This window comes from Brevibacterium picturae (assembly GCF_900105045.1).
In the GTDB taxonomy this organism is placed as follows: Bacteria; Actinomycetota; Actinomycetes; order Actinomycetales; family Brevibacteriaceae; genus Brevibacterium; species Brevibacterium picturae.
Window position 1 is genome coordinate 971,449 of the sequence record NZ_LT629739.1, and the last position, 57,671, is coordinate 1,029,119.

General features: G+C 60.3%; 54 protein-coding genes and 2 pseudogenes (2 of these 56 only partly in view). 24 read left to right on the forward strand and 32 right to left on the reverse strand.

Annotation, left to right across the window (positions count from 1 at the left end):
- The 5 genes from BLT92_RS04575 to BLT92_RS04595 form a co-directional block, all read right to left on the reverse strand.
- On the reverse strand, positions 1 to 964 hold the 5' portion of the coding sequence (locus tag BLT92_RS04575) for a hypothetical protein (protein ID WP_157691318.1). Its footprint begins 20 nt before the window's first position; 964 of the gene's 984 nt are visible here — the first part of the coding sequence; its start codon is at positions 962 to 964; the stop codon falls past the left edge of the window.
- A gap of 104 nt (positions 965 to 1,068) precedes the next feature.
- On the reverse strand, positions 1,069 to 1,632 hold the full coding sequence (locus BLT92_RS04580; RefSeq protein WP_092103570.1) for a hypothetical protein: 564 nt from the start codon (positions 1,630 to 1,632) through the stop codon (positions 1,069 to 1,071).
- A 62-nt stretch (positions 1,633 to 1,694) separates the two neighbouring features.
- Positions 1,695 to 3,383, reverse strand: coding sequence for an HNH endonuclease (locus tag BLT92_RS04585; RefSeq protein ID WP_092103572.1), 1,689 nt, complete (start codon positions 3,381 to 3,383; stop codon positions 1,695 to 1,697).
- A gap of 89 nt (positions 3,384 to 3,472) precedes the next feature.
- A complete protein-coding gene (udk, locus tag BLT92_RS04590; RefSeq protein ID WP_231939019.1) occupies positions 3,473 to 4,084 on the reverse strand; it encodes a uridine kinase in 612 nt (203 codons plus the stop codon).
- 113 nt (positions 4,085 to 4,197) lie between these two features.
- Positions 4,198 to 5,763: a transposase gene (locus BLT92_RS04595; protein WP_092103577.1), complete on the reverse strand. Its 1,566-nt coding sequence runs from the start codon at positions 5,761 to 5,763 to the stop codon at positions 4,198 to 4,200.
- Positions 5,764 to 5,948: 185 nt separating this feature from the next.
- Between BLT92_RS04595 and BLT92_RS04600 the strand changes: the two genes are divergently transcribed.
- Positions 5,949 to 9,383, forward strand: coding sequence for a bifunctional proline dehydrogenase/L-glutamate gamma-semialdehyde dehydrogenase (locus tag BLT92_RS04600; RefSeq protein ID WP_197679662.1), 3,435 nt, complete (start codon positions 5,949 to 5,951; stop codon positions 9,381 to 9,383).
- A gap of 59 nt (positions 9,384 to 9,442) precedes the next feature.
- Here the strand turns inward: BLT92_RS04600 and BLT92_RS04605 are convergent, their stop codons facing one another.
- A complete protein-coding gene (locus tag BLT92_RS04605; protein WP_092103579.1) occupies positions 9,443 to 10,624 on the reverse strand; it encodes an FAD-binding domain in 1,182 nt (393 codons plus the stop codon).
- Positions 10,625 to 10,867: 243 nt separating this feature from the next.
- Between BLT92_RS04605 and BLT92_RS04610 the strand changes: the two genes are divergently transcribed.
- A complete protein-coding gene (locus tag BLT92_RS04610; RefSeq protein WP_092103581.1) occupies positions 10,868 to 13,678 on the forward strand; it encodes an ExeM/NucH family extracellular endonuclease in 2,811 nt (936 codons plus the stop codon).
- A gap of 25 nt (positions 13,679 to 13,703) precedes the next feature.
- Here BLT92_RS04610 and BLT92_RS04615 read toward each other — a convergent pair whose 3' ends face one another.
- The 3 genes from BLT92_RS04615 to BLT92_RS04625 are packed head-to-tail and all read right to left on the reverse strand — an operon-like array spanning position 13,704 to position 17,665.
- Complete coding sequence (locus BLT92_RS04615) at positions 13,704 to 14,870, reverse strand: PrpF domain-containing protein (RefSeq protein ID WP_092103583.1); 1,167 nt, start codon at positions 14,868 to 14,870, stop codon at positions 13,704 to 13,706.
- A complete protein-coding gene (locus BLT92_RS04620) occupies positions 14,867 to 16,141 on the reverse strand; it encodes an MFS transporter (protein ID WP_092103585.1) in 1,275 nt (424 codons plus the stop codon). The genes BLT92_RS04615 and BLT92_RS04620 overlap by 4 nt, the downstream gene beginning before the upstream one ends.
- A gap of 60 nt (positions 16,142 to 16,201) precedes the next feature.
- The gene (locus tag BLT92_RS04625) at positions 16,202 to 17,665 is read right to left on the reverse strand and encodes a benzaldehyde dehydrogenase (protein ID WP_092103588.1); all 1,464 of its coding nucleotides are present in this window, start codon (positions 17,663 to 17,665) and stop codon (positions 16,202 to 16,204) included.
- Between the two features lie 194 nt (positions 17,666 to 17,859).
- On the opposite strand from BLT92_RS04625, the gene BLT92_RS04630 reads away from it, so the two are divergent.
- Positions 17,860 to 18,633: an IclR family transcriptional regulator gene (locus BLT92_RS04630; RefSeq protein ID WP_092103590.1), complete on the forward strand. Its 774-nt coding sequence runs from the start codon at positions 17,860 to 17,862 to the stop codon at positions 18,631 to 18,633.
- A gap of 24 nt (positions 18,634 to 18,657) precedes the next feature.
- Here BLT92_RS04630 and BLT92_RS04635 read toward each other — a convergent pair whose 3' ends face one another.
- Positions 18,658 to 18,921 carry a DUF2277 domain-containing protein gene (locus BLT92_RS04635; protein WP_092103595.1) on the reverse strand — a complete coding sequence of 88 codons (264 nt, stop codon included), beginning with the start codon at positions 18,919 to 18,921 and terminating at the stop codon, positions 18,658 to 18,660.
- Positions 18,922 to 19,063: 142 nt separating this feature from the next.
- On the opposite strand from BLT92_RS04635, the gene BLT92_RS04640 reads away from it, so the two are divergent.
- Positions 19,064 to 19,276 (forward strand): hypothetical protein, encoded by a 213-nt coding sequence (locus tag BLT92_RS04640; RefSeq protein WP_092103597.1) that lies wholly within the window; start codon positions 19,064 to 19,066, stop codon positions 19,274 to 19,276.
- Positions 19,277 to 19,361: 85 nt separating this feature from the next.
- On the opposite strand, the pseudogene BLT92_RS04645 reads toward BLT92_RS04640, so the two are convergent.
- A pseudogene (locus tag BLT92_RS04645) lies at positions 19,362 to 20,168 on the reverse strand (SulP family inorganic anion transporter); the annotation flags it as partial.
- Between the two features lie 241 nt (positions 20,169 to 20,409).
- Here BLT92_RS04645 and BLT92_RS04650 point away from each other — a divergent pair.
- The 4 genes and pseudogenes from BLT92_RS04650 to pstB all read left to right on the forward strand — a co-directional run.
- Positions 20,410 to 21,357 (forward strand): PstS family phosphate ABC transporter substrate-binding protein, encoded by a 948-nt coding sequence (locus BLT92_RS04650; protein WP_092103599.1) that lies wholly within the window; start codon positions 20,410 to 20,412, stop codon positions 21,355 to 21,357.
- Positions 21,358 to 21,377: 20 nt separating this feature from the next.
- The gene (gene pstC / locus BLT92_RS04655) at positions 21,378 to 22,334 is read left to right on the forward strand and encodes a phosphate ABC transporter permease subunit PstC (RefSeq protein WP_092103601.1); all 957 of its coding nucleotides are present in this window, start codon (positions 21,378 to 21,380) and stop codon (positions 22,332 to 22,334) included.
- Complete coding sequence (pstA, locus tag BLT92_RS04660) at positions 22,334 to 23,239, forward strand: phosphate ABC transporter permease PstA (protein WP_092103603.1); 906 nt, start codon at positions 22,334 to 22,336, stop codon at positions 23,237 to 23,239. The genes pstC and pstA overlap by 1 nt, the downstream gene beginning before the upstream one ends.
- A 113-nt stretch (positions 23,240 to 23,352) precedes the next feature.
- Positions 23,353 to 24,111: pseudogene (gene pstB, locus BLT92_RS04665) on the forward strand (phosphate ABC transporter ATP-binding protein PstB); the annotation flags it as partial.
- Positions 24,112 to 24,805: 694 nt separating this feature from the next.
- Here the strand turns inward: pstB and BLT92_RS04675 are convergent.
- The 4 genes from BLT92_RS04675 to BLT92_RS04690 all read right to left on the reverse strand — a co-directional run bounded on the left by BLT92_RS04675 (position 24,806) and on the right by BLT92_RS04690 (position 27,911).
- Positions 24,806 to 25,573, reverse strand: coding sequence for an arsenate reductase ArsC (locus BLT92_RS04675; RefSeq protein WP_231939021.1), 768 nt, complete (start codon positions 25,571 to 25,573; stop codon positions 24,806 to 24,808).
- A gap of 161 nt (positions 25,574 to 25,734) precedes the next feature.
- On the reverse strand, positions 25,735 to 26,475 hold the full coding sequence (locus tag BLT92_RS21190) for an ArsR/SmtB family transcription factor (RefSeq protein WP_092103609.1): 741 nt from the start codon (positions 26,473 to 26,475) through the stop codon (positions 25,735 to 25,737).
- Positions 26,476 to 26,481: 6 nt separating this feature from the next.
- Positions 26,482 to 27,555, reverse strand: a complete 1,074-nt coding sequence (locus BLT92_RS04685; RefSeq protein ID WP_231939022.1) for an ArsO family NAD(P)H-dependent flavin-containing monooxygenase — start codon at positions 27,553 to 27,555, stop codon at positions 26,482 to 26,484.
- Positions 27,555 to 27,911, reverse strand: coding sequence for an ArsR/SmtB family transcription factor (locus BLT92_RS04690; protein WP_231939023.1), 357 nt, complete (start codon positions 27,909 to 27,911; stop codon positions 27,555 to 27,557). The genes BLT92_RS04685 and BLT92_RS04690 overlap by 1 nt, the downstream gene beginning before the upstream one ends.
- Before the next feature lie 79 nt (positions 27,912 to 27,990).
- Between BLT92_RS04690 and arsB the strand changes: the two genes are divergently transcribed.
- The 6 genes from arsB (at position 27,991) to BLT92_RS04720 (ending at position 33,321) form a co-directional block, all read left to right on the forward strand.
- The gene (gene arsB, locus BLT92_RS04695; protein ID WP_092103613.1) at positions 27,991 to 29,097 is read left to right on the forward strand and encodes an ACR3 family arsenite efflux transporter; all 1,107 of its coding nucleotides are present in this window, start codon (positions 27,991 to 27,993) and stop codon (positions 29,095 to 29,097) included.
- Entirely contained in the window at positions 29,094 to 29,531 is a 438-nt protein-coding gene (locus tag BLT92_RS04700; RefSeq protein ID WP_092103615.1) for an arsenate-mycothiol transferase ArsC, read from the forward strand. The genes arsB and BLT92_RS04700 overlap by 4 nt, the downstream gene beginning before the upstream one ends.
- 12 nt (positions 29,532 to 29,543) lie before the next feature.
- Positions 29,544 to 29,966 (forward strand): arsenate reductase ArsC, encoded by a 423-nt coding sequence (locus BLT92_RS04705; protein ID WP_092108793.1) that lies wholly within the window; start codon positions 29,544 to 29,546, stop codon positions 29,964 to 29,966.
- Positions 29,967 to 29,976: 10 nt separating this feature from the next.
- A complete protein-coding gene (trxB, locus tag BLT92_RS04710) occupies positions 29,977 to 30,969 on the forward strand; it encodes a thioredoxin-disulfide reductase (RefSeq protein WP_092103617.1) in 993 nt (330 codons plus the stop codon).
- Positions 30,962 to 32,299, forward strand: coding sequence for an NAD(P)-binding domain-containing protein (locus BLT92_RS04715; RefSeq protein WP_092103619.1), 1,338 nt, complete (start codon positions 30,962 to 30,964; stop codon positions 32,297 to 32,299). The genes trxB and BLT92_RS04715 overlap by 8 nt, the downstream gene beginning before the upstream one ends.
- A 392-nt stretch (positions 32,300 to 32,691) precedes the next feature.
- Positions 32,692 to 33,321: an arsenate reductase ArsC gene (locus tag BLT92_RS04720; protein WP_092103621.1), complete on the forward strand. Its 630-nt coding sequence runs from the start codon at positions 32,692 to 32,694 to the stop codon at positions 33,319 to 33,321.
- Between the two features lie 198 nt (positions 33,322 to 33,519).
- Here the strand turns inward: BLT92_RS04720 and BLT92_RS04725 are convergent, their stop codons facing one another.
- Positions 33,520 to 34,131: a recombinase family protein gene (locus BLT92_RS04725; protein WP_092103623.1), complete on the reverse strand. Its 612-nt coding sequence runs from the start codon at positions 34,129 to 34,131 to the stop codon at positions 33,520 to 33,522.
- Between the two features lie 186 nt (positions 34,132 to 34,317).
- Here BLT92_RS04725 and BLT92_RS04730 point away from each other — a divergent pair, with 186 nt between their 5' ends.
- From BLT92_RS04730 to BLT92_RS04740, 3 genes are all read left to right on the forward strand, one after another.
- A complete protein-coding gene (locus BLT92_RS04730; protein ID WP_092103625.1) occupies positions 34,318 to 35,994 on the forward strand; it encodes a Mu transposase C-terminal domain-containing protein in 1,677 nt (558 codons plus the stop codon).
- Between the two features lie 65 nt (positions 35,995 to 36,059).
- The gene (locus BLT92_RS04735) at positions 36,060 to 36,905 is read left to right on the forward strand and encodes a TniB family NTP-binding protein (protein WP_456236398.1); all 846 of its coding nucleotides are present in this window, start codon (positions 36,060 to 36,062) and stop codon (positions 36,903 to 36,905) included.
- A complete protein-coding gene (locus BLT92_RS04740) occupies positions 36,902 to 38,059 on the forward strand; it encodes a TniQ family protein (RefSeq protein WP_092103629.1) in 1,158 nt (385 codons plus the stop codon). The genes BLT92_RS04735 and BLT92_RS04740 overlap by 4 nt, the downstream gene beginning before the upstream one ends.
- A 97-nt stretch (positions 38,060 to 38,156) precedes the next feature.
- Here BLT92_RS04740 and BLT92_RS04745 read toward each other — a convergent pair whose 3' ends face one another.
- The 4 genes from BLT92_RS04745 to BLT92_RS20575 form a co-directional block, all read right to left on the reverse strand.
- Positions 38,157 to 39,137, reverse strand: coding sequence for an ATP-binding protein (locus BLT92_RS04745; protein ID WP_331712229.1), 981 nt, complete (start codon positions 39,135 to 39,137; stop codon positions 38,157 to 38,159).
- The gene (locus tag BLT92_RS04750) at positions 39,049 to 40,491 is read right to left on the reverse strand and encodes a Mu transposase C-terminal domain-containing protein (RefSeq protein WP_231939024.1); all 1,443 of its coding nucleotides are present in this window, start codon (positions 40,489 to 40,491) and stop codon (positions 39,049 to 39,051) included. Before BLT92_RS04750 ends, BLT92_RS04745 begins: the two co-directional genes overlap by 89 nt.
- Positions 40,492 to 40,510: 19 nt before the next feature.
- On the reverse strand, positions 40,511 to 40,930 hold the full coding sequence (locus tag BLT92_RS04755; RefSeq protein ID WP_231939025.1) for a helix-turn-helix domain-containing protein: 420 nt from the start codon (positions 40,928 to 40,930) through the stop codon (positions 40,511 to 40,513).
- A 77-nt stretch (positions 40,931 to 41,007) separates the two neighbouring features.
- Positions 41,008 to 41,559 carry a VOC family protein gene (locus BLT92_RS20575; RefSeq protein WP_331712230.1) on the reverse strand — a complete coding sequence of 184 codons (552 nt, stop codon included), beginning with the start codon at positions 41,557 to 41,559 and terminating at the stop codon, positions 41,008 to 41,010.
- Between the two features lie 83 nt (positions 41,560 to 41,642).
- On the opposite strand from BLT92_RS20575, the gene BLT92_RS04765 reads away from it, so the two are divergent.
- Positions 41,643 to 42,212 carry a phosphotransferase family protein gene (locus tag BLT92_RS04765; protein WP_331712231.1) on the forward strand — a complete coding sequence of 190 codons (570 nt, stop codon included), beginning with the start codon at positions 41,643 to 41,645 and terminating at the stop codon, positions 42,210 to 42,212.
- A gap of 19 nt (positions 42,213 to 42,231) precedes the next feature.
- Here the strand turns inward: BLT92_RS04765 and BLT92_RS04770 are convergent, their stop codons facing one another.
- The 5 genes from BLT92_RS04770 to BLT92_RS04790 form a co-directional block, all read right to left on the reverse strand.
- Positions 42,232 to 42,648, reverse strand: coding sequence for a GNAT family N-acetyltransferase (locus BLT92_RS04770; protein ID WP_092103639.1), 417 nt, complete (start codon positions 42,646 to 42,648; stop codon positions 42,232 to 42,234).
- A 1-nt stretch (position 42,649) separates the two neighbouring features.
- A complete protein-coding gene (locus tag BLT92_RS04775) occupies positions 42,650 to 43,243 on the reverse strand; it encodes a recombinase family protein (protein ID WP_092103641.1) in 594 nt (197 codons plus the stop codon).
- Between the two features lie 364 nt (positions 43,244 to 43,607).
- Positions 43,608 to 43,775: an NUDIX domain-containing protein gene (locus BLT92_RS21195; RefSeq protein WP_092103643.1), complete on the reverse strand. Its 168-nt coding sequence runs from the start codon at positions 43,773 to 43,775 to the stop codon at positions 43,608 to 43,610.
- 126 nt (positions 43,776 to 43,901) lie between these two features.
- Positions 43,902 to 45,122, reverse strand: coding sequence for a JmjC domain-containing protein (locus tag BLT92_RS04785; protein ID WP_092103644.1), 1,221 nt, complete (start codon positions 45,120 to 45,122; stop codon positions 43,902 to 43,904).
- A gap of 6 nt (positions 45,123 to 45,128) precedes the next feature.
- Positions 45,129 to 45,302, reverse strand: coding sequence for a hypothetical protein (locus BLT92_RS04790; protein WP_157691321.1), 174 nt, complete (start codon positions 45,300 to 45,302; stop codon positions 45,129 to 45,131).
- 104 nt (positions 45,303 to 45,406) lie between these two features.
- On the opposite strand from BLT92_RS04790, the gene BLT92_RS04795 reads away from it, so the two are divergent.
- Positions 45,407 to 46,195, forward strand: coding sequence for a phytanoyl-CoA dioxygenase family protein (locus BLT92_RS04795; protein ID WP_092103648.1), 789 nt, complete (start codon positions 45,407 to 45,409; stop codon positions 46,193 to 46,195).
- Here the strand turns inward: BLT92_RS04795 and BLT92_RS21200 are convergent.
- From BLT92_RS21200 to BLT92_RS04825, 6 genes are all read right to left on the reverse strand, one after another.
- The gene (locus BLT92_RS21200; protein WP_092103650.1) at positions 46,179 to 46,865 is read right to left on the reverse strand and encodes an aldo/keto reductase family protein; all 687 of its coding nucleotides are present in this window, start codon (positions 46,863 to 46,865) and stop codon (positions 46,179 to 46,181) included. The genes BLT92_RS04795 and BLT92_RS21200 overlap by 17 nt on opposite strands.
- The gene (locus BLT92_RS04805) at positions 46,862 to 48,175 is read right to left on the reverse strand and encodes an MFS transporter (protein WP_157691322.1); all 1,314 of its coding nucleotides are present in this window, start codon (positions 48,173 to 48,175) and stop codon (positions 46,862 to 46,864) included. The genes BLT92_RS21200 and BLT92_RS04805 overlap by 4 nt, the downstream gene beginning before the upstream one ends.
- The gene (locus BLT92_RS04810) at positions 48,172 to 48,780 is read right to left on the reverse strand and encodes a JmjC domain-containing protein (RefSeq protein WP_157691323.1); all 609 of its coding nucleotides are present in this window, start codon (positions 48,778 to 48,780) and stop codon (positions 48,172 to 48,174) included. The genes BLT92_RS04805 and BLT92_RS04810 overlap by 4 nt, the downstream gene beginning before the upstream one ends.
- Positions 48,781 to 48,919: 139 nt before the next feature.
- Positions 48,920 to 50,545, reverse strand: coding sequence for a radical SAM protein (locus BLT92_RS04815; RefSeq protein WP_092103656.1), 1,626 nt, complete (start codon positions 50,543 to 50,545; stop codon positions 48,920 to 48,922).
- Between the two features lie 16 nt (positions 50,546 to 50,561).
- Entirely contained in the window at positions 50,562 to 51,524 is a 963-nt protein-coding gene (locus BLT92_RS04820; protein ID WP_092103658.1) for an arginase family protein, read from the reverse strand.
- Positions 51,525 to 51,532: 8 nt separating this feature from the next.
- Positions 51,533 to 52,066, reverse strand: coding sequence for a GNAT family N-acetyltransferase (locus BLT92_RS04825; RefSeq protein WP_157691325.1), 534 nt, complete (start codon positions 52,064 to 52,066; stop codon positions 51,533 to 51,535).
- An 865-nt stretch (positions 52,067 to 52,931) separates the two neighbouring features.
- Here BLT92_RS04825 and cmtR point away from each other — a divergent pair.
- The 5 genes from cmtR to BLT92_RS04850 all read left to right on the forward strand — a co-directional run bounded on the left by cmtR (position 52,932) and on the right by BLT92_RS04850 (position 56,780).
- A complete protein-coding gene (gene cmtR / locus BLT92_RS04830) occupies positions 52,932 to 53,291 on the forward strand; it encodes a Cd(II)/Pb(II)-sensing metalloregulatory transcriptional regulator CmtR (protein WP_062862470.1) in 360 nt (119 codons plus the stop codon).
- The gene (locus tag BLT92_RS04835) at positions 53,288 to 53,881 is read left to right on the forward strand and encodes a cadmium resistance transporter (RefSeq protein ID WP_092103662.1); all 594 of its coding nucleotides are present in this window, start codon (positions 53,288 to 53,290) and stop codon (positions 53,879 to 53,881) included. Before cmtR ends, BLT92_RS04835 begins: the two co-directional genes overlap by 4 nt.
- 217 nt (positions 53,882 to 54,098) lie before the next feature.
- Positions 54,099 to 54,701 carry a recombinase family protein gene (locus BLT92_RS04840; RefSeq protein ID WP_092103664.1) on the forward strand — a complete coding sequence of 201 codons (603 nt, stop codon included), beginning with the start codon at positions 54,099 to 54,101 and terminating at the stop codon, positions 54,699 to 54,701.
- Positions 54,702 to 55,017: 316 nt separating this feature from the next.
- The gene (locus BLT92_RS04845) at positions 55,018 to 56,091 is read left to right on the forward strand and encodes a Mu transposase C-terminal domain-containing protein (RefSeq protein ID WP_231939026.1); all 1,074 of its coding nucleotides are present in this window, start codon (positions 55,018 to 55,020) and stop codon (positions 56,089 to 56,091) included.
- A complete protein-coding gene (locus BLT92_RS04850; protein WP_231939027.1) occupies positions 56,091 to 56,780 on the forward strand; it encodes an AAA family ATPase in 690 nt (229 codons plus the stop codon). Before BLT92_RS04845 ends, BLT92_RS04850 begins: the two co-directional genes overlap by 1 nt.
- Before the next feature lie 3 nt (positions 56,781 to 56,783).
- Here BLT92_RS04850 and BLT92_RS04855 read toward each other — a convergent pair whose 3' ends face one another.
- Positions 56,784 to 57,671 carry the 3' portion of an IS3 family transposase gene (locus tag BLT92_RS04855; RefSeq protein ID WP_231939028.1) on the reverse strand. The gene runs 177 nt beyond the window's last position, so the window shows 888 of its 1,065 coding nt (coding positions 178-1,065); its start codon lies beyond the right edge, outside the window; the stop codon is at positions 56,784 to 56,786.

The following is a 57,671-nucleotide window of genomic DNA, read 5'->3' on the forward strand; positions in this document are numbered from 1 at the left end:
GTTGTCGTTGGGCGATGAGTCCGCTGATGCCAGCGGCAATCAGCGTGATGCTCCCCAACGCCCAGAAGTTCACTCCCGCCGCTGGAAAGCCGACGATGTTGGCGCTGATCGATTCTCCGGACGATGTTTCGCCTCTCCACCGGACGGTCGGCGGGTGCGCCAGAATCTTCTCTAGCATGAGGTACAGGCCGACGCTGAAGGCCACGACGACCGCAGACCACCATGCCGGTGGTTCCATGGTCAGACCGACTGCCGAGCTGAGGATGACGGCAGTCCACGCAAACAGAATGCCGGGGCTCATATCGACGAGTTCGGTTGTGTTGAAACCCAGGGATGTAAGCGTGACACCCTCTTCGTCCGTCGCCTGGTTGTCCATGATGGGCACCCAGATCATGACGATCCAGGAGACCAAACTCATCAGCGGCAGCAGACGTGCAGCGTTTTCAGCCGGAGTTCGTTGCTGGCGGACGATGAACCGGCTGTGCGTGTCTTGGCGGAAACGCTCAGGCGATCGCTGACGTTCAGGCGACCGCTGCCGTTCCCCTATGAAACCGCAGATCCCCGCGGCGATCAGAGCAATGCCCCCGACTGCCCACAATGCGGCTCCCCAGGCAGGAGAAGCGACTTCCATCCCGCCGACCCACCGTCCGCTGCTGTCCTGGCTATCCCACATCAACGTCGGAGGGTTGGCCACCATGTTGATCAGTGTGGCCAGGATTGCGATACCGAGACAGACCGTGGGCCACGCCCAGATCCGCAGACGGTCGACGAGCCAGGCCGAGATCACGCAGGCGAGCAGGCAACTCCAGATAACGACGAATTTGGGATCGAGGTCGCTGAGTTCGCTGGAAACATCACCCAACGAGGTGACGACGATCCTCATGGACTCTTCGGTGTGCAGACTGTTGAGCGAGCTGTCAAGGACCGGGACCCAGAGGGTCACCGCCCATACAGCCCAAGTCACGACCGGCAGTACTCTGGCAAACAGCCGCAATCGAGCATGTCTCGGTCCCCCGGTGCTGCGGGTGACGAGGTTCGAGCGCTCAGCTCTCGGCCTCTTCGGCATGTCTAGGCTCCGCTCTTGCGTCGCTGCGCGCCGATCCACCCGCAGAAGCCGGCGGCACCGAGCGCCTGACTGCCGATAAGGGAGATCGCGAATCCGAAGTCCGGAAGAGCCACCTCCATCCCACCTGTCGGCAATCCGTCATCGGTCTGCCCATCCCATAACAACGATGGCGGATTGATGACGGCTGCGGCGAGGACGAGCAGAAGCAGAGCACCCAGCACGATGGCACTTCCCGACCACCATTGCTCGACACCGAACAGCCAAGGAAGTATCGCGAAACCGACGATCAGGAGCCAAATGGCAATGAAGCCGGGAGAAAGGTATTCGGGGTCGAGCGGGGTCTCGCCCACAGACGTGATCCTGATTCTCGGCCCGTCATCGTTGCCGCTGTCGAGGATGGGAACGAAGATCGTGATGATCCACGCAGCAACCGTCACGAGGGGAAGGAACCGCGCGGCCCGAAGCAGGTCCAGGCCCGGTCGCAGTCCTCGTCGTTGCTCTGGACCGTCGCTATTGTGGCCGCCGTAGCCACGATTATCGCCGCCGTCGTTGTCATGAGTATCCATACTCACGATCTTGCTGCCCGGCGCGGTGAGAGCCGTGTCGGGGTTGTTGCAGTTTCATCACGTCACCCGGTGTCGAGCAACCCCTGGCGAAGACATCCCTCGGCATAACTTCCTTTGGAACTGTCGGCACAGCTGGCTACGGGCCTGTCTCCAGAGCCGTTGAGCCTCCGGGCCCGGCGAGGACGCCGGCGACGATACCGAGAGCGAAGTGTCGTGGGCAGAGCACAGGGTTGGACAACCTCGACAATCTCGTACGCAGGAGGTTCGCCGCGAGCTGGTTCAGGAGGTTCGCCGCGAGCAGATTCAACCTGCTGTTGTTCCTCGAACTTCTTCGCTTCTGACGCCGTGATCGGAAAGAACGGAATGTCGACTTCGCGGCATTCGGAGTCGGATTCGGAGTCGGGTGGCGATCCTGATCGCTGCGGTTCCAACAGTCCAGACAACGCCAAGCGCCAATCGCCATCACCCGGAGCAGCTCGTGGATATTTCATCCGGCGCACCAATGGAGACGTCGGCACCACATACTCGCGACCGGTGGGAGTTGTAACCGTCAGCCTCTCTGCCGTCGCCTTGTGCTTCCACCCAGGATGTTCCTTCGCGTAATTGCATGCGGCGCACAGTCCCGAACCGTTCTCCCACGAAGTCTCGCCGCCGGAGGCGTGTCCGTCAGCATGATCGGCATGCCTGATCCGCGCATCGCACCAGGGCGTCCGGCACACGTCATCGCGAAAGACGACCATCTGCCGCAGCTGCCCGGTGAACGTGCGACCGCGAGATTCCATTCCCACCAGCTGGCCATCGGTGGCACGAGTGAACATGCGGCGGATGAAGACCTCGGCTTCGTTGGCGGCGATGAAGTTGCGTGCTGTTCGTGCCGGAAGGGGGCCGAAGCCCGGCAGCCAGGCGGGGACCAAGCCGTCGGAGAGCAACGACTCCGCTTCGACGACGAGGTGCACCTCTGCGGGAACAGCTTCCGCGCTCGACTGTCCCGTCAGCCGCTCGACAAAGGTATCGGCCAGCAGCTGGTTGTTCCTGCGCCCCTTGGCACCGCCGGCTGCTGACGCTGATTCGGCGGCATTCTTCAACCCCTCATAGACGGCAACGGCCTGCTGGATCGGAATGATCGCGGACACGCGTCCCATCCCGTCATCGAGCGCGGTCATGGTCACGCGGCGGTTCGCCGTTGCTTTCTTCGCCCGTTCGGCCGCAGCCTCGGCGTTCATCTCCTCTGCCAAGGCGCGCGCTTCCGTGCGCAGGCTCCGCAGCCCTGCCGGCCCCATGCTCGTCTTCATTCGAGTGTCGACCTTGCCTCGGTCGGCGCTGGGCAGCGTTGCAGTTTCGTCGGCCATGACACGGGCTTTGTCCTCGGAGATCTCCCCGGCGGCAAGCGCTTTGAATGTATTCGGCATCTCGCCCACGATTGCCCGCGAGGTGGAAAGAAACTTTCGGCCGGATCCGGGTGAGACCCTCTTCGCCAAGGCGATCTCCTCAGCCGAGCGGATTCCGCAGTCACGCGCGGGAACCTGGTTGAGCGCATCCCGCCGTTGGCGCAGGGCCTCAAAGGCCACAGCCTCGGCGGACTGCGCGGCCACGATGGTCGCCTTCAGTCTTTCGAATGCTGTGATCCGCGCCAGTGTCTCGGCTTCGGTGACAGCGGGCTTCTCGCCACGCACCATGGAAGCGAAGCGGTCGATCTCTGCAATGAGATCATGATCCGCCGAAAATGCCTCCGGAACGGTCTCCGTGTCCATGCAAACACACTACAAGTCGGCCCTGACACGAGATTTTCCGAGGGTCAGACACGCGACTCCAGCGAAACGAGATTCGACCTCACGAGGCCCTAGCCGACGTCCCTCTGGATCCGGTTGAGGACCATGTCCATGGCCACGATATTGTGCCCGCCATCAGGGATGATGATGTCCGCGTTGCGTTTCGAGGGCTCCACGTACAGCTCGTGCATCGGCTTCACAGTTCCCAGGTACTGGTCCTCGACCGACTGCAGGGTGCGCCCTCGTTCGACGACGTCGCGCTTGATCCGTCGCAGCAGTCGGACATCGGCGTCTGTATCGACGAAGAGCTTGATATCGAGCAGTTCGCAGATCCGCGGTTCGGCGAAGATGAGGATCCCCTCGACGATGATCACCGGCGAGGGTTCGACGAGCGTCGTGCGATCGCTGCGATTGTGGATCGAGAAGTCGTAGACGGGGCTCTCGACCGGTCTAGAGGAGCGCAGGGCGCGCAGGTGCTCGACGAACAGGTCGTTGTCGAAGGCGTCGAGGTCGTCATAGTTGACCTTCTCCCGCTCCTCGTAGGTCAGCTCATCCCGCCGCCGATAGTAGTTGTCGTGGAACAACACCGAAGGCGGACCGGCGCACTTGTCCAACAGCTCCTGGGTCAGCGTCGTCTTTCCGCTGCCGGTCCCGCCTGCCACGCCTACAATCAAGGTCTCCACGGTTCAACTATCCCTTTCGGCTCTGCGAAATCAAGCACTGACTTTCCCCAAATTTATACCAGGCACCCTCGCCGAGGTTGTCCGGCGGCTGACGCTGTCCACCGCGGGCCCGTTCATCCCCGTCGGGTCAGCTGCGCCCAGAGATCCTGGTCGAACCGACGGCGGGCGAAGAGTCCGGCCATGTGTCTGACCGCGTTGTCGACCTTCCCCCGCCACGCGTCCACGGCACGCTCTGCATCCCCGACGGACAGTGCTCTGAAGATGGCGCGGTCATCGATGAGGATGCGATCGCTGGCCGGTGAGTAGTCGAGCTGCAGGACCGAGATGAACAGCCGCAGCCGCAGGGTCAGGGCTTCAAAGGCTCGAGCGCTCTGCCTCAGCCCCGAGGCCCGGGCCAGTTCCTGCTGGAAGTGGAGGTCCGCATCCTCGACATCGATGCCGCTCTTGGTCGCCGCCGATGCTTCCACCTGGCGAAGGGCCAGCTGCACAGGCACGAAGTAGCGCTTCTGCCGCAGCGCCAGAGACCGCAGAAGAACCTCCCCCACGGCCATGCGCCCGGCATAGAGGTCGAGGACGTCGAGGGTCGTGATGAGCGGGATTCTCGTTCCGCCTCGGGAGCCGTCGAGCAGCTTGTCGTCGACCATGCGCCGCAGTGCGGCATCGACCGAAGAGCGCGGCACCTGCATCCTGCGTGACAGCAGACGCGGATTGATCCGATCACCGGGCTGATACCCGGAATCGATGATCTCCTCACGCAGGGCGATCGCCAGATGTTCGGTGATGGATCGTGTCCCCTTCGGCAACCATGACGAGATCTCCATTGAGTCAGAAGAAATGGAACTTCTCCGGGCTTCGGTTTGACTCGCCCGACGCCACATGACGCCCTCGAAACCGTGGCGCACGCGGTCGGCGAGGGTGTCGAGCAGTGATCCGGGAATGTCGCGGCAGCAGGCGAGAGCGGATGTGGATGCGTCGAGGAACTCCGCGAACTCGCGGTGGACGGCGATGGCCGCGCCCCCGCCCAGATCGCTGTCTGCCAGAGCTCCGGACTCAGCGAACGGACCGCTCGTCTCGCCGAAGGGATCGAAGACGACGAAGCGATCGCGATCCCCGCCGGCCCGAAGCAGCTCGAGCGTCGCCGAGGCATCGGTCTGGCGATGCTCGCTGTCGAAGCGCTGCGGCCAGTGCTGAACCCCGGCCGAGCGCAGCGCTGCCACGATGCCGGCGATGCGACGCTGCACCCGTCTCGCTGAGACCCCACCCCCACTTCCACCTGCGTTGCGAGCGTCTGCAGCGCGAATGCCGATGACGATCAGCGGGAATCCGCCCGCGACGACGGTGACCTCATCACTGCCGAGCAACCGATCCGTCGGCACCGTCATCCCTCGCATTGCGCGGGAGACGATGCTCTGGCTCAGTCCCGTCGCCTCGGCCAGCGCCCGGGTCGAATAGTCCTTCCCCGAGATCCTCGCCCCTGCGGTGCTCACCAGAGCCTCGACGACCTGATCGGCCGTGCTCTGGATCTGCGGGCGGCCGCTGCGCGGCCGATCCTCGAGGTCAGAACGCGACTTCCACCGACGCAGACTCGACGGTGAGATGTCCAGCTGCGCGGCCACCTCGGCGATGGAGGACGACGCCGTCATGGCAACAGCACCACGACGCATTTCTGAGGAATACATCACGCCATTCTAATACTTCTGACTCAACTATGCCTGCGATTGTGCACGAGCTCTTCACCCCGCATTTCGTCCGGAGCATACTGGACTCAACGATCCCGCCAACGGTCAATGGCGACGCGGGAGCGCCGCACCCAGAGTCCACCCAGACTCATCCAGAGTTCGTCCAACAGAAAAGGAACGAGCAGTTGTTGCACACAGACTCCGATCTTGATCAGCTCACCAGTCGCTCCATCGACACAGTCCGCAGATGGCTGCGCGTGGCGACGAGCAAGACCACGGCGAAGAATCCCGCAGCCGAGCGCCTCTCCGCAGTTCTCTCCGACCCCAATGGGCTCGATTTCACCGTCGGGTTCGTCGATCGGGTCGTGCGCACCGATGACGTGCACGCCGCCGCCGATGCGCTGACCGAGGTCGGCAAGCTCGCTCCCGAGACGATGTCGTTCCTCGACCGCGCGCAGATCAAGGCCGGTGCTGCGCTGGCCAAGGTGGCCCCGCAGGTCGTCGTGCCCGCTGCCCGCACCCGCCTGCGCCAGATGGTCGGCCACATGGTCGTCGACGCCCGCGATAAGCAGTTCGGCAAGGCCGTGGCCGCACTCACCGCCGACGGGCACCGACTCAACATCAACCTCCTCGGCGAGGCCGTCCTCGGGGACTCGGAAGCCGACCATCATCTCGAAGAGACCCACCGGCTGCTGGCCCGCGAGGATGTCGACTACGTCTCCGTCAAGGTCTCCTCGGTCGCCTCCCAGATCTCGATGTGGGCCTTCGACGAGACCGTCGACTACGTCGTCGAACGACTGCGCCCGCTCTACCAGCAGGCCGCGAAGGCACCGACCGGATCCAAGTTCGTCAACCTCGACATGGAGGAGTACCAGGATCTCGAGCTCACGATCGCGGTCTTCACCCGCCTGCTCGCCGAACCGGAATTCAAGGACCTCGAGGCCGGAATCGTCATCCAGGGCTACCAGCCCGACGCACTGGGCGCTGTCCAGCGCCTGAGCGAGTTCGCCAATGAGCGCGTCGCCAATGGAGGCGTCGGAGTCAAGGTTCGTCTGGTCAAGGGCGCGAACCTCGCTTTGGAGACCGTCCACGCGGAGATCGCCGGCTGGCCCGCAACGGTCTGCGACTCGAAGCAGTCCACCGATGCGAACTACAAGCGCGTCCTGCACTGGCTCTTCACCCCGGAACGGATGAAGGGACTGCGCATCGGCGTGGCCGGTCACAACCTCTTCGACATCGCCTTCGCCCACCACCTGTCGCTCGACCGGGAGGTCACCGACCGCGTGGAGTTCGAGATGCTGCAGGGCATGGCCTCCGAACAGGCCGCTGCAGTGACCGAGGACGTCGGTGACCTCCTCCTCTACGTTCCGGCCGTGCATCCGAAGGAGTTCGACGTTGCGATCTCCTACCTCGTGCGCAGGCTCGAGGAGAACTCTTCTCACGAGAACTTCATGTCAGGCATCTTCGACCTGGCCAACGGCAACGAGGTCTTCGTGCGGGAGGCGGAGCGCTTCCAAGCCGCCGTCAAACAGCTCGAGGACATCCTCGCGGAAGATGGGGAGAGGGCGCCAGCGCCGAACCGGTCCCAGGACCGTTCAGCCGAGCGCGACGTGCCCGCCCCCGTCCCGTCCGAGTTCTTCAACGAGCCCGACACTGATCCCTCGCTGCCGGCGAACCAGGCATGGGCCAGGCAGATCATCGCCGAGGCGACCGCTCCCGGTTACCTCGACGATCGGCCCAAGACGCCGAAGGTCGAATCGGCTGCGAAGCTCGATGAGATGATCTCCGGCGGTCGCAAGGCGGCAGAAGCCTGGCGCGCGCTCGGTGCCACCGGGCGCGGAGAGATCCTCCATCGCGCGGCGGAGGTCTTCGCCGCCCGTCGCGGTGAGTTCATCGCCGTCGCGGCCGCCGAGGTGGGCAAGATGCCGTCTCAGTCCGATCCCGAGATCTCTGAGGCCATCGACTTCATCCGCTACTACGCGCTGGGTGCTGCCGAGCTGGAGAACCTCGAGGGCGCGAACTTCGTCCCCGATGAGATGGTCGTCGTCACCCCGCCGTGGAACTTCCCCATCGCCATTCCCACCGGTGGCACCGTGGCGGCACTGGCCGCTGGTTCGGCCGTCATCCATAAGCCGTCGAAGCCCGCACCGCACTGCTCGGCGCTCATCGTCGACTGCCTGTGGGAGGCTGGCGTTCCCACGGACGTGCTGCAGCTGTGCACTCCGGCCGACAGGGACCTCAGCCGCCACCTCGTCGCCCACCCTGACGTCGATCGCGTCATCCTCACGGGTGCCTCGGAGACGGCCGCGCTGTTCAAGTCCTTCCGCCCCGACCTGCATGTCAACGCGGAGACCTCCGGCAAGAACGCCCTGGTCATCACGCCTGCGGCCGATCGCGATCTGGCTGTGGCCGATCTCGTGCACTCGGCCTTCGGCCACGCCGGACAGAAGTGCTCGGCCGCTTCCCTGGGCATCTTGGTCGGGTCGACCCACGACTCCGAACGCTATCGTCGCCAACTCGTCGATGCCGCCTCGTCGATGGTCGTCGACTGGCCGGCGAATCTGTCCGCCACGATGGGGCCGCTGACCGAGGATCCCTCCGACAAGCTCGAGCGGGCGCTGACCTCGCTGGAGCCGGGCGAGTCCTGGCTGCTCGAGCCTAAGCAGCTCGATGACACGGGCCGCCTGTGGAGTCCGGGAATCAAGGAGGGCGTCAAGCCGGGATCGTTCTTCCACCTCACCGAGGTGTTCGGCCCGGTGCTCGGCCTCATGCACGCCCGTGACCTCGACGAGGCGATCGAGTTCCAGAATGCCGTGGACTTCGGCCTCACCGGCGGCATCCACTCCCTCGACCCGGAGGAGGTGCGCACCTGGCTCGACCGTGTCCAGGTCGGCAATGCCTACGTCAACCGCGGCATCACCGGCGCGATCGTGCGGCGTCAGTCCTTCGGCGGCTGGAAGCAGTCCTCCGTGGGGCTCGGTTCGAAGGCCGGTGGCCCGAACTACCTCATGCTCTTCGGCCACTTCACCGATGATCCCTCAAGTCTGCCGGGCGCGACTGACACGAGTCAGAACCTCGAGCTGGCCAAGGCCGACGACGACCGTTGGCTGGCCCGCGAATTCGGGGCGGCGAAGGACCACACCGGACTCCATGCGGAAGCCAACATCTTCCGCTACCGGCCCCGTCCCGTGACCCTACGAGTGACCTCGGCTTCGTCCCTGTTCGACCTCGAAAGGTCCGTCCACGCTGCGAAGTCAGTCGGGTCGACGGTACAGCTGTCCGTCGCCGAGGATGTCGCCTCCGAGGTGAAGATCGCCGTCACGAATGCGGGAGTTGCAGCCCGCACCGAGTCCGCGTCGACGTTCTCCGACATGGTCAGCGAAGGCCGCTACGACGATTCCGTCGGCGCCCGCATCCGGGTGCTCGGTCCGCAGGAGCCCGAGCTGCTGGCCGCGAGCGCACCCCGTCCGGAGGTCGCGGTCATCGATGAGCCGGTAACCTCCTCGGCGCGGGTGGAGATGCGGTACTACGTGCAGGAGCAGGCCGTGTCGATGACACTGCACCGCTTCGGCAACCCCAGCCGCACCTTCCACGAGCTGGCCGCGGAACTCAAGGCCTGAGCTGCTCAGGGCCTGAGCTCGGGCGCCTGGCCGGGCCGCCTGGTTTCAGGCGCCCGGTTTCAGGCGCCCGGCCAGTCTGGGAGTTCGATCGGATCTCGCAGACTGCGTCCCATGGTGAGATTCGCGACGGGCGGGAATCCCATGGACCTCATCAGAGTGTTTCGCAGGACGAGCTGCAGACGGTTCGGCGGGGCGAAGGCCGTTCCGAGCCCCTTGGCCGCGTCCTGTTTGCTGCCCACCATGGGCATCAGCCGACGTTCATACGCGTCGAAGGCTCGGCGGTGGTCATCCGGCGTGGCAGTCAGTTCAGCGGCCAGAACGTAAGCTTCGACCATGGCTAGCGCCGAGCCCTGGCCGGCCAACAATGACGGGGACGCCGCGGCATCACCGATCAGTGCAACCCTGCCGCTGGTCCACGAAGGCATCCGGATCTGGTTCGCCCGATCGAGGTAGAGCGTCCGTGCCTGCGGCAATCTGTCGAGGATCGCAGGGATCTCCCACCCTGCTCCCGCCAGACTCGATCGCACCAGCTCCCGTTGGGCCTCGACATCATCAGCGGGGAGGCGGCCATCATGCCGGAAGGTGAGCATGAACATCGTCAGGTCATCACGCAGCGCGACACGGATCGCCTGAAACCCGACCTCGGCATGCATGACGGCGACAAGTTCGTCCCGTGGTCGGTAGCCGGCGACATCGAATGCCGCGACAGCGATCCCGAGATCGCGCTCGAACCCCGACTCCTCACCGAAGACCAGCTCACGGACGCGGGAGTGCAGACCGTCGGCACCGACGACGAGGTCGAACTCCCGTGGGGCAGCATGCTCGAACTCGACACGCACGCTGCGCTCATCCTCGGTGAACCGGGCAATGGTGTCACCGAAGATCGTCTCGACCCTGTCGTCGAGGCAGTCATAGATCGCGGCGGCGAGGTCTGATCGAAGGATGCTGACATATCGTTCGCTGGCTCCAGCGACGAAACGCTGGGTATCGAGCGACGCGACTCTGTGCCCGTCTGCTGCGACGTCGCGGGCCTCCGCGAGCTGATACCCTTCGCTCAGCAGACGAGGCACGAGCCCCATCATTTCGGCGACGTCGAATCCGGTACCCCAGAAGTCGATGAGATACCCGCCTCTGCGCAGGCCATGTGCATGTTCGACGAGGGTGGGCTCATGCCCCGCCTTCTGCAGCCAGTATGCCAGCGTGGAGCCAGCGATTCCGGCACCGACGATGAGCACGCGCATCTTCTGCCTCCCCGCAGATCGGTGATCAGACCACCAGTGTAGAACTCCCGGCACTGGCGACATCACCCTCGACGAGACTCATTTACAGTGCCCGCATCGTCGGCGCTGACCACATCCGCACGTCTAGTACAGTAATTTCACACCGTATTCACAAGGTCGTCACCGATGTCGACCTCTCACTGGATAATGTGCATGCGTGCGCGCCGTCATCTTCCGCGGTGCCCAAGATTCCGAAAGGCTCCTATGACAGTCTCCAAGACGGCCTCGTCGTGCGCGGCGCTCAGCCTCGTCGCAGCGATCGGCCTCACATTTCCCGCAGCACCGGCGGCCGCCGCCGAGGACCCGCACATCAGCGAGATCGGCTACACGCTCGACACCGACTTCATCGAGATCGCAGCCGACCCCGGCACCGACATCTCAGGATGGACGATCGGGTCCGTCACTCGCGGCGGCAGCGTCCACGCTGCGGAGAACACGACGATTGTGCCCGAGGGCACCACCGTCGGCGACTCCGGTGCTCTGGCTATCGACGTGTCGATCACGAACTCTGTGAAGTCCGGGAATGCCGCCGACGGCAGCTACGGCTCTTCGGCCTTCGCCATCGATGATGACGGCGTGCTCGTCGGCTTCGAACAGATCGGCGGAGTGATCGACGGCGCGGGCGTGACGGGCAAGTCGAACAAGAACACCCCGGACCCCGTCGTCGGCGAAGAGGCCGCACCCACGGGAGCCACCGCCTCGGGCGGACAGACCATCCAACTCGTCGACGGTGCCTGGACATCCGCTGCTCCCACCCCGGATGCGCTGCCCGGTGACGACGGAGGCGATGACGACGGGGACACCCCGGTGCCTGAGGACGTCACCCCGGTCGCCGATGTCCAGGGCACCGGCAATGAAAGTCCGCTGCAGGGTGAGACCGTCAAGACGCAGGGCGTCGTCACGGCTTCTTACCCGAGCGGCGGTCTGAACGGCTACTACGTGCAGACGCCGGGCACAGGCGGCGCCGATGATGAGACTCCCGGTGCCTCGGACGGCGTCTTCGTCTACTCGCCCGACACAGTCGCCGGTGTCAGCATCGGCGACCATCTCGAGCTGACAGGTTCCGTTTCCGAACGCTATGGACAGACTCAGGTCTCCGTGGGCGCCAACGATGTGACGAGCGTGGATGAGCCCGCCGAGGCGGTCAAGCCAGTCGAGGCCGAGTTCCCTGACGACGCTGCCGCACGGGAATCCCTCGAAGGCATGCTCCTGCAGCCCGGCGGTGAACTGACCGTGGCCGACAACTACAACACGAACACCTACGGCGAAGTGGTTCTGGCCACCGGCGAAGGAACCCTCCCGCAGCCCACCGATGTCGCCCGACCAGGAAGCGCGGAGGCCAAGGCCGTCGAGGCCGAGAACCTCGAACGTGAGGTCGTCCTCGACGACGGTGCGACAGTGAACTATCTCGAGAACGACAAGGACACTGTCCTGCCATACATCTCTAATGACTCCCCTGTGCGGGTCGGCGCTCAGGCAACGATCACCTCGCCGGTGGTGCTCGGTTTCGATCACGAGAAATGGCGGTTCCAGCCCACTACCCGCCTGACCGGGGACAACGCCGAGGCGATCCAGCCTGCCAGCTTCTCCGACACTCGGACCGAGGCACCAGAGGACATCGGCGGCCAGGTCAGCCTGGCCAGCTTCAACGTCCTCAACTACTTCACCACCACCGGCGACCAGCTCGAGGGATGCGAGTACTACGACGACCGCGAGGGCAACCCCATCACCGTTCGCGGCGGCTGCGACGCTCGCGGTGCGGCGAACGCGGAGAGTCTCGAACGCCAGGAGGCGAAGATCGTCACGGCCATCAACAAGCTCGATGCCTCGGTCGTCTCCCTCATGGAGATCGAGAACTCCGCCGCCTTCGGCAAAGATCGCGATGCCGCGCTGGAGACTCTGGTCGATAGCCTCAACGAGGCCGCTGGCGAAGAGAAGTGGGACTTCGTTCCCTCCCCCGCCGAGGTGCCTGCAGATGAGGACGTCATCCGAACCGCCTTGATCTATCAGCCCGCCGAGGTGGCCCCGCACAAGGATTCCACGATCCTTGACGATGAGGAGGCGTTCTCGAACGCGCGCGAACCCCTCTCGCAGGCGTTCGCACCGAAGGACGAATCCGGTGAGCTCGACGTCGACAAGACATTCGTGACGATCTCGAACCACTTCAAGTCCAAGGGCTCAGGCGAAGGCCCGGGCAACGAGGACAACGGTGATGGGCAGGGCAACTCCAATGCGGACCGCGTAAAGCAGGCGAAGTCCCTGGTGGAGTTCGCCGGCGAGCAGCAGGAAGCCGTCGACAGCGACTTCGTCTACCTGCTCGGTGACTTCAACTCCTACACGCAGGAGGACCCGATGCAGGTCTTCTACGAGGCCGGTTACAAGGACGTCGCGTCGGAGATGACGGACGAGTCGACCTACGTGTATAAGTCCCGGACGGGCAGCCTCGACCACGTGCTGGCGCTGGATGCTTCGGACGGGCCGAGCGCCTTCGACGCGATCACCGGTGCCGATGTCTGGAACATCAACTCGGTCGAGGCTCTGGCACTCGAATACAGCCGCTTCAACTACAACGCGGGTGACTTCTACGCTCCCGACCAGTTCCGCGCCTCCGACCACGACCCTGTGGTCGTCGGACTCTTCGAGCCCGAGGATGACGGCGACGGCGCCGACGGCGGAAGTGATGCAGCAGAGGCCTCAGCTGAGACTGATGGTGGAGATGCTGATGCTGGTGGCGCATCCGACGACGGCACAGACGCAGATTCTTCAGCCGGAGCGGACTCGGATAATTCCGGGAGTGCGGATTCCGACAATGCGTCGAGTGGCACATCGACCACAGACGCAGATGGTTCGTCGACTGCTGCCGGTTCTTCGACCGCAGAGGCAGGGCCCGGTGGCGACCTGCCTCGCACTGGCGTGGATCCGGCACTGACCATCTCGATAGCAGCCGGGCTTCTCCTCATCGGAGCCAGCATCGTCGCCGTCGTGCGCAGGCGCAGGCTGGGTGGGCGAGGCTAGCCCCGTTCTGGATGGGCCACCAACCTCAGGCTTCCACGGCGACCTGACCCCGCATAAGCACCCGTGCGGTGCGGAACAGCGAAGTCGCAGTGACCGTCGCCTGCTTTTCGTCCCAGACAGCCGCGGCCGTCACGACTCCCGAGGGTGTGCCGAGGCGCACCTCGGGTCCGGCCGTCGAATGATCCGAGCGCCTGATGATCCCGTTGACGATTGTGCCGGGGATCTGCGCCGCTGCCTCTAAACACATGGCACCGGTTCCCGGGACTGCCTTGTGCGTCTGTCCCATCGAGATCATGCGGACGACGACGTCGGAGTCTGTTGCCTCGAGAGTGGTGCCATCGAGGAGAGTCGTCGGCGTCTGTGAGGTCACGACGGCGACCTTAGGCACGACCTGCGGGGCTGTCTCTGGTGTCTCACACAGCCCCATCCGGACAGCCGCCTTGCGCCGCAATTCCTCGATCATCAAGGTCGAGGGACGGTTGGCGTCGATGGACTCCGGTGACTCATCGCCATTGAGACTGATCGCGTCGGCTGGAACGATGACCACCGGCAGTGCCGCGTCGACCATGGAGACGTTGAACATGCGTCCGTCGACATCAATCGAATCGGAGGCGGCTCCCGTGGGCAGAATCCCCGAGGTACGACTACCCGCCGGATCGGGGTAGATGAGTTCGATCGGTGCCCCAGTGCCGCTGACACCGGTGAGTGCGAAGTCGCCCTTGACGGCGGCCTGACCATCGACAACGGTGAGGCCGACGTCGACGAGCTTGCCCGTATTCGTGTTGAATAGCCGGAAGACGTGCCATCCATCGGCTGCGGAGATGACACCGGCCAGCAGTGCGAACGGCACGACACCCGAGGACAGATTTCCGCAGTTGCCGGAGTAGTCCACGACCGCCTCGGCGACGGAGACCTGACCGAAGGTGTAGTCGAGGTCGACGCCTGCCCGCGTTGACGCGGACACCACCATCACCTTCGACAGCGAGGAGATCCCTCCGCCCATGCCATCAAGCTGACGGCCGAAGGCGTCTGGGGAGCCGAGCGCAGAACAGAAGATCACGTCCCACGCCGAGGTATCACCGGCAATTCCAGGGGCCGGCTCCGCGTCCAGGGTGGGCAGAGCATCGGCACGGAAGTAGAGTCCCTTGCTCGTGCCTCCGCGAACGAACGCGGCATCGATCCAGTCAGTCATCGTCCGGCGTGGTCCACGGCCTTCGGAACGATGACCATGGCGGCGAAGCCGAGGACGGCGACGACGGCGAAGAGGTAGAAGCCCCACGGGTAGGCGATGCCCGCTGTGACCAGGGTGCCGGTGATGAACGGGCCGACGATGGCGCCGATGCGTCCGACTGCCGAGGCCATGCCGATCGCCGTGCCGCGCGCGGTGGGCGGGTAGATCGCGGACACGAAGGCGTAGACGAGCACCTGGGCGGAGAAGACGAAGACACCGGTGATGAAGACCGCGATGTTGAGCAGGATCTGACTGGTCATGGGAATGCTCAGGGCGGCGAGGAACACGGCCGCGAGGAGGAACCACATGAGCACGATCGGTTTGGTGCCGTGTTTGTCCGCCAACCAGCCGGCGATGACGAGACCGACGACGGCACCGACGTTCATCACGAACAGCATGACGAGGGAATCGGAGACCTCGTAGCCGGCATCGGCCATGATCTTCGGCAGCCAAGTGTTGAGGCCGTAGACGAGGAGCAGGCCCATGAAGCTGGCGGCCCAGACGCCGATCGTGACCAGCTTGAACCGACCCACGAACAGCCCGGCCATCCCGGTCTTCGGGGCGACAGGCGCTGCATCGTCATCTGCGGTACCAGCGTTGCCGGCGGGTGCTTCCTTCTCAACCCGAGCATCGACGAACGCCTGGGATTCTGGCAGCTTCCACCACAGCAGTGGGACGAGGACGAGGCCGGCCACGCCACCGGCGATGAAGAGCAGGTGCCAGTTGTGCGAGTAGAAGACCGCGAGCAGAGAGATCGCCACGGCGCCGGCGTGGTAGCCGGTCATCGTCAGCGTCGTCGCCTTGCCGGTCTTGCCCGACTTGTTGTGCTCACTGATGTAGGCGAGGCAGCCGGGCATCACAGCACCCAGCGCCAGCCCGGCGATGAAGCGGAAGGTCGTGAACAGTGCGACGTTCGGGGAGAACGCCACGAGCAGCGTGAAGACGGAGAAGAAGAGCACGCAGAAGATGATCGTGTAACGACGTCCGAACCGGTCGGCGACCGGTCCCACCGCCGCTGCACCGAGGCCCACACCCACCAGGCTCAAGGTCGCCACGAGCGTCGCGGCCTCGGTGGTGAACCCGAGGGAGTTGGTCGCCAGGAGTTCGGGGATCACGGCCCCGAGCACGACGAGGTCGAAGCCCTCGAGGGCGACCGCCAGCCAACATAGGATCGCCGGCCAGCGGGTATCGGCCGCCGTTCGGGTGGCGGGGGCTGCGGCAGGTGTGGACATCGAAGTCTCCGGTCGTTGGGTCAGTCGTTCAGCTGGTCAAGGAATCAGTGCTGTGAGAAATCAGAACGGGTATGGCGCGATCTGCGAACGCATCGTGACCCACTGGGTCTCGGTGAAAGCTTCGATGTTGGCGTCCGCCCCACCGAAGCGGGACCCGTTGCCGGAGTCCTTCGTGCCGCCGAAGGGCACGTTCGCCTCATCGGAGACCGTCTGCTCATTGATGTGGACCTTGCCGGTGTCGACGAGGTCGGCCAGTTCGATGGCCATTCCCACATCGCCGAGGATGCCCACGGACAGACCGTATTCACTGGCGTTGACCAGTTCCGCGGCCTCCTCGAGCGTCGAGAAACGGCTGACGGGCGCCACAGGGCCGAAGATCTCCTGCGTCCACGCCGGATTCGACGGGCTCAGGTCGGCCAGGACCGTCGGCGGGACGAAGGCTCCTTCGCCGGTTCCTCCGGCTGCCAGTCGTGCGCCGTCGGCCTGTGCCTGATCGATGACATCGCGGACGTTCGTCCGCTGTTTGTCGTCGATGATGGGACCCAGCGCGACCTCCTCGGTGGCGGGATTGCCCACGGCTAGGTTCCTGGCACGCTCGGACAGCTGCTCAACGTATTCGTCGTAGATGGACTCGTGGACGAGGTGGCGGCCCGTGGTCATGCAGATCTGGCCCTGGTGCATCCAGGAACCGAAGGCTCCCGCCGAGGTGGCCGGACCGACCTCTGCCCCAGGGAGGACGACGAGTGCGTTGTTTCCACCCAGTTCGAGGTGGCAGCGCTTGAGGAGGCGCCCGGCGGACTCGCCGACCTTGCGTCCGGCCGCGGTCGATCCGGTGAAGGAGATGACCGAGACCTCGGGGGCCGACACCACTGCTTCGCCGGCTTCCCGACCACCGGGCAGCACCTGCAGGAGCCCTTGGGGAAGTCCCGCCTCGGCGAAGATCCGAGCCAAGGTGACGCCGCCGCAGACAGCGGTGCGTGGGTCCGGCTTGAGCAGGACCGCATTGCCCAGGGCGAGCGCCGGGGCGACGGAGCGGATCGAGAGGATGAGCGGGAAGTTGAACGGAGCGATGACGGAAACGACTCCCGCGGGCACCCGGCGGGAGAACGACCAGCGAGGCTCGTTCGAAGTCAGGACCTGTCCCTTGGGATGGCTGGGCAGGGCGGAGGATTCGTAGCAGATCTGCTCTGCGGAGCTGACTTCGAGCCCTGCCTTGGCCGGGATGCCGCCGGACTCGCGGATGATCCAGTCGGAGATCTCTTCGGCGTGCTCGGCCCACAGAGCGCCGGCCCGGCGGAGGACGGCGGCACGCTCGGCAGGTGGCGTCTTCGCCCATTCCTTCTGCGCGGCCGCTGCACGGGTGGCGGCCTTGTTCACGTCATCGGCATTCGCCGCACCCAAGCGGCCCAGGCTCTCCCCTGTCGCCGGTTCGATGACGTCATAGGACTCGTCGGCACCGTTCGTCCATGCGCCGGTGAAGATCTTGCCCTGCCACTGGGTGCCTAGGAAACTGTTCTCGCTCATGTCTTTCTCCCCTGTTCCTTCGCTGGTCGGGTTGTGACTGTTGTGGCGTCCGCTCCTTCGAGGTCTGCCTTTTCGGGCATGGGTGATGCACGTGACTGCCACACTTATCGGCCACAATAGTGATGCGGACCACGAGGAGCCATCGCAGGTCCATTCATTGAGAATACATATGGTCCGGGGATACGATTGCGGCTATGGCGAACTCTCAATCGGGCGATTCCATGATCGATCGGCTGGTCCGGGTCCTCGGGGCGTTCGACCCTGATCATCAGAGCCTGAGCACCGAGGAGCTCTCCGATCGCGCGGCGCTTCCGAAGTCCACGGCGTACCGGCTGATCAACGACATGATGCGACACAATCTGCTCCAGCGCGACCCCAACGGTCGGCTCAGAATCGGAGTGGGAATGTGGGAGTTGTCGAACCGCGCCTCCGATGCTGTCGACCTGGCAACCGTGGCCAGACCGCACATGATGGCGGTCCACGACTTCGTCGGCGAGAACACTCAGTTGGGGATCCTGCGCGAACGCGAGGTCCTCATCATCGAGAGGATGTCGAAGCCGACGGCGGTCATCCACCGATCGAAGACGGCCGGGAGACTTCCCGCCCATGCATCCTCGTGCGGGTTGGTGCTGCTCGCTCACGCTCCGAAGCACGTGCGCGAGGCCTATCTGCGCGGACCGCTGGCCGCGATCACCGAGAAGACGACGACCGACCAGGCCGTGCTGCGAAAGATGCTGGCCACGATCCGGACCTATCACTTCGCGGAACTCGTCGGCCATATCGATGACGGCACCACGGGAATCGCGGTGCCCGTCTTCGACGGCAACGGGCTGACCATCGCCGGCCTCGGAGTTGTCGTCGACTCCGAGCATCACGTGGGTGGACCGGCGATCATGCAGGCCCTGCGCACCGCCTCGGCGGGAATCACGAAGGACCTCGAGGCTCAAGGGAAGTCTGTGGTGGACTGAGTTCACCGCGAGTCACTGCGATCGTCATGCGCGGGCTTCGTATCTGGCTCGTCGCTTCTCAGCTTCGACCTCCCTGTTCTTCGGCGGAGCATTGGTCACCAGCGCGTCGAGGAGATGCTGTGTGGTGTGGGCGATCTCTTCGACCGCCTTGTCGAAGGCCTCCGTATTGGCTTGGGACGGTTTGGTCGTGCCGGCGATTTTGCGCACGTACTGCAAGGCTGCGGCGTGAACTTCGTCGGTGGTGGCGTGGGGTTCGAAATTATGAAGGGTTCTGATGTTCCTGCACATGCTCCAACGGTACGCCGCGGAGCTGACACAAGGTAGAGGAGCATCACAGCGCAGAGGACTGACATGAGGCAGATCGGTGCCGACGCTACACTGAGCCGAGAACTCCCAACGTCCTATCCCCGACCCTCAACAGCGGAGAATCATGACGGAACGACAGCAGCTCCCGGGCATGGCCCTGACGCCGACCCAGGTGGCGAGCGTGCGATCGCTGCGATACGACTTCTCGCAACTTCTCATGGAACATCGCTTCGTCATCGACGATGTCAGTTTCAGAAGGCGGCTGCACAATTTTCAAATGTCGCCTGCGCGCCCTGTCGTGCGCCCGGTTCAACCCGTCGCCGTACTCATGTCCTGACGGGTGTCGATACGCCTTCAACATTCCCCAACGTGTGCGGAAGGCTCGGAGCGTCGCTTTGGATGCATTGCTGACAGACCTGGGTTTAGTGGCCGTCGCCGAGGCCACCGGTGAGTCGAGCGTGGAAGGCTGTGGTGTAGTCGTTCATGCCGACAAACTCGACAGCCTTACCGTGGTGTTCGTATTTCGTTTCGATCGTATCGAGTGCGGCAACAGTCGACGCGTCCCAAATGTGGGACTTCGTGAGATCGATGACCACCCGATCCGGATCATCAACATACTCAAACAGCGTGGTCAGGTCATTGCTGGAGGCAAAGAGCAGCTGTCCTTCAACCGTGTAGTGAGCGACCTGTACCCCGTCGTGTTCCTGGATCTCCCTCCGAACGTCGATGAGGTGGGCAACGCGACGGACGAACATCACCGAGGCCACGAACACGCCGACAACGACGCCGATAGCGAGATTGTGAGTTGCGACGACCACTGCGACGGTGATGACCATGACTGCGGTTTCGCTCTTGGGCATGCGCTTGAGCGTGGAGAGCTTGATCGAGTGCCAGTCGAAGGTTCCGACCGAGACCATGATCATCACAGCGACCAGTGCGGCCATCGGGATGATCGCCACGATGTCGCCAAAGGCGACGATGAGGATCAGCAAGAACATTCCTGCAAGGAAAGTTGATATCCGGGTGCGCGCACCGGAGGCTTTGACGTTGATCATGGTCTGCCCGATCATGGCGCAGCCACCCATTCCGCCGAAGAATCCCGAGAGAATGTTCGCCACTCCCTGACCCCAGCCTTCACGGGTCTTGTTTGAGTGCGTGTCGGTGACATCGTCGACAAGCTTTGCCGTCATCAACGACTCCATGAGTCCAACGAGGGCCATCGCCAGAGAGTTACGTTCGTGTAGCACTTCAATTTAGACCAAACGCGATTTGGACTGAATCCACATACACCGCAGTCGCCCACATTGACTTCCAGTCAGCGCAAAAGAGGATTCAGTCCCAAGCCACGTTCAGTTCACCTCACATTCATATAGGCGATCTTCAATATGAAACGTATAGATGAATAACTATCTGACTGCTGCTTTGTAGCGATCTGTGATGGCCCTGACGGGTCCTAACTGAAGGTGGAACGTGAAGAAGAATTTTGCACAATTGTCCTCCGCATGTTTTATCGGAGTTGCCGCGCTGGCCCTCGCCGCATGCGGCGGGCAGAATGCCGGCTCATCCGACGGCGGTAGCGGCCTGTCTGGCGAGGTGACGACAGATGGATCATCGACCGTCGCCCCACTGACTGAGGCGGCCGCGGATATGTACCGCGAGGTTGAACCGGGAGTGAACGTGTCAGTCTCTACATCAGGTACCGGCGGTGGCTTCAAATCGTTCTGCGCTGGCGAGACTGATATCTCCAATGCATCGCGACCAATCTCGAAGGAAGAAATTGCGGACTGCGAATCCAATGGTGTTGAGTACACCGAAATCGTCGCCGCGAACGACGGGCTCTCCGTCATTGTGAATCCAGAAAACGACTGGGCGACGAATCTGACCGTGGAGCAGCTGCAAAAGATTTGGGCACCCGAGTCTGAAGGAAAGATCACGAACTGGAACCAGGTCGACCCGTCCTTCCCTGACGAGGAATTGACCTTGTTCGGGGCCGGTACCGACTCCGGGACGTTCGACTACTTCACAGAGGCGATCAATGGCGAAGAGGGAGCGATTCGCACTGACTACAGCCCGTCCGAAGACGACAACATCACTATCCAAGGTGTGTCTGGCGCCAAAGGAGCCGTTGGCTTCCTCGGGCTCAGCTACGTCGAAGAAAACGAGGGGGCCATCAAGGCGACCTCTGTTGACGACGTGACTCCCAGCACAGAAACCGTTCAGGATGGCAGCTACACTCCACTAGGCCGGGAGCTGTTCATCTACGTGAATAACTCGTCTTACAGTGAAGACGAAGCGGCTAAGTCATTCGTAGACTTCTACGTTGAGAACTCCACCGACGTGGCCGATCGAGCGCTCTTCGTCCCACTCACCGAGGACCAAGTGACCACTGCACAGGATGAGCTCGCCAGCCTCGGCTGAGCACATTCGCCTGCATAACTATGACTATCACCTCAGCCGGTACTCGCCGCCCGACCACAAGGTCGGACGGCGAGGCCCCCGTCCTCTTTGCCTCGCGCCGCCGATGGTCCGAATCGGTGATCAAACTCGTACTGCGGTTAGCCGCGATTCTCACCATCGCCACGACCGTTGGAATACTCATCGCGCTCGTCATACCGTCGATCTCGTTCTTCAGCGAAGTCTCCATCATAGAATTCCTCTTCGGCACGCGATGGGCTCCCCGCTTCGCCCAGGCATCATTCGGCGTCGTTCCACTCATCACCGCTACGCTCTGGACGACAATGATTGCGCTGATCGTTGCCGTACCCCTTGGTCTCGGGGCCGCGATTCTGTTGTCAGAGTACGCTCACCCGCGTCTTCGCAAGATCCTCAAGCCGATGCTCGAGATCCTCGCGGGCGTGCCAACGGTCGTATACGGGTTCTTTGCACTGCAATTCGTTCAAACAACCGTTCTACGAGAATGGTTGGGACTACCGACACAGGCCTTTAGCGTCCTGTCCGCAGGACTGGTCATGGGAGTCATGATCGTGCCTACCATCGCTTCGCTAGCAGAGGATGCGATGTCCTCGGTACCGAGCGCATTGCGCCAAGGCAGCGCAGCACTTGGAGCCAACCGCATGCAGACTTCCCTGCGTGTCGTGTTCCCGGCTGCCCTGTCGGGAATCGTCGCCGCCGTCGTGCTCGGTATTTCACGAGCAGTCGGCGAAACGATGATCGTCGCGATCGCGGCGGGAAATCAGGCGCAGATCGTCGCTAGCCCATTGGACCAAGGACAGACAATGACCGGTTTCATCGCGAATGCCGCGCTCGGAGACTCCCGTGTGGGAAGTCTTGAGTACAACACTCTATTCGCCGTGGGGCTGCTGCTGTTCCTCCTCACCATGCTGATCAACGCCATCAGTATCGGATTCGTTCGACGATATCGAGAGGCCTACTGATGAAGGCTGACAACCGAACCTCAGAAAGCGACATTCGCCCTCTGAAGTTGGGAGGAAATGCCGAGCGGGCGCCGCGCCCGCTGATCTTCCTCGGGTTGCTGTGGTTATCGCTCCTGGTTGCCTTCAGCGTCCTCGTCACGCTCCTGGTGACGATCCTGGTCGAAGGACTCCCGGTGCTGAGTTCCGACCTGGTGACGGAGTACCCATCTTCACGACCCGAAGAAGCCGGCGCACGTCCGGCTATCCTGGGCTCTGTTTGGGTCATCATCACTACTGCAGTGCTCACTCTTCCATTGGGAATCGCTGCCGCTGTCCACCTCGAGGAGTTCGCAGACAAACACAATTGGCTGAACCGTCTGATCGAGCTCAACGTCCAGAACCTCGCTGCCGTACCGTCGATCATCTACGGCCTCCTGGCGTTGGGGTTTCTCGCCATGTTGCAGGTCGACAACAAGAACATCGTCATCGGCGGTGCTCTCGCGCTGTCACTCCTCATTCTCCCCGTGGTGATCATGGCTACCAGGGAAGGCCTGCGCGCGGTGCCTCGAGAGATCCGTGACGCGTCACTGGCGCTGGGAGCGACAACATGGCAGACAGTGTGGCGTCAAGTGCTACCTGCATCGGTCCCATCGATTGCCACCGGCTCGATTCTCGCACTCTCCCGTGCACTCGGAGAGGCAGCTCCACTCCTCGTCCTTGGGGCACTGGTATACATCACATTCGACCCCAATGGGCTGCTCAGCGGCTACACCACGCTTCCGATCCAGATCTTCAACTGGACCGGAAGGCCACAAGAAGGATTCCATCAGCTCGCCGCGGCCACCAGTGTCCTCCTGCTGATTGTCCTTCTTCTCATGAACGCTTTAGCCATCTATATCCGCAACGCCTACCAGAAAAGGTGGTGACCATGAGTGACACGACTACTCAGTCCAGCTCGTCGCCCGAGCCGCGCCCACACTTTCACGCTGCAAACCATGGAAACCTTCCTCCCGTATCAAACCAACTCCTCGGTTGCGAAGACCTCGATGTCTACTACGGAGCGTTCCGTGCTGTGACGGAAGTAGATCTCGAGTTCAACCGGAATGAAATAACCGCGCTGATCGGACCATCCGGCTGCGGAAAGTCGACACTGCTGCGATCCCTGAATCGAATGAACGATTTGATCGACGGCGCACGCGTTGAGGGAACAGTGAACTTCATGGGTCAGAACATCTATGCCAAGGGAGTCGACCCTATTGAGGTCAGACGGCGCATCGGCATGGTATTCCAAAAGCCCAACCCGTTCCCGAAGTCAATCTACGACAACATCGCCTACGGCCCCCGAGTCACTGGAATGTCGGTGAGCTCAATGGATGACCTGGTCGAGGAATCCCTCACTAAGGCGGCGCTGTGGAGCGAGGTCAAAGATAAGCTCAAGGCCCCCGCCTTCGGACTATCAGGTGGACAGCAGCAGCGCATGTGCATTGCACGAACCATTGCGGTCAAGCCCGAAGTGATCCTCATGGACGAGCCGTGCTCGGCACTCGATCCCATCGCGACCATGCGAATCGAAGACCTCATGCATGAACTACGAGAAGACTTCACCATCGTGATCGTCACTCATAACATGCAGCAGGCGGCTCGAGTCGCCGATCGCACAGCATTCTTCACCGCACACGCCGAAGAGACCACGGGAAATCGCACCGGCGTATTGGTGGAGTTCGACCGAACGGCAGAGATATTCGAGAATCCGAAAGACAAGCGCACCGAGGACTACATCTCAGGTAGGTTTGGGTGAGCCAGGTCGTTTATGGGCAACGTCGCCTGTTTGTCCTGGGAAACAACGAAGCAGTGCGGGCAGCCGCGGCAGAGTTCCGATACATCGGGGCAAGCGTCACCCTATGCACACGCGTCACAGATGCCCTCGCCGGTCTCGCCCGCGAGCCCGACACCATGCTGATTGTCTCTTCCGACCTCCCTACTGAAGCAGTGACTATTGCCGTCGAGCTGGCTGCTTCGATCCGTCAGCGCAGTGTTTTTCTCGGAATCGCTCCTGGCACAGACGACGAACTGATTCGACAGGCTTTTCGCTTGGGAGCCCGTGCCATCGTCGTGCTGCCACTCACCGCTGATCGATTGCAGCGTCTCCTGCAGACACTGCCGAGCGCACCCGTTAACGAAGGACGACGGCTTAGCCAATCTCCGAGGTACATTGGCCGACTCAATGCAACCACTGACCTCGTGCCCAGTCGAGTCGCGCCATCGAATCACGGCAGAACTGGCGTTCCTGAATCTTCTGGCGAAGTCGGCACTCGTCATCGACAGCCCCGGGCAGAGTGCATTCAATCAAGAGGGATAGGCCCGGGACACGGCGGCATGCGGGTAGTCATGTGATGCCCAAAACGCGTCGCCCGGCCCTGCCACAGGCGATGCCTCCGTTAGTGATGACCTCAGGAGAAGCTGACGACACAGGCGCTGTTGATACGTCGCGATCAGTGTTTTAGGCCCATCTCTTCAATGAGCTGCTCGACTCGGGATCGGATGTCGTCTCGAACCCTTCGAATTCCAGCTTCGTCAAGGTGAGTCGGGTCGTCGAGGCTCCAGTCCATGTATCGACGGCCGGGGTACACGGGGCAAGCGTCCCCGCATCCCATGGTGATGACGTAGTCGGCGGCGCGAACGACTTCATCCGTGAGCGGCTTAGGGTACTCATCAGGCAGTGGGATGCCTGCCTCCCGCAGTGAAGCGATGACGCGTGGATTGATTTGCTCGTCCGGCGAAGAGCCAGCCGTGCGGACATGCACGCTCGATCCTGCAAGATGACTCAAATATGCAGCTGCAATCTGTGAGCGGCTCGCATTGCGCACACAGACGAAGAGCACCTCCGGAGTCCCTCGCAGCACTATGCCACGGGCCGAGGCCAGCGCTTCGAGCCGATCTGCTGCATATCGTGCTGTGAGTGCCGGAAGGTGCGCCCGAGTCTTCGCGCGAGCGTTGAGCAGTTGATAACTCTCCAGCACATAGCGAACCACCGTCTGCTCATTGAAAGTGGAACTGAACCGGTAGGCCAGGTCTCTAGCGACGTGCACGATCGATTCTGGTAATGGTTCAACAGGCGCAGCCTCGTCGATGTCGGATGCGGAGCTCCAGCTGGTTAGAAGCCGCCCGTACCGTACCCAGGCCTCCGCTGTCAGAGCGTCACCTGTTTGCCCAAGGCTCAGCATGCCAACCGATCTGAGTGCCGCGAGGGAAGCCTCCACTTCTCGACCTGATGCGCGTAATTCCTCGGACAGGTGTGACGGATCGTCGCCGGAGGCAATTGTGCTGAGGACACGCAGTGCCAGTGGGTCTCCGAGAACGGCGGCTTGACGCGCACGCTCTTTCGCCTCATTGGGCTCTAAGGGCCGTCCTAGGCGCGGGGTCATCGTAGGAGATCTTCGAGGGCTGCTCGGCGTTCCGAAGCAACGGATAGCCAGATGTATTTCTTCTCGCGTTCGCGCATAAGTAGTCCGTCTTCCACGAGGATTTTGACATGATGAGTGACTGTCGGTTGAGAGACGCCAAGTACCTCCGCGAGCTGACCCACCGTGGCTCGCCCTTCTTCTGCACCCAGAATCAAGCTCAAGAGCTGGAGTCGAGTTGGGTCCGCGACCGCGCGCAGTGTCTGGGCAAGTTCCTCCGCCGTCGATCGCGGCAGCGGCACGCCTGACACGGCAGGGTCGGTGGTCCGGGGTTCGTTCACATGACCAAGAGTATCGGTGCGGTACCAAGATACTCGTCTACGGCACGGACATCGACCCCGCGCACCGACATGACAGCTAAAGATCTGCAGTCTTCGACGCGGATCGAGTGAAACATCAACGCCGGCGCTGTGAGCCCAGACTTGAGCAAGCGAGACGTTATGGAACTCCGGTCTCGAACAGGGAATAGACTCTCTGCGCAGTCGTGCTTGCAAACGGAAGCGCCCGGCGCTGTAGCGACTAAAAGCACGCTGGCGACATCTCCGAGAAGGGCGACCTATAGATCGATGAGCAGTGCGCTTCCGTTGTCGGAGAACAGGGGCGACACTTCGGACAACGCCGACACGATTGTGCCGATCGACGAAACCGCCAATACGGTCAGGTTCATTACGAACGCGGTAGCACACTTTCGGTACCTGCATGACGGATCAGCACACGGTATCCGCGATGGCGGCGACGGTGGCTTTTGCTGTGGCGCCGACGCCGATGAGGGTGGCGGACCCCGGTCCGGTCCAGTCGCCGTAGCCCACAAAATATAGTCCCGGACAGTGAGTCGCCGTAGTACCGGTCAATGTGATGGTGCCGTCACGTTCACGAAGATCGAGGTCGCGCAGATGGCGCAGAGCTGGACGGAATCCAGTGCACCAGATCACAGAATCAATATGACGCCGACTCTCATCAGGCCAGGCCACAGCATCGGGGAGGAAACGATTAAACATCGGGGACGCGACCAACAGGCCGGCATCGCGAGCGTCTTTGACCGGTGGCACGACGACGATGTCGCCCAAGTTGGCCACTCCGCCAGGATCTGCTTCACCAGCCGCTTTCGCCTGCACTTGACGGGTGGCGACTCGGAAAAGCTCACGCCCGTCCACGTCATCGGGAAGGTAGTGCGCCTCGCCCCGCAGACACCAAGTGACCTTGGCAGAGTCAACAAGGTCGGCCGCGATCTGTGCTCCGGAATTGGCGCCGCCGACGACCAGCACTGATTGGGAGTCGAACTGTTCGGGGCCACGGTAGGCAGCGCTATGGATCTGGATTCCGTGAAAAGTCTCCTGGCCCGGCACGCGTGGCCAAAATGGTTGCGACCATGTACCCGTCGCATTGACGACTGCCGAGGCCTCCCATTCGCTTGAATCGGTGAGGACCTTAAACCCTGTCCGGCTCGGAAGGACGTGCATGACCTCGACGGGACGTTCAACCGGCAGACCGTAACGCTTCTCATAGTCGGCTAAGTAGTCGATGACGTGTCCAGCATCAGGATTCCCACCGTTCGTCGGAGGCATCAACCGCCCCGGCAATGATGAATACTGGGCCGGAGAGAACAGTCGCAGTGAAGGCCACACATGTTGCCACGCTCCACCGGGTTGGTGCTGCTTGTCGAGGATGACAAAGGAAAGACCGGCCCGCCGCAGATAGTATCCAACAGCCAGTCCCGATTGCCCGCCGCCGACGACGACAACATCAACCTTCCACATCGATGTGGAAGTGCCGAGGTACATCAGTTCAGGGTCAGGAACTGGCGCAATTCAGTAAAGGCCTCGCGAACTACCGTGTAATGGGCCCACTTTCCGCGCTGCTCCCGAGTCAGAAGACCTGCTTCGACGAGCTTTTTCAGATGATGACTGATCGTCGGCTGACTGATGTCAAGGACATCGATGAGATCGCACGCGCACACTGACTCACACCCTTGCGCAGCCACATGCGACATCACCCGCAGCCGCATGGGATCCGCCAGTGCTTTAAGCTTCAGCGCCATCCGCTCGGCTCCTGCCACCTCAATAGGAGCTGCAGCCAATGAACAGCACTCTTCCACCGAGGTGCCAAAGACCTTCGTGTCGTCAATTGCAATAGTCATGACACCAAGCATACATTGACGAACATCGATGTATGCTTATAGTCTTCCCTTAGATGCACATCAATATGAAGAGGTTTGGATGACTACCACCGCCACCACAGAGTCGACGCCAGTGTTGAAGGAGATGTCTTTCCTTGACCGGTGGTTGCCGGTCTGGATTCTCTTGGCCATGGCCGTTGGCCTGCTTTTGGGGAACTTCGTCCCGGGCCTCAATACTGCTCTCGAAGCGGTGAAAATCGGCGAGGTGTCACTGCCGATTGCCATCGGCCTGCTGGTCATGATGTATCCCGTGCTGGCAAAAGTCCGCTACGACGAGACTCAGCGAGTAACTGGTGATCGGAAACTACTCGTCTTGTCACTGGTATTGAACTGGGTTGCCGGTCCGGCGTTCATGTTCGCCCTGGCTTGGATCTTCTTGGCTGATCTGCCTGAGTTTCGCACTGGCCTGATCATTGTCGGCCTCGCCCGATGCATAGCCATGGTCTTTATCTGGAACGATCTCGCGTGCGGTGATCGCGAGGCCGCCGCGGTACTCGTGGCCATCAATTCGGTGTTCCAGGTCGTCGCCTTCGGGGCACTCGGCTGGTTCTACCTTCAAGTCCTGCCATCATGGTTGGGATTGCCGACAACATCGGCAGATTTCTCGGTCTGGGCCATCGTCCTCTCCGTCCTCGTCTTCCTCGGAATCCCTCTCCTGGCAGGGTTCCTCACCCGAACATTCGGCGAGAAGGCCAAGGGCCGGCAATGGTATGAAGAGAAGTTCTTGCCCAAGATCGGGCCCTGGGCCCTCTACGGTCTGCTGTTCACCATCGTTTTGCTGTTCTCCTTCCAAGGAGAGGCGATCATTTCTCAGCCCATCGACGTCGTTCGCATCGCGGTGCCCTTGCTGTTGTACTTCGTCCTCATGTTCAGCGTCAGCCTATTGGTGTCTCGGGCTGCGGGGCTGAACTATGCGAAATCGACAACTGTGGCCTTCACAGCCTCGGGCAACAACTTCGAACTGGCCATCGCCGTGGCCATCGGCACCTTTGGAGTCACCTCTGGCCAGGCACTGGCCGGAGTCGTTGGTCCGCTCATCGAAGTCCCCGTCCTCGTCGGCCTCGTCTACGTCGCCCTGTGGGCCGGACGGAAACTCTTTCCCAATGACCCCACTGTCCCAACTCATGCGAATGGAGCCCGACCATGACCGAATCATCGACAAGCACCACACCCAGTGTTCTCTTCGTCTGCGTCAAAAACGGCGGCAAATCGCAGATGGCCGCGGCCTTGATGCGACACCACGCAGGACAAACCATCGAGGTGCATTCGGCCGGAACCACACCCGGAACAAGCCTCAATGCTCTCTCCGCAGAGGCGATTGCGGAGGTGGGCGCAGACATGACTCACGACTCTCCCAAACCCATTGATCCAGACCTGCTGGCGCACGTCGATCGTGTCATCGTCCTCGGAACCGACGCTCATGTCGAGCCAGTCGCGGGCATGAGAGCACCGATCGAAACGTGGAAGACCGACGAGCCCTCCGAACGAGGAATCGACGGTATCGAGCGCATGCGACTTGTCCGCGACGATATCGACGACCACATCCGCACCCTGATGACCGAGCTACTCAAAAATTCTTGATTGGAATCGCTGATGACTGAAACCACCCCCACCGTCCTCTTCGTCTGCGTCCACAACGCAGGCCGCTCGCAAATGGCAGCCGGATACCTCGAAGCGTTGTCTCACGGACAAATCGAGGTGCTCTCGGCAGGTTCAGAACCGGCCGAGAGCATTAACCCCATCGCGGTTCAAGCCATGGCCGAAGACGGTATTGATATCACCGGTTCCGCCCCGAAGATCCTCACTACCGACGCGGTGAAGGAATCCGACGTCGTCATCACCATGGGCTGTGGTGACGCCTGCCCCATCTTCCCCGGAAAACGCTACGAAGACTGGCAGCTCGACGATCCTGCAGGCCAGGGAATCGACGCAGTTCGTCCTATCCGCGACGACATCAAGAGCCGAATTCAGCAACTCATCTCCGAGCTGTCGCCGGCGGCGACCCCATCGAACTAAGGCCCAACCCATGACATACACCCCCAGCACTGATGCCGGTACAACCGATGACCTCATCATCATCGGGTCCGGACCAGCCGGATACACCGCAGCCATCTACGCCGCCCGCGCGGGACTGAACCCGCGGGTCATCGCCGGGTCGGTCACCCACGGTGGAGCCTTGATGACAACGACCGATGTCGAGAACTTCCCCGGCTTCCCCTCCGGCGTCCAAGGCCCGGACCTGATGATGGACCTCAGCGAACAGGCTCGCAGGTTCGGTGCCCGCATCGAATACGACGATGCCTCGGCAGTCGACCTCACAGGAGACATCAAGACAGTCACCACCCTGACGGGTGCGGCCTACAACAGCCCAGCCGTCATCGTCGCGACCGGATCCGCGTACAAAGAACTGGGACTTCCAGAAGAGAAGAGACTCACCGGCCACGGCTTGTCTTGGTGCGCGACCTGCGACGGATTCTTCTTCCGCGACCAACACCTCATCGTCGTCGGCGGCGGAGACTCAGCGATGGAAGAAGCGCTGTTCCTGACACGATTCGCCCGAACAGTCACAATTGTCGTCCGACGCGAGACCTTGCGGGCCTCAAAGATCATGGCCGAGAGAGCACAGGCGAATGAGAAGATTCGCTTCGTCTACAACAGTCACATCACCAGCCTCGACGGAGGCGAGAAAGTCACTGGCGTGACCGTAACCGACTCGGTCACCGGAGCCACCAGCCAGATAGAAGCCACTGGTGTCTTCGTCGCCATCGGCCACCTGCCTCGCACCGACCTGGTCAGGGGCCAGCTCGACCTCGATGCTGAGGGCTATATCCTCGTCGATGCACCCACGACTATGACGAACCTTCCCGGCGTATTCGCATGCGGAGATGCCGTTGACCACCGCTACCGCCAAGCCATCACCGCGGCCGGCACCGGATGCGCGGCAGCACTCGATGCCGAACGCTTCCTGGCCACCTACACCCCAGCAACACCCGTCCTTGAGGAGATATCCCATGCATGAGACCACCACCCAGGAACTGCCGGTTGTCATCATCGGAGCAGGACCCGTTGGTCTAGCCGCCGCCGCCCACATCCGTGAACGCGGACTCGCCCCTCTGGTTCTCGAAGCCGGCGACACCATCGGCGCCGCTATCCGGCAATGGGGTCACACCCGCTTGTTCTCTCCCTGGCGGTACAACATCGATTCCGCCGCCGAAAGGCTACTCGCCACCACAGGCTGGCAATCACCCGATCCCGACGCCCTACCAACCGGCCACGAACTCATCGAGGACTATCTCACCCCACTGGCCACGGCCCTCGGCGATACGGTCAAGACCGGTTCGCGGGTCGTAGCCGTGTCGAGAGAAGGAATCGATAAAACCCGCAGCGCCGACCGGGACGCCACCCCGTTCCTCGTCCGAGTCACCGACTCCGACGGTAGCAGCGAAGACCTTCTCGCCCACAGCGTCATCGATGCATCGGGCACCTGGGAACAGCCGAACCCGCTGGGGCGCTCCGGCCTTCCAGCACCTGGTGAGGTCGAGGCCGTGGCCCGTGACCTCATCGTCACCCCTTTGCCGGCTGTGGTCGGTATCGATAGAGACCGGTTCGCCGGCCGCCACGTCCTCGTCGTCGGTGCCGGACATTCCGCAGCGAACACCCTGCTCGAGCTGGCCGACTTGGCACGAGAAGAACCCACGACACGTATCAGCTGGGCTGTGCGCTCTGCCGATGTCTCCCACGTCTACGGCGGAGAAGACAATGACGATCTCGCTGCTCGCGGGGCACTCGGATCGCGTCTGCGATCACTCGTCGAATCCGGCGGAATCAATGTCCATACGTCGTTCGTCATCACCGGCTTCGACAGTTCCGACAACCACCTGAGTATTTCGGCCACAGGCAGGGACGGGGATAGTCAACTTGACGTTGACGTGCTCGTGCCGGCCACCGGATTCCGCCCGGATCTGTCTATCCTCAGCGAGTTGCGACTCGACCTCGATCCCGCCGTTGAGGCACCCAGTCAGCTGGGGCCGCTCATCGATCCGGAGTTCCACTCCTGCGGCAGTGTCGCACCCCATGGCGAGCGACAGCTGGCCCACCCCGACGCAGGCTTCTACATTGTCGGAATGAAGAGCTACGGGCGAGCACCCACGTTCCTCATGGCCACCGGCTATGAACAGGTCCGCTCCATCGCCGCTGCTCTTGCCGGTGACCGCGCTGCGGCCGACGATGTCCATCTCAACCTTCCCGAAACAGGGGTGTGCACCACCGATCTGGGAGGTTCCTGCGATGCACCAGCCATGCCGCAACCAGTGACCATCGGCGCCGCACCCACTTCCTCGTGCTGCTGACCACACGAATTCCACCACCGAGAGAGGCTGATATGTCTGAGACTCCCCAGCTTGTCGAGAAGCAGATCACCGTGTCGAACCCCGTCGACGGCTCCCCGCTGACGATCAATCTCAGTGTCGAAGTACAAATGCCTGACTGTACCTGCACGCCACGCGTGACGTCGCCGGGCAATCCTCCCGGCTGGCAACCTCGCAGCCACCGACGGTAACTCCCGTACACCCAGTGGCAACCGTCTGCCCGGTGTCGTTACCTCCTCGAAGACGCCGGGCAGACAACCAAAAGCATCATGGCATTTCACGAAACGATCAATACGTCATGGCACTGATCCCACCGCCGACTCAGTACCTCCCGCCTTGAAGAATCCACTTCGCATCCTTGAAAGGACCCGGACATGTCTACCGGAGCCCCGTTGCTTGATACCCACGTCCTCCAACATGCCGTCGATGATCTCTCCCACAAATATGACGGAATATTCTCCGCTGAGACCATAGAGCGATGTGTCTATGAGTCCTATACAGCCTTGTCGCGAACGGCGACGGTGCGCGAGTACCTTGTCATCCTGGCCGAACGCTTTGCTGCTAGTCGCCTACGTGCACTGGCGCTAGCGGACGGAAGGATCGAGAAGCTCGTTCCTCAAGTCCTCTTCGTTTGCGTCCACAATGTTGGCCGGTCACAAATCGCCAGTGCCCTTTTGGCCCACTATGGCGGCACCGAAGTCGAGGTGCGTTCTGCCGGATCACTGCCCGGTGCTGAGGTTCACCCACTTGTCGTTACCGAACTCCATAGGCGAGGAATCGACCTCGGCGGGGCATTCCCGAAACCACTGACTGACGATGTCGTCCGTGCTGCTGACTATGTGATCACTATGGGATGTGGCGATGCGTGCCCTCTCTATCCGGGCAAGCACTACTATGATTGGGAGCTCTCTGACCCATCTGAAGAGGACAGCGATGCCGTTCGCGAGATCGTCGATGCCATCGATGTCCATGTTCGTGCACTCTGGACCGAAATTCAGAACTAGTCGCGACCGACGGGGACCCTTAACTGTGTAGGAGCTCGCAACCTCAACAACAGTCGCTCCAAGGCCACGGCACCAAGTGGCAACACAGAACCGATTCAGAGCATGGTGCATATCCTTCTCGGCTTATCGGTAAACGAGCAAGATCAGCTGTCGCCAAACCAGGCATCGGTCCCACAGGATGTAATAGTCAAGGGTGCTCTACCCCTCGAGAAGCTTCGCCCCATCTGTTCGCAGCTCACCAGTTGGAGAGACATGCCGGTATAAAGTCTGGCGTGTCACCCCAATTTCCACGCATAGATCACCGACGTTGGTGCCAGGCTGTCCCATCGATGCCATTGCCAATCGAACTTTGGCTGGGGTCATCTTGAAAGGGCGGCCTCCCTTACGACCTCGGGCACGGGCCGAAGCCAGACCGGCTTTGGTGCGCTCGGTAATGAGTTCGCGCTCGAACTCAGCCAACGCTGCAAAGATTCCGAATACCAGCTTCCCCGACGGGGTGGTTGTGTCGATCGCAGCACCTTGGCCGGTGAGTACTTTGAGCCCTACTTTCCGTTCGGTAAGGTCGTGGACCACGTTAACGAGATGCCGCAGATCTCTCCCAAGCCGGTCTAGTTTCCACACCAGCAGCGTATCCCCGGCACGTAAAGCTTTGAGACAAGCGGCCAGCTCTGGCCGGTCGTCCTTCTTCCCGGAAGCTAAGTCCTCATACAAGTGGGCCTCATCAACACCGGCTGTCAGGAGTGCGTCTCGCTGCAGGTCCGTCGTTTGAGAACCATCAGCCTTCGACACTCGAACGTATCCAACCAGCACACTCGCCCCTCATCACTTAAATGTTCGTTTATGTGACAGACCGGCTGTCGGTTTCGGAAGGCGCCTGCACACAGGGCTCCTATTTTCGGGGTATGTGCGATCGGCTTCTGAACGCTAGTCGTTCGATACTCATGTGCACTAAAATCGTTCTTACTCAATAGTCCTGTTCTCAAAGGGGAGGCAGAGATGGGCGAGGAGCCCGGAGGAGTTCCGTCGACGGGGCATCTAACGATGGCAGACGCGGAGTGGAAGCAAGCTCGATTGCGAGCGGACGTGATTGGCAAGCTTGCTGAGCGTGGAAGTGTTGGGCTGGTTGCTGCTGATGAGGCGGCCCTGTCGCTGAGTATTTCTCGCCGGCAGGTGTATGTGCTTTTGGAACGTTACCGCCAAGGGACGGGTCTCGTGACCGATCTTGCCAGTCGCCGGTCCGATGGCGGCAAAGGCGGTAGCCGCCTGTCGGGGCCAGTTGAACAGGTTATTCGTGAGTTGGTGCGCAAGCGGTACCTGACGAAGCAAAAACGCAGCGTTGCCTCAGTGCATCGCGAAATAGTTCGAGTTTGCACTGTGCGAGGTTTGCCGGCGCCTGCACGAAATACCGTCGAGTCGCGGATCGCACGGATGAACCCAGCCGAAGTCGGTCGACGAAGAGAAGGTCCCGACAGTGTTCGAACTCTTCAATCGGCCGGCGATGACGTCCCAGTGATTGCGGGCATCTTGGACCAGGTGCAGATCGATCACACCGTCATTGATCTGATCATTGTCGATGAGCGCGAACGTCAACCAATCGGCAGACCGTATTTAACTGTGGCGATCGATGTGTACAGCCGTTGCCTGGTCGGCATGGTCGTGACTTTGGAGCCCCCGTCTGCGGTGTCAGTGGGCTTATGTTTGGCTCACACGACTGTTGATAAGCGGCCGTGGTTAGAACGCCTCGGAATCGATGTGAACTGGCCAATGAGTGGGAAACCAAAGGCGTTGTATGTCGACAACGCTGCCGAGTTCAAGAGCGAGGCTCTTACCCGCGGGTGTGAGCAGCACGGTATCGATTTGGGCTATAGGCCACTGGGGAGGCCTCACTACGGCGGGATCGTCGAGCGTGTTATCGGCACGGCAATGCGCGAGATCCACGAATTACCGGGAACGACGTTCTCGAATCCAAGTGAACGAGGCCGGTATAACCCCGAGAAAATGGCCACGCTCACGCTCTCCGAATTGGAAAAATGGCTGACCTTGGCTGTCGCGACCTATCACGGCACCGTGCACAGCACACTTAGTCAGACCCCGGCCCGACGATGGGCCGAGGGATTCGAAGTGGCCGGGCACCCGGCTGTCGCCGCGAATCCAACAGCGTTCTTGGTCGATTTCCTGCCCGTAATCCGCCGGAAGTTGACGCGTACCGGATTCGTGATCGATCACGTGCATTATTTCGGCAACGTGCTCAAGCCTTGGATCGCACGCCGCAAGCGTCTCGAACGCTTCATCATCCGCAGGGACCCTCGCGATATCAGTCGAATCTGGGTGCTCGACCCCGAAGGGGTGGAATACGTCGAGGTTCCCTATCAGACAGTGTCGAACCCTGCCGTCAGTGTGTGGGAACACCGAAAGGCGCTGGCACGCTTGCGCGAGAGTGGAGCTACTCAAGTGGACGAGGCTGCATTGTTTCGGATGATCGAACAAATGCGGCATATCTCCGAGACAGCCGAAAAGACGACAAAACGGACCCGCCGTGAAACCGAGCGCCGTAACCACGCAGGAACCACGCAAAATCAGTCGCCCGCCCCAGCACCGGCTGCGCCGCCACCCACACCGGAGCCGCATTCAGCCCGGCCCGCGGCCCGATTTGAGGAGATTGAACAATGGTGACTGTCGATGATGGCCCGGCTCAGGATCTGTCGCATCTGCATTCCTCGGCACAGTCGACAGCTCGGTTGCCTGCCGCCGAGCGAGTCCACAGGATTCGAGCCGACCGCTGGATTGGATACCCCAAAGCAATCGAGGCGGTGGCACGGTTGGAAACGCTACTGACATGGCCTCGAAAACAACGCATGCCCAATCTGCTGTTGGTGGGGCCGACGAACAACGGCAAGTCCATGATCATCGAAAGATTCCGCCGTCAACACCTACCGACGACTGAACCGGACCGTGAGAACATTCCTGTGCTGTGTGTGCAAATGCCTTCGGAGCCGTCCCCGTTGCGGTTCTATACTGCGATCCTCGCAGCCCTCGGTGCACCGTTGCGTCCGCGACCCCGTGTCATCGAACTCGAACGCCTCGCTCTCACCCTGCTGCGTGAGGTCGGAGTGCAGATTCTGGTGATCGATGAGTTACACAATGTGCTCGCCGGCCGCGGTGATGTCCGACGAGAGTTCTTAAATCTCTTACGCTTCCTCGGCAACGAACTACGAATCCCTCTCGTTGGCGTCGGTACCCGTGAGGCATACCTAGCAGTACGATCGGACGACCAGCTGGAGAATCGGTTCGAACCCTTCGTGCTGCCTGTGTGGGAGGCTGGCGAGGAAGCTCGATCGCTGTTGGCCAGCTTCGCGGCAGCATTTCCGCTGCGGCATCGATCAGTCATCGATACCGACGATATGGCACAGTACTTGCTGGCTCGCAGCGAGGGAACGATCGGCGAGCTTGCGCACCTGCTGACTGCGGCGGCGGTCGCCGCTGTCGAATCCGGCATCGAGTCGATCAATCATCGAACGTTGACCATGGCTGATTATGTTGGTCCAACGCAACGTCGGCGACTGTTTGAACGCGAGTTGATGTGACCTCTCGATGGCCAGCCCATCCCCGGCCGATAGTGGGTGAGGCTCTTACCTCATGGCTGTATCGCATCGCCCATCGGTACACGATCACCATTGATGACCTCGCCTTCGATCTTGGCCACTGCTTCACCCGCGATACGGATCTTGACTTGCACCCGCCGGAGGGATTCGTTGAGCAACTGGCCGTCCGGACCGGAGTGAGCACGGAACGCATTCGCAGCATGAGCATCAGCGGGTATACCCCGTGGCTCTTGGACGATATCGCACCTGGCCCTGACACGTTCACTACCTACACCCGGCAACTGGCCGTCCTCTTGCCCGAGCGGAACCTACGCCGCCGGACGGTGGACTCGTGGAGAGCGTGGGTACCGCTCACTATTGATCGGCACTACCGATCCTGTCCACAGTGCGCGATCGATTCCGTGCCGCCTCGCCCCTATCTTGTTACGTGGTCGCTGCCGCTGATGCTCTCCTGCCCCTTTCACCATTGCTGGCTTGAGCGTCACGACGGCCCACCTGGATACTACGCGTGGCGTGAGCTATCGAGCGTTCCTGAACCGCAGGAGGCCCCGCCGGCAATCGGGCGAATGGATAACAGAACGTGGCAGGCACTAACTACCGGATTCGTCGACCTTCCACGACACCACATCCACGCCGGCGTCTGGTTCCGCCTGCTCCGGACGCTCATCGACGAACTTGGAGCAACCATGAGTGATTGCGGTGCCGCGCAGCGACTGACCCGGAAAGTATGGGAACATTCCGGGCACCGAGTCCGAGCCGGCCAAGCAAAGTGGCAGCCCATCGAAACACTGACACCGAAGAAGCAAGAACAAACACTTGAAGCCGCAGCGGTCGCGATGAGCCTCCTCGAAAACGGCAACCTGATCGGTCAGGGCCGCGAGGCCGGACTATTCCTTCCGGAGCCCGACGCCTCTATCGATCCAGGGCAACCACAACCGAGGGAGGCACCTGCATGGCAAGCGAAATCCCTTGGCCAAGCGCTTCACGATGCCGTCGAGGACGCCAAGGCCAATCCTAATAGCGCACGACAGCTCTTTGACTTCATGACTCTCTACCGCCGCGACGATGAGTACATCGACCAAGTCCGGACCAATTTCGCCGAACTGGGTATCCATCTCGACGACGTGTCACAATAACTCTCGTCAGCACCGTCTGCGACACGTAGAATAAATAACGGGTTAAGTGACATTTTTCTGTGAGTCGCAGCGGTAAATGGCACGTTTCTCGCGGCGTTTAGTGGCCGATGAGGAGAGCCTGGCGAGCTGCCTCTACAACCTCGGGTGTCAACTCGTTGAGGTCGTTCACGGTCTGCACGCGCTCGATCTGGGTGAGTAAACGGTCGACGAGGCGGAAGTTGCCTGCGGTGATCCGGACGATGGTCGCGATCGCGGTTGCGTGGGCGACGCCGCCATCGGTTGCATCGCCTTCAGCAGGAAGTCGTCTGGCCAGGACTGCGGTGAGTTCGTCCGCAGTGAGCTGGCGGTACTCGTGGGCGAAACCGATACGGCTGTAGAGCTGGGGGTAGCGGGCGAGGCGTTTCTCAATACCGGGCATACCGATGAGGATGACACCCATTCGGTGATGGTCGAAGTAGTCACGGACTTGTTCAAATCCGGTGGCCTTAAGACGGTCGGCTTCGTCAATGATGAGTAGCTCGGTGCGTCCGCTGGAGCGGGACTCGGTATGGACGTAGGGGTCGACGACCCCGTGCTCGGCGAAGTCGACGGCGAAGGAGATGCGTTGGCATGCTCGTGGCAGGCCCTGGTCTATTTGTTTCGGGGTGGCCATGACCGTGGGGGTGAAGAACGCGGTGCGGGCCTCGAGAACACGTTCCGGCACAGGGCCGAGTGTGTCGGTGAAAAAGGATTCCCATTGTTCCCAGTCATCGACACCGGAATAGTGCCGGGCAGAAAGTGTCTTGCCGACCCCAGGCGGCCCCCAACACAGGCCAATATAGCGATGAGTGCGCACCGCGTCAGCGAACTCGGCGAAGCGGCGATGCTCATGAGTTGTCTGGAACGGTGGCAAGTCGGGCCGTGGCGGAGCGCTGGAGTTGATCTCCCCGAAATCGCCGAAAAGGAATCGGCTTCCATCATCGCCCTTGCTGAGGAGACTGTGTTTTGGGTCAGTCGGTGGCATAGAGACGCAATCCGTGTCGTGGCGGGACTTCGTCGACGCTGACCGGTTCCGCTTCGGGTGGTTCAGGCGCGACATAACGGCTGTCAATCGGCAGCGCGTCGGCGAGGCTGCGGCGGTGGCGCAGCTGTCGCTTGAGGTCACGGCGACGTTGCGACCGGGCAGCCTGCAGCTCTCGTAGCGAGACCGACTCGGCGGCGAGTTCGGGAGCGATCGCGCGGCAAAGGTAGTCATCATTGAAATAGACGCGGATCTCGCCGACATCGCGCGGGTCGAACCGGAGAGTTACCTGTTCACCGACGTAGGCGGCCAGTACCGGGGACACATACCGGGTGGAGGAGAACTGAATCCCGTCGCGTTGGACCTTCCTTGTAGTCGCCGCAGTCAGCAGAAGTAGGTCCAAATCCTCCGGCCGTACTGGGGCTCGCGGGATGAAGCCGGAAGCTGCCCAGCGGTGGACGGGGGCTTGGTGGGTTTCGGAGTGAGGGCGCTGGTTGTATTCGGTGACAATGAATCTTTCCAGGATCGCGTCGAGTTGCTCAAGACTGAGCGCCGGGTCCGTGAGAGGTTCTCCGTTCGTTCCGTGCGGGATATACCCGGGTAGGTGCGGCAAGAGCTCGGTGGTGATGGAACCATAGAACCGCTCGATCTTCCCTCGCCCCTGCGGAGCGCCGATCCGTGAGTGGATGAGCTGTATCTGCGTGTCCAGGCAAACCCGTTCGAGGCGGACGGAGGTGAAGTCCGAGCCGTGATCGGAATAGAGCACACTTGGCAGGCCGCAGACCGGCCAGGCAGGATTCGTCTTCTGATTGACCGCTTGGTGTAGTGCCAGCGCAGTCTGTTCGGCTGATGGGGCACCCAGGAAGAGGGTGTAGCCGGCGACGGCGCGGGAGTAATCATCCAGCACCACCGTCAACCACGGCCGAACCGGCACGCCAGCCTGGTCGAGTACCGCAACGTCCAAGAGCGTGTGGTCGGCTTGCCACTGTTCGTTCGGGGTCAATGAGGTGCGGCGGAAAACCAATTCGAACTGGTCCCGGTAGGCGGCATCGCCGTGCTGGGCCAGTGTGCGCAAGCCCGGGTCGATTGCACCAATGATCCCCCGGACGCTGGAGTAGCTCGGGACGGGCAATCCCCGATCGGCAGCTATGCCGCTGACTCGGCGATGAACAAACGCGACTGAGGGCTCGGGGCGGCGAAGCGCCAGAGCTTCGATCATCTCCACAATCTCGGGCAGTATTCGCCTCGTGCCGCTGTCAGCTCGCCGGAGGCGTTGCAGGCCATTGGACGTCGGGAAAGCACCATACTTCGCGGCCCAGCGTGACAACGTTCGCACCGGCACTCCTGATTCGGCCGCGATCTGTGTCCAGGGGACACCGTCATCGTGCTGGCGCAGCAGAGCCAGCCTCTCCTCCGGGGTCCTCTGCACCATGACGATCACCAGTCCAGGATCAGGTCTCGGGACCGGGATCGGCGGCAGTCTCCGGCGCGACTGTCACCGCTTCAGGAGGACGCGGTGGCAGGTGGCGATACAGGCTGGTACGGGTAATCCCGGTTTTGGCTACGATCTCGGCGATGGTGTGTCCGGTCGTGCGCAGGTGCTCGGCGTAGGCCAGCTTGTCCGGATCCACCACGGAGGGCCGCCCGATGCGTCGGCCCTTCGCGGTCGCTACCGCTCGAGCGTGGGCGGCACGCTCCAGGGTGTATGTGCGTTCCATCTGTCCGAACAACGCCAGTAGCACTACCGATAGCTGCGCCATCGGATCATCCGGGTTCGACGAGTCCACTCTGATCGGGTCGGCGAGGTTACGTGTGAGCTTCAGCGATAATTGGCGGTGTTCTTCCACCTCTTCGTGGCGGTACTGAGTCAACGAACTCCGCAATCATCTACGGACTACCCGGCAAGAATTGAATGTTGAGTTCTTTCACATCGTGCGGTTAGCCCGCATCAGCCGTGAAAGTCTTCTGGCTCCGCTGGCACACGTTTCGCCATGAGACAGAACTTATTGCCTTCCGGATCCGCAAGAACGTGCCAGCTCCCTGACGGCACAACGTCAGTGAGTTTCGCACCCAGCGACGCGAGCCTCTCAAGCTCATCCGCTTGACTGCGGTCCGTCGGACACAGATCAAGATGCAAAGTCCCATCCGTCAAAGTATCGTCGGAGCGCTCAAAGAGCATCGTCGGGGCATTCGACGCTCCGGAAATCGCGAGCCCTGTCTCGTCGACAGCCACAACCTCGCACCCGAATGCAGCACACCAAAATCGGCTCAACTGATCTGGGTCCTGCGTCTTGACTACAAGGTCCGCAATTCGACTAGTCATGCGTCCCACCCTACTTTCAACTTGGTTCGACAATGCCTCACCGCATGGGTGGAGTCTATTCTCGGAGCATGGAGACCGAGCATCCCCTGGACGGCGGAAACACCAGCAGAGCAGTCGTGAGAATCGGCGATACTGTACGTAAGCCCTGGTCAAGATCAACGCCTTCAGTCCTGTCATTCGTCGAAGCGCTACGTTCCAGCAGTATCGATGTGCCTGAACCGCTCGGCCGCGATGAACGCGATCGACAGATTCAAGAGTTCGTGCCCGGAACACTCGCGATCGACCACCTCCCACTGCCGACCTCCGTGCTCGTCGAAGTCGGGAGCCTCATTCGGGCAATCCATGACGCCAGTGAACATTTCGACCCCGATCCGCGAGCCGTGTGGGAGACAGCGATTCCCGCTCCCGGCGATGACCTTGTCTGCCACAACGATCTGGCTCCCTGGAATCTCATCATGAGCGATCGATTGGTCTTCATCGACTGGGACTCGTCGGCTCCCAGCACCCGACTGTGGGATCTTGCCTATGCTGCACAAACATTCACACTCTCCGATGCGAGCATCCCACCCGCTCAAGCAGCCCAGAGCCTCGTCGCGTTTGTCGATGGGTACGGGGCTACAAAGTCTTTGAGAAAGAGACTGCCAGCGACTATGGGTTATCGAGCGCAAGCGATGTATGACCTACTGCGCAACTCACACCAGACCGGTCGTGAACCGTGGGCGACGATGTTCACCTCTGGGCACGGTGACCATTGGCGAGCAGTTACGCGATACGTTGGCGATCATCGACGCGTGTGGGAACGTGCCCTCAACGAGGCATTTCACCGGTAGAGAGTGGGCACTTCGCGTGTCACTTCGATAGCCGGAGTAGCCCGGCATCGGTTCGGCGGAAGCCACAGCTATCGCGATAGAAGGCGTTGAGATGTGGTTCATAGTCGACATGCAACCATTCGCAGCCTGCTGCCCTGACTTCGTTAACCAGTGATCGGACCAGGCGACGCCCGATACCGCGTCGCTGCTGTTCTGGGGCGACGATTGTGTCGAGTAAGAACGCGTGAGTACCGCCGTCCCAACATGCATGGACGAACCCGACCAGCTTCTCGTCGGCGAATGCGCCTATCCACGTGAGACTATGACGTTCCAGCCGTTCCGCCCACGGAGTCACGTGACTGCCGTCGCGGCCGAAAGCCCGGGCGTGGAGATCAGACAGATGTGCGTCATTGACCGCGAACCGCACCCTAAGCTTCAGGCCCCACGGAATGCTCATTTCACACCAAAGATTCTTGAGCTCCGGCTGCTTGCCGATGACGATACAACGTTGCTCGCGACCACCCCACTAAGCGCGCCGCGTCCTCAGCAGTCCGGCCCTTGGCTCTAGCATCTTCGGCAATCGCGAGCTTCGCCGCGATCTCGTCCGGGTCGACTGGTGGCCTGCCGAACTTCGTGCCGTTCTGCTTGGCGGCCGCGATTCCGGCGTTGACTCGCTCGGTGATGAGTTCTCGTTCGTACTCAGCCAAGGTGGCGAGCATTCCCAACATCATCCGTCCAGCCGAGGTCTCTGGATCAATGTTGTCTGAGACCGACCGTACCTTCACTCCCCGGTCGCGGAGATGGTTCACGGTTGCCAATACGTCGAGGAGTGAGCGGCCGAGGCGATCGATGCGCCAGACAACGACGGTGTCTCCGTCTTCGGCGTAATCGAGGAGTCGTTTCATCCCCGGTCGTTGCTTCGCCCTCTTGCTGCCGGAAGTCACATCTGCGAAGACATCGCGTTTCTGAACCCCCGCGTCTTGGAGTGCGTCGAGTTGGAGCTGGGCATCTTGCCCGGCGGTACTGACTCGCGTGTATCCCAGAAGCCTCATAGTCTCAGAATGTCTCATAAACATCAAAAAGTCACGGCCATAATACAAAACATAGTGAGATGAGTTAGCGAGACACTTACCGGCCAGATATTTAGGGCCGTCGAGATTCTGATGGCCCTGCTGCCGGGTGTCTTACAAATCTAAAGGTTTAAGAGGCAGCAATAGTCCCCGGCTCGCAGCCATCGCGCGCAATGATCAGCGATGGATCTACGATTTCACTGCTTGCAACCAACGAGTCCAACTTATCCGCCCGAAGCCAGCCAGCACTCAACTCTGTACAGCCGGATCATTCGAACCACATTCCCCATGCTCGTCGTCCCCGAGCAAAAGAATAGGTGCACGGGCCAGCTTGCCCGGCCAGGGTTCAACACGAAGGCATAAGGGGCACCAAGCTCGCCGGTACGATCTCTGCTTCTTCCTCAAGTTCGCGGCGGGCCGTGGCTATTGGCTCTTCACTAGGTTCAGCGGAGCCAGCTGGCAGATCGAAAATCCAACGATCTATCGGGTAACGATACTGCCGGGTGCCCAGCACCTAGTTCCCACTGGCAACTAAGGATGCGACAGCAAATGTGACACTCGCGTCGACTTTATGCTTAGTCTACTTATCGTATCGCAGGCACACCCGGCCGAGGTCCGTCACCAACCTTACGGGTCACAGCTAGATAAGCTCCACGAGTCCAATCACCTGGAGCTGCCGCACAAGGTCCGCAACCGCGCGGCGGGGCGTTCCTGAGGCCTCTGCTAGCGCATCTATCGTTGTGTTCTGAACTTCCAGAATCTTATTCAGGATAGGTTCATATGCTTTGGGCAAGGTGACAGAGTTACCTGCGAACGTGATTTTCAATGTCTCTTCATTGGATTCGAGAGGCGGTGCGAAAACTGCGAGCACGCGAATCTTGAGGTCATCAGGTAAGCCATTGTCTGTAATACTCCAAGGCAAGCTCGCGCTCTGCCATCCGTCCGCGCTGGACACCTCCTCTTCGAAGAAATCATCGACAGTTAATGATTCCGCCACATTTATGAAGCTCGCGAGAATCTGGTCCCGCTGAGCATTTCGCGACTCAGCCGATCCCCATCGATCTAGACTCTTCCGGATGCGTTCATCGCCAAGTGCTTTCCACGCGAGCCAACGAACGAAATCGAACCCCGTCTTGCGAGTGAACGCGAACGTAACATGTAAACTCCTGCTTCCCGCGCCACGAACGGTATGCCACCATCCCCGAGGAACGTGAAGAACATCGCCCGGTTCAAGTACAGCATCAAGAAGTACTTCGCTCGGGCAGTTGCTGGGATCACTGTCACCAAATTCGGGCAGAGGGTCCTTCTCGGATGGACCGTGAACCTGCCAATGTTTGGTACCTTCAAGCTGAACGATGACAGTGTCGATTTCGTCGAAGTGACTATGAAATGCTTGCGAGGCGTCGAACGTCACAAACAAGTTGCATGAAGCGACCTCACCAGTCAGGCGCATGATGTCTGTCGTGGTGTCTCGAACTCGCTCGTTCACGCGGTCGAGACCATCGACAATGATGCTCGCGCCACCTCGAACGAGCTGTGAAAGCTGGTGCAGGTCAATGAGCCCATCTGAATCCAAATATTTCGCTCGAGGGAGAACGTCACCGTGGTGGGAAAGTTGAAGATCTGCGGGAAAGACGGAACGCCGATTGAGGACATGATTCAGATCATTCCACGTAAAGAATTGGTTCTTGAAGCCTTGAAACGCGCGTTCAAATACAAGCTGTTGACTCATACGCGACCGAAAGTCCGGACCCAGCATCGCGACAATTTGGCAACCCAAGGACGAAATTGGGCGTTCAGCTTCACCAAGGATTGCTGAACGCCCAATAGCAACTGTGCTGGGTTCATCCGCACGCTGCATATATGACTACTTTTCGCTGTCCGAAAAAATCTTAGTGAATTCCGCGAGCATCGGCCGGTTGTGCGTCTTCGCAAACGTCGCACGAGACCTATCGACGATCGGCGATACTTCAACGGTCAACTCAGGGAAATCATCCATTTCATCGATTGTCTTGTCTACAGCAGCACTGGCATTCGCCATGTTCGCTCCAATCAACCCTATTATTCCAAGAGACCCCACTTCGAGATCCTGTGACCTAGGATACATTCTAACAGCTCGATTCGGAAGGACTGGAGGGCCCTGTTATGGCGTTGATCCCACTCGCACCCACCGAGGTTGAGCACTTTCGCCGCGAAGGATATCTCGTCCGGCAAGAGTTCATGCTCGATGAAGTCACCGAACTACAGAACATGGTGGCCTCGTTGCTCTCACCACTTCCAGGGCGGAATCCTCGCATTACGATGCACAGCGCGTTAACCGACCCGGAATTTGCACGATTCCCGAACAATCCATACGCGACGTATCACGTGGTCAATACGGTCCTTGCCGGCGAGAATTGGATTTCGCTAATGGCCGATCATCGACTTATCGATACGGTATGTGAACTCCTGAGCCCGTCAGTCGATTTGGACATGTCCTTTCTGCGGATGCGCCCGTCGGGGCTGCGAATGGAAGCACCATGGCACCGGGATGCAGACACGGACAAATTCGACGACCATCGCGGTGTCACCTCGTTGGTATATCTGCACGACATGACTGCGGCCTCCGGTGCGACAAGGGTGATTCCAGCCAGCCGCGGCTATAGTCATCGAAGTCTCGAGTCACAGAATGTCAGCGTTGACGAGTTGGAAAGTGCGGCAATCCCGATCGAACAACCTGCTGGAACCGTTCTCTATCTTTCCTCCAGCGTGGTCCACAGAGGCGATTGGAATCGTACCCAAGACGAAAGTGGGGTCCTCGCGTTCGAGTATCGCGCAGCAGGCAACAACCGCCATATGGGTACGAGTGAAGATCCAGCGTTGACGGATCTTCCCGTTGCACGACCCGGGTGGCGGTTAAGCATGCCGAGCCGCTGGTTCAGCGCGATTTCGTGAGGCGGCGAAAGACCTCGAGGTTTGTTGCTAGGTGCGCCGGACTACGGCTTCCGAACACGACTGGTACTTCTGCACGAAGATAAGCCGACAAAATCGTTTCGTGCACTTTTGGTTCGCTATGCGCTGTCAAGAGCCGATTCTGCTCATGAAATGGACTGTGAGCCATTGGGACAATTCCTCGGCGTCTGTGTGAGTCAATCGTTGTTGACAGAGTGCTACCAAGCGGAAAGAAACTCTGATTCAGATCCGGGTAGAAGCCCAATGACCGTTTCACCCAATCCAGCTGCTGAATCGAGAAATTGGAGACGCCGAGACGGCGAACGTGACCAACTGCTCTTGCTTCACGCATAACTTCCAGGGTGCGTACCAACTCCCGAGCAGGCATAGGGGCATGTAGCAGCCAGACGTCTAGATACTCCAACTGCAGGCTCACCAGGCTGAAATCAAGTACCTCCCATTCTTTCCCCGCGAACTCCACGGGAAACTTGGTGCAGATAGTGAGCTGCCACCGAGGGACCCCGCTCGTCGCGAGAGCTTTGCCAACTTCTCGCTCATTCGCGTAGGCCGAGGCCGTGTCAATCAGCCGATAGCCGAGTTTCAGGGCTGAATCGACCATAAGCTCAGCTTCAGTTGTGAGACCCCATGTACCGAAGCCCAACCGAGGAATCATTCCAACGCCTCTGTACGGTATGTCCCGCCGTCGCCACGAGTCGAAACCTCATCAGGACGGAGGAAGTGGCGATTCAGAAGCCAAAATCCCGAAACATAAATGCCGACGCTCGACGCGAGAACTACTGGCCAGATTTCGACAGTGGTCAGAGCTGCCGCAGTGAGGACTGCTGAGCCGCCAACTGCGAGAGAGTTAATCCAGCGGCTGGTAGCGCCGACCCTCCCGAGAAGTTCCTTAGGCACGACCCTCTGCCTGTATGTGATGACTGCAGAAGCGTAAACAACCGAACTCATTGAGTAAAAGAACCATCCTGCGATGTAGAAGGCGAGTCCGAATCCGGGGAAAGCGAAGGGAAGAAGAAGGATCGGGAGGTTGATCACTAGCTGCGTGATCACCATGATTCTCACGGGACCGAAAAATTTTACCAGCGGGGCATTGATGAATCCGCCCAGGATGCCGCCAACCGCCGTGAAGCTAACCACGACTCCGACACCCCATGCGGGTACTTCAAGGACCCTCACGAGAAATAGAAACTCGACAGCTCCCGCCATCGTCGAAAAGACGTTGGATGTCACACTCGATACAAGAATCAGACCAAGACGGCGATTGGCGCGGTAGACGCTGAAACCGCCGAGAAACTCCGACACCCCATGCGCAATCCGCTTTGAACGCGAGGGACGTATTTTGGGAGCGGTTGGAAGAACCTCCGAAGTGGTCGGATCGAGGGTTGCTTTAGGCAGTCGCAACATCAATGCCGCAGACATGATGAAGGCGACAGTGTTAGCAATGAGCCCAGCGAACAAACCGAACACACTGATGAGCCCGCCGCCAATTCCAGCACCTCCCACCTCAGCAACAGAACGCGAAGATGCATACGCGCCATTAACTTTGTCCATCTCAGCATCAGGAACAAGCGCCGGTACAACAGTGTCGGTCGTAACATCGGCGAGCGAGTCGAAAACCTGAAGCCCAACTGCTACAAGCAAGACCCATGCGATCGTAAGGTGGCCCGTGATCCATAACAAAGGTATGAGACTCGCGAACAAAGCACCAACCAGGTAACTTCCCACCAGCAGCCGGCGTCGATTCGTTCTATCCACAAGCAGACCGATGGGCAGAGCCACCACGAGCATGACGATCGCTGCGACAGCTTCGATCGTCGCAACCCAGGCATTACTGGCTTCGAGCAGCGTGATAGCGACTAGAGGCAGCGCAATGCCTGAGATCTCAGTGCCAGTGTTTCCGATGAACGAACCACCGAGGAACGAAAAAACCCCACGACGCCGGAAAGGTCCTTGAATCGGACTCAAAGGACATCTTTTCTTGTGAAGGCTCTCTTCACATCCTGACAGAGCAACGCGTTGTTGTGCTCTCCGACTGCTTCAAAGTACGTGATTGCGAAGTCGATGTTCGCCTCACCGATGTAATTGCCCGTCACAGCAATCGTCTCAGTAGGGTTCTCAACGGCATGGGCCCATCCACTTGGTGTGAAGAGCAGGTCCCCTGGTGCCTGTTCGAACTCAATGGGATGGAGTTCGTAATATGCTGGAGCAACCGGGATCATTCCACGTTGCAAGGCCTCAGCCGGGGGCAGGAAACGCCAAATCTTGCGCCCGGTGATCAAAAGGTTCCACGCCGCGCTTGCCATACTGTCGACATGTAGAGGTGTGCCCGTGCCTACTTGGCCTGCCATTAGCCAATACCAAGACGGACGCATTTCGTCAGGTAGAGAGGAAAGCCAGTTCAATTCTCGTACCGGCCTGAGGACTCTCGCTACTAGTTGCGGATCTATGTCCGTCAACGTGGTGTGTTTCATGTAAAGACCATCACCTGGACGATTGTCCAGGCGGGTAAGGAAATCCCCTAGGGTCCCGCTCCACCCATCAACCGAGCTACTTTCGGCATCGATCGACACCTGACGATGAGAGTGCAAAGAGTCACGATCAAAGGCCCTAACAAAGTGATGGTCGGGACTGAGGCGGATGAGGGTGGGCTCCGGCCGTTTCGCTGCATCGCGTATAGCGGCCCCGATGTTCGCCTCCGTATAGGAAATCTCACTGATTGAAGCCGGCAATAGAGGGCCCTTCCTCCTGCTGGCGCACCCAGTCAGCACGGTGTTCGCTGAGTGGTTCCTCACCGAAACGATTCCTAATCGCGCTGATGGAGTTGAGCGCCTTGCTCAGGTTCTCTCTTTCACTTCTGCAGCGAGCAACCTTCGTCTCCGCCTTCTGTGTAATAACCTCGTCTGAGTCCTGCATATTGAATGGCGCTTCGGGGAAAGTGATTGTGCACATTCGCGCTGCCCAGCAGGTGGAACAAGATGAGCTATTAACCCCATCAGCGAAGCCGCGGAGCTGATCGAGCCCAACCCGGTAGTCCACTCCAGCGTCTGCAGTTCCCGCTGAAAAGGTCTCTGCTTGAAACTCATAGGAAGTGTAATAGGTCCCGTTCGCCCCGAGAACCAGGTATTCGGAGCCCGGGATGAGCTGGACACCAAGAAGGTGGGACACTTCTGCGGGATCGTCTGGAACGGATTGGTTTAGTGCCCGGTGGAAAGATCGATGCAGGAATCCATGACTAAATGCATAGTGATAGCGGAGCGACCGGTCACGCTGTGCGGCATCCATCTTGTGCGCCGAGACAAACAGTTTCCAAATCTTATCTTGCTCATCAAAGAGGCTCTGGAACTCGTCGTAGGAGCCGGATCCACCGGGAAGTACCAGATCGAAGTCCCACGCGAGCGCACGCTGCGCCACATCCCACGCCGCGAAATACTTATACATCTTGCGAGTATCGAGGGGCTGGGACAATACAGAAATGATCGCAACACGTTTCGAGAAGTAGTCTGGCCAATTCTGGGCAACCCATTCAACCTTATCTCTCACTCGATCGTGTGTACCCTTGCCGCGGCGGTCAACGCGGTACAGGTCGTGGTTAGGTCCGTCGATCGAAACGTTCATGTAAATGTCATTCTCGACCAAAAAGTTCATTATTCGCTCATTTAGGAGCATGCCATTTGTGTTGACCTGCAGAATCAAGTTCGGGAAAGAGATGCCGAGACTTTCCTCACGGGATCGAATGAGATCCATGACTTCCTGCATCTTGTTGAACCCGAGAAGCGGTTCGCCGCCAAAGAAGTAGATAGCCTGTTGACTATCGACAACTCGCTGATCGCTAACAAGAAACGAATCAATAGCTGCCGCCAGCTCTTCGTATCCCGGAGAGAGATTCTGATGAAGACGCGTCCCGTCGTATGCTCCACCGTAATAGCAGTAGGTGCACCGGATGTTGCACTGTTCCGTCGGATTGAGCACGAGGGTTCGCGATCGGACGTTGGTGAGGTCAGGAGCTGAAGGAATCTCAGGAAAGCTCCAGCCATCTGCCGGGATTGTCACGAATCGGTCGTCGAAGAGCAACCGAAACGCCTTCGAATCTGACGCCTGGCAGTTGAGCAAGAACTGTTCCTGTGCACCCGTTAATGGCTCGATCTTCCCCGACGCCGGAATGTACACGAGGGCGTCTCCGTCCAAGGATCTTTCGGCGAGCACATGGAAAATGAATAATTGATCGCCCATGCGGTGAACGGATGGTCGGTTCTCACCGATGTTTTTCGCCGAGTCGCCAACCCATTCGGGGTGGTCCACGCGCTCGATGAGATTGCGTTGGTGTGCAGTTAGCATCGTTGCTCCCTTGCTGCTAGTTGTCGCCGAAGACCGCACGTAACGTTGCCAGTAAGAGTGCAGCGACGGTCCTGCCAGCCTCTTCGCTCCAACGATCGCTGTAGGTCGTTTCAACAATATCGATACCGACAATGTTATATATAGAGCATACGCTGTTGACTTCTTGGACAAGCTCGGTTAATCCACTCCCGCCTGGTTCAGGATGTCCTGTCGCAGGAAACGCTTCGGGGCTCAAAACATCCATATCGATAGAAAGGAAAGTAGGAGCATCCATATCGGGCAGATCTGTAGCAGAGGATCGGCAATGCACGCCTTTTGGAAGCGGAAAATGGCTCCCCGGGAGAGGGGCACGGACCCCTACGATGTCTGCTCCAGCTATCGAGCCAGTCGTCGCAAGGTAGTTCACAAAGTTCGCGTGAGTCAGTTGTCCGTAGTTGGTAACGCTCTCAGACACTGGACCCACATCGCAGTGCGCGTCGAAACATACGAGGTGTAACGGCCCCTCGAGCGCCCGCGATACCCCAGTCACCGTTGCTGCGGTAACACTGTGATCACCACCAATGAAAACCGGTACACTCGCGATTCGCGCGGCGCGATAGGCAGTTTCCTGCGCTATTTGGTAGTAGGACGCCCGATCAATGCGAGGGTCGAGAGGAATCCCGCCGAGATCTCCGAGATCGAAAATTTGCCGCCGTCCAAGGATCTCAGCTCCACTCAGTGGATCGCGCACACCATGCAAGTGTGACTCACTATCCAGGCTAAACCCAAGACTAGGGCTGAACTTTCGTACAATCTCCGGACCGTGGCGTTGTCCCGGAAGCCCCGTTGTCCCACCGTCCCACGGCAACCCAATAATGACCGCGTCTACTTGATTGAATTGAGCCTGTATATGCGTTGCATCGAACGTAGGAAGACCTAGGAATCCATTGAGTATTGGGCGTGGGGACACGGAATCCGCTGGTTCAGATGATGTAGGCATACGAGAGGTCAGGAGTTCCAATCGACCGGAGTCGTCAAGCCCGACTCCCAGTCGCAGCGGATAATCGCATAAGCCACTGAGTCCAACGAATCTGCGTTGACTACCGGCCAGCCCTTGCGATAGTGAGCTTCCTTGACGTAACAATTTCGCTCAAACACCTTGCGCATCGCAATGTTGTCAGAACGCGTATTACCTTCAATTCGATTCACGTCCGGGTACTTATTAAAGACTTCGGACGTTCCTATGCCAAGGGCAGCGACGGCAATTGACCTACCTCGATGAGGGTCACCCAGGCGGATATCAATCATCGGAGTGCCGTCGAGTACTTCCTGAAAATTGATAAAGCCGACTCGTACGCCATCGAGCTCGATCCAATAGGCCAAGTTGTCTGGCTCGGAGAACACCCCGTTGGCTAGCCGATCTCGCGCCTCTTCCTCAGTTGGGGCGGCAGTAAGATGAAAGGGAAAGAAATTGCTGGAAAGAAAAGAAACTAAGTGTTCGGCATCATTGACCGAATCGATGGGCATCAATTTTAAGCTCACTCCACACATGTTAGCAAACCGGGGTAGGTTCGACCAGGGGGCCTCGACGTCGCCGTGGGTCCAACATGCAACCGCGGGTGAATCTCATCGAATGCTCGTATCTCGGCCCTCGTGTGAGTCTCGTTATAGTCCATGACCCGATCCAGCTCCTAGCACGGGTACGCCCTGTCGATTTGGTGCAAAAGCGACAGGAAATTCTGTTCTCGACGCCATGTTGACCGCCGTGGTGGCCTGCCTTAAAGCAACTTCCAAGGCCGCGAACATTGTTGATGTTCAATGCCGGTGATAAGCATGAGCACGCTTCTCCGCATCGGCAACAATAGGGAGGTGCGACCGACAGTCTGGGTTTGAGACTTCTCGACACACAACATCTCCGCGGTGTCGTCGGGTGGTGCTGGTTGGGCCCCCATTAGCAGTCCAGTGGCTATGCAATAGCTAATTGGTTCTCTGCGGTCCAGCGTTCCCAGTAACTTGACGGTGTCATTTTGTCGAAGGAACCGTGGGCCGTTCGTGGTTATAGATACCTATTCATTCGTCGGTCAAGTACCTCGCCTCCAATGAGCGGACAAAACCGACCGCCACTGGGTGTTGATAAAAAGCCGCCATTCAACTCTGAAGCTCACAGGTCTTGTTTGACCGTCGAAACCCGCGCGTATCCCAACTCCATGCGCCCAGCGTACCAATATTCGTGTCTGTACGGAATGGATGGGACGTTGATCTGGGCCTTACTTATGGGACGGAAAATCAGGCTCTGGCCCGATCGATGAGGTTGCTCGTCCTTGGTGTCCCACTACCAAGGAACTGGGACGACCGGAAAGTGGGCAAGGATTGACGGTGGTTCAGCCACCACTGTATAGTTCACTAAGTGCTGACTATTACTTCTCGCTTAGACGTGATGAACCGGTTGGGCCGGGCGATGGCCGACCCAACCAGGTCACGACTTATCCTGACGCTGCTAGATCGACCGGCCTACCCGGCAGAATTAGCCAGCGATCTGGAGCTGACCCGCTCGAACGTATCCAACCATTTGGCATGCTTGCGCGACTGCGGCATCGTGGTCGCCGAGCCCGAGGGGCGCAAGACGCGCTATAAGATCGCCGATCCGCACCTGGCGCGGGCGCTCACCGCACTGGTCGACGTCACTCTCGCGGTGGACGAGAACGCCCCGTGCATTGATCCCGCCTGCTCGGTTCCCGGATGCGGTATAGCAAAGGTGGGCACGTGATCCTGACCTCGGCCCTACAGGCGATCGGCCTGTTCATCGCCACGAATATTGACGACATCATCGTGCTCTCCCTGTTCTTCGCCCGCGGCGCCGGGCAGCGCGGAACCACCGCACGAATTCTTGCCGGCCAGTACCTGGGGTTCGTGGGCATCCTGGGTGCGGCCGTGCTCGTCTCCTTGGGGGCCGGAGTATTCCTGCCTCCAGCGGTCATCCCGTACTTCGGCCTCATCCCCCTGGGGCTGGGGCTGTGGGCTGCCTGGCAGGCCCGGTGCGGAGGCGATGACGATGACGCCGAGATCGAAGGCAAGAACGTCGCAGTCTGGACTGTGGCCGGGGTCACGTTCGCCAACGGCGGAGACAACATCGGCGTCTACGTCCCGGTCTTCCTCAACGTGGGCCCGGCCGGGGTGGTGGCCTACTGCATCGTGTTCCTCGCGCTGGTCGCGGTGCTGGTAATGCTGGCCAAGTTCGTCGCCACCCGCCCACCGATCGCCGAAGTCCTTGAACGCTGGGAACACATCCTGTTCCCCATTGTCCTCATCGGCCTCGGTATCTTCATCCTGATCAGCGGCGGAGCATTCGGACTCTGAGGGCCCCGTCACCCGCTCACACGGATGTAACTGGTTCGCCACTAAAGCGCAAACGACGTAGCCGACAATTACCGACGCGAGAACCACGCCACTTACCGCTGCGACTCACATCTCTCGCCGCCCGATTTCACGAGGCAGAGGATGTCTCGATAACCTGTCTCACCGCAAACTGTCTTACAGTCGTGACTTTTCGGTGTTTGTGAGTCATTCTTGAAGCATGAGGCTTCTGGGATACACACGAGTCAGTACCGCCGGACAGGATGCGCAGCTTCAACTCGATGCACTCGTCGGTGCTGGGGTTCAAAAGCGGGACGTGTTTTCTGATGTTACTTCCGGTAGTAAGACGGCGAAACAGCGCCCCGGCATGAGACGACTACTCGACTATGCCGAAGACGGCGACACTGTCGTCGTGTGGCGAATCGACCGGCTCGGCCGATCACTCCTGGACGTTCTGGCAACCGTGAACCATCTCCGAGACCAGGGAGTGAAGGTCCGTTCCGTTTCGGACAACATCGACCCTGAGACTTCATCGGGTCGGATGATGTTGGGAATGCTCGCTACCCTGGCCGAGTATGAACGAGAACTCATCACTGAACGCGTCAATGCAGGCATTGCCGCAGCTAAGCAGAACGGCACCAAGTTCGGGCGGCCGCCGGTAGACCCGGACGAGATCGCCCAGAAGCTCGAGATCGCCGAAGACGCCCGCGCCAAAGGTCGCACCGCTGAAGACGCAGCACGCTTGGTGGGCTGGTCGAGAGCCACCTTGTACCGACACCGTCAAGCCGCCGGCACCCACGACACACTGACTAAACCGGTGTGAAATGGACGGGCCGTAGAAGTGGCGCATCTTTCGGCTCCACGTCGAAGACGACATCGCTCTGACAACTCTGGCCCAAGACACCGGCCTCGGCTTGCGCACCTTGCAACGCTGGCACCAGCAATACAAGACCGGTGGCATCGCCGCTCTCGAACCGCAGACCCGACAGGATACTGGTTCCAGACGTACCCATCCTGTACTTCAAGCGTTCATCGAACGACTCGGCCTCACCCGGCCACGCCCGAGCATCGCTACTCTCCACCGTCTCACGGTTAAAGAGGCGAAACGGATAGGCGAAGCGGCACCAAGCTATGGGACGGTGCGCTCAATCCTGGAAGGCTTGGATCCGGCGTTGGTGACTCTCGCCCTCGATGGTCCTGTCGCATACAGGGACCAGTACGAACTCATCTACCGGCACACCGCCGAGCGCCCCAATGACACCTGGCAAGCCGATCACACGGAACTCGACATCCTCATCACCGATGCCAGTGGACGCCCGGAGCGCCCGTGGCTGACGACAATCATCGATGACTGCTCCCGAGCAATCTGTGGATACATGGTCTTCACCGGAGCACCCTCAGCAATGAATACCGCGTTAGTACTCCGGCAAGCGATCTGGCGCAAAGACGACCCCGCCTGGGCCATGTGCGGCATCCCCGACGTCCTCCACGTCGACCACGGCAGCGACTTCACCAGTCACCACCTCGAATACACTGTCGTCGCGTTGAAAATCCGGATCGTCTACTCAACCATCGCCCGTCCGCAAGGCCGCGGCAAGATCGAGCGCTTCTTCGGCACCCTCAACACCGAACTCCTCTCCATTCTGCCTGGATACACCGGAGGCCCCGAGAAGAAGCCGACGCCTTCTATGGACCTGCCCGCCCTGGATCAGGCGATCGGTGACTTCATCTCGGCATACAACGAACGCCCGCACCGAGAGATCAACGCCAGCCCCAAATCAGCCTGGACCGGTCAAGGGTGGCTCCCGCGAATGCCCGAGACACTGGCCGAACTCGACGGACTGTTGCTGACCGTGCCCAAACATCGCACCGTCCGCCGCGATGGCATCCATTTCCAAGGTCAACGCTATCTGTCACCCACGCTTGCCCCGCTCGTGGGGAAACCAGTGACGATCCGCTACGATCCCCGCGACATTTCAGAGATCCGCGTCTACGAACGCGACACCCTCATCTGCGTGGCCGTCGATCAAACGAACCCGAACCAGAGACTCAGCCTCAGAGAAGTCGAATCCGCCCGCCGGGCACACCGCCGCCAGTTGCGCAAAGACATCAACGAACGCATTCCCAGAATCGCACACCGGAAAGAACCGAAACACATCAACGAACCTTCGCGTCGGCGGTCGAAGCTGCGCACCTATGAAGAGGACGAGTAATGGCACGAGACTTCATCATCACCAAGGAACACCGCCGGTTCAAAGAATTCGCTACCGCAGTGCGCAAAGACAAGACCATCGGCATCTGCCACGGTGAAGCAGGTGTCGGCAAAACACTCTCAGCCCGCCGATACGCCCACTGGGATGAAGTCGGCACTTTCGTCGACGAGTGGGGACCCCGGACCGAAGACGACGCGAAAGTCCACGCCACCGCTCACCGGTGTCGAACCATCTTCTACACCCCTGAAGTTCTACCTCGGCACAAACAGATCATGACCGACATCCAACATTTACAGATGCGGGTCGGTAGCTGTGTTGACGAGCATTTACGGGCAATCGGGAAGGTCACCGGCATCCGCGTCGGTGACGTAACAAAGCTGGTGGAACTAGTCATCATCGACGAGGCAGAACGGTTGACTCCGACCGCGTTGGAGCTCCTGCGCGATGAGCATGACCGGCACGAGCTGGCGATCATCTTCATCGGCATGCCAGGAATCGATCAGCGATTTCGCCACTACCCACAGCTGTACTCACGTCTCGGATTTTCCCACAACTACCGTTCACTTGGCCGCGACGAACTCCTCTTCGTTCTTGAAAGACAATGGAGGCGTCTCGGGGCAACGCTCGACATGGATGACTTCACCGACGCTCAAGCGGTGGGACTGATGCAAAGAAGGGTGACAGCGTGAGTGTCATGCTGCGAGTGCAGCTGGCTCTATGATTGCTTCGTACTCTACTGGTGTCAATCGACCCAACCGGGCTTGTCGGCGACGTCGGTGATATGTCCGCTCGATCCAGGTCACGATCGCGATTCTCAACTGGTCGCGAGTGACCCACCGGCGACGGTCGAGAACGTTCTTCTGCAACAGGGCGAAGAACGATTCCATGGCCGCGTTATCGCCCGCTGCGCCGACTCGTCCCATCGACCCGATGATGCCGTGACGGGCCAAAGCCCGAGTGAATTTCTTCGATCTGAATTGGCTGCCGCGGTCGCTGTGCGTCACGCATCCGCCCACGTCACCACGCCTGGTCACAGCCATCTCGAGGGCATCAACGGCCAGGCGCGCCTTCATCCTCGAGCTGATCGAATAGCCGACGATGCGTGACGAGTAGGCGTCCTTGAGCGCGCAGAGGTAGAGCTTGCCCTCATTCGTATGGTGCTCCGAAATGTCGGTCAACCACAGCTGATTCGGTCCATCAGCTCTAAACTCGTGCCTGGTCCGTCCGTCGGCATCGACAACCGCGCATAGATCGTCGTGGACGGGTGGTCCCGGCTTCTTCCCGTTCTTGGCCCGGCCCTTGCCGAAGGCGGAGAACCAGTCATTGGCCGAACACAACCGCCACGCGGTGCGCACCGCCATGGGTTGGCCGGCCGCTTCGGCTTCGTCGGCGAGGTATCGGTACCCGAACTCGGGATCATCACGGTGGGCATCGAAGAGCGCATTGGCCCGATATGCCTCAACGAGATCGGTATCAGGGACAGGCGCGGCCAGCCACCGGTAGTAGGGCTGGCGGGAGAGCTTCAGTACCCGGCACGACACCGCGACGGGGATCCCGTCGGCGGCGAGCTCTCTCACGAG

Coding starts and splice junctions, on each gene's coding strand:
- BLT92_RS04580 (WP_092103570.1), bottom strand. CDS start 1,632: ATGGATACTCATGACAACGACGGCGGCGATAATCGTGGCTACGGCGGC.
- BLT92_RS04585 (WP_092103572.1), bottom strand. CDS start 3,383: ATGGACACGGAGACCGTTCCGGAGGCATTTTCGGCGGATCATGATCTC.
- BLT92_RS04595 (WP_092103577.1), bottom strand. CDS start 5,763: ATGTATTCCTCAGAAATGCGTCGTGGTGCTGTTGCCATGACGGCGTCG.
- BLT92_RS04605 (WP_092103579.1), bottom strand. CDS start 10,624: ATGCGCGTGCTCATCGTCGGTGCCGGAATCGCTGGCTCCACGCTGGCA.
- BLT92_RS04610 (WP_092103581.1), top strand. CDS start 10,868: ATGACAGTCTCCAAGACGGCCTCGTCGTGCGCGGCGCTCAGCCTCGTC.
- BLT92_RS04615 (WP_092103583.1), bottom strand. CDS start 14,870: ATGACTGACTGGATCGATGCCGCGTTCGTTCGCGGAGGCACGAGCAAG.
- BLT92_RS04620 (WP_092103585.1), bottom strand. CDS start 16,141: ATGTCCACACCTGCCGCAGCCCCCGCCACCCGAACGGCGGCCGATACC.
- BLT92_RS04625 (WP_092103588.1), bottom strand. CDS start 17,665: ATGAGCGAGAACAGTTTCCTAGGCACCCAGTGGCAGGGCAAGATCTTC.
- BLT92_RS04630 (WP_092103590.1), top strand. CDS start 17,860: ATGGCGAACTCTCAATCGGGCGATTCCATGATCGATCGGCTGGTCCGG.
- BLT92_RS04635 (WP_092103595.1), bottom strand. CDS start 18,921: ATGTGCAGGAACATCAGAACCCTTCATAATTTCGAACCCCACGCCACC.
- BLT92_RS04640 (WP_092103597.1), top strand. CDS start 19,064: ATGACGGAACGACAGCAGCTCCCGGGCATGGCCCTGACGCCGACCCAG.
- pstC (WP_092103601.1), top strand. CDS start 21,378: ATGACTATCACCTCAGCCGGTACTCGCCGCCCGACCACAAGGTCGGAC.
- pstA (WP_092103603.1), top strand. CDS start 22,334: ATGAAGGCTGACAACCGAACCTCAGAAAGCGACATTCGCCCTCTGAAG.
- BLT92_RS21190 (WP_092103609.1), bottom strand. CDS start 26,475: ATGCAGGTACCGAAAGTGTGCTACCGCGTTCGTAATGAACCTGACCGT.
- BLT92_RS04685 (WP_231939022.1), bottom strand. CDS start 27,555: ATGTACCTCGGCACTTCCACATCGATGTGGAAGGTTGATGTTGTCGTC.
- BLT92_RS04690 (WP_231939023.1), bottom strand. CDS start 27,911: ATGACTATTGCAATTGACGACACGAAGGTCTTTGGCACCTCGGTGGAA.
- arsB (WP_092103613.1), top strand. CDS start 27,991: ATGACTACCACCGCCACCACAGAGTCGACGCCAGTGTTGAAGGAGATG.
- BLT92_RS04700 (WP_092103615.1), top strand. CDS start 29,094: ATGACCGAATCATCGACAAGCACCACACCCAGTGTTCTCTTCGTCTGC.
- BLT92_RS04705 (WP_092108793.1), top strand. CDS start 29,544: ATGACTGAAACCACCCCCACCGTCCTCTTCGTCTGCGTCCACAACGCA.
- trxB (WP_092103617.1), top strand. CDS start 29,977: ATGACATACACCCCCAGCACTGATGCCGGTACAACCGATGACCTCATC.
- BLT92_RS04715 (WP_092103619.1), top strand. CDS start 30,962: ATGCATGAGACCACCACCCAGGAACTGCCGGTTGTCATCATCGGAGCA.
- BLT92_RS04720 (WP_092103621.1), top strand. CDS start 32,692: ATGTCTACCGGAGCCCCGTTGCTTGATACCCACGTCCTCCAACATGCC.
- BLT92_RS04730 (WP_092103625.1), top strand. CDS start 34,318: ATGGGCGAGGAGCCCGGAGGAGTTCCGTCGACGGGGCATCTAACGATG.
- BLT92_RS04745 (WP_331712229.1), bottom strand. CDS start 39,137: ATGTCGCGCCTGAACCACCCGAAGCGGAACCGGTCAGCGTCGACGAAG.
- BLT92_RS04750 (WP_231939024.1), bottom strand. CDS start 40,491: ATGGTGCAGAGGACCCCGGAGGAGAGGCTGGCTCTGCTGCGCCAGCAC.
- BLT92_RS20575 (WP_331712230.1), bottom strand. CDS start 41,559: ATGACAGGACTGAAGGCGTTGATCTTGACCAGGGCTTACGTACAGTAT.
- BLT92_RS04770 (WP_092103639.1), bottom strand. CDS start 42,648: ATGAGCATTCCGTGGGGCCTGAAGCTTAGGGTGCGGTTCGCGGTCAAT.
- BLT92_RS04775 (WP_092103641.1), bottom strand. CDS start 43,243: ATGAGGCTTCTGGGATACACGCGAGTCAGTACCGCCGGGCAAGATGCC.
- BLT92_RS04785 (WP_092103644.1), bottom strand. CDS start 45,122: ATGCAGCGTGCGGATGAACCCAGCACAGTTGCTATTGGGCGTTCAGCA.
- BLT92_RS04790 (WP_157691321.1), bottom strand. CDS start 45,302: ATGGCGAATGCCAGTGCTGCTGTAGACAAGACAATCGATGAAATGGAT.
- BLT92_RS04795 (WP_092103648.1), top strand. CDS start 45,407: ATGGCGTTGATCCCACTCGCACCCACCGAGGTTGAGCACTTTCGCCGC.
- BLT92_RS21200 (WP_092103650.1), bottom strand. CDS start 46,865: ATGATTCCTCGGTTGGGCTTCGGTACATGGGGTCTCACAACTGAAGCT.
- BLT92_RS04815 (WP_092103656.1), bottom strand. CDS start 50,545: ATGCTAACTGCACACCAACGCAATCTCATCGAGCGCGTGGACCACCCC.
- BLT92_RS04820 (WP_092103658.1), bottom strand. CDS start 51,524: ATGCCTACATCATCTGAACCAGCGGATTCCGTGTCCCCACGCCCAATA.
- BLT92_RS04840 (WP_092103664.1), top strand. CDS start 54,099: ATGAGGCTTCTGGGATACACACGAGTCAGTACCGCCGGACAGGATGCG.
- BLT92_RS04850 (WP_231939027.1), top strand. CDS start 56,091: ATGGCACGAGACTTCATCATCACCAAGGAACACCGCCGGTTCAAAGAA.